The 56,933-nt window shown below is 66.8% G+C and carries 50 protein-coding genes and 1 pseudogene (1 of these 51 only partly in view); 32 read left to right on the forward strand and 19 right to left on the reverse strand.

Going from position 1 to position 56,933, the window contains the following annotated elements; genetic code table 11:
* Together O5O53_RS06855 and dnaE are read left to right on the forward strand one after the other, a co-directional pair.
* Positions 1-690: the 3' portion of an ABC transporter permease gene (locus tag O5O53_RS06855; RefSeq protein WP_269510307.1), read on the forward strand. 579 nt of this gene lie to the left of the window's left edge; the window shows 690 of its 1,269 coding nt (coding positions 580-1,269); its start codon lies off the left edge, out of view; it ends in the stop codon at positions 688-690.
* Between the two features lie 57 nt (positions 691-747).
* Positions 748-4,308 (forward strand): DNA polymerase III subunit alpha, encoded by a 3,561-nt coding sequence (dnaE, locus tag O5O53_RS06860; RefSeq protein WP_269510310.1) that lies wholly within the window; start codon positions 748-750, stop codon positions 4,306-4,308.
* A gap of 73 nt (positions 4,309-4,381) precedes the next feature.
* Here the strand turns inward: dnaE and O5O53_RS06865 are convergent, their stop codons facing one another.
* The 3 genes from O5O53_RS06865 to O5O53_RS06875 all read right to left on the reverse strand — a co-directional run bounded on the left by O5O53_RS06865 (position 4,382) and on the right by O5O53_RS06875 (position 7,487).
* Positions 4,382-4,888, reverse strand: coding sequence for a hypothetical protein (locus O5O53_RS06865; protein ID WP_269510313.1), 507 nt, complete (start codon positions 4,886-4,888; stop codon positions 4,382-4,384).
* Positions 4,889-4,924: 36 nt separating this feature from the next.
* The gene (locus O5O53_RS06870; RefSeq protein ID WP_269510316.1) at positions 4,925-5,482 is read right to left on the reverse strand and encodes a hypothetical protein; all 558 of its coding nucleotides are present in this window, start codon (positions 5,480-5,482) and stop codon (positions 4,925-4,927) included.
* Positions 5,483-5,636: 154 nt separating this feature from the next.
* Positions 5,637-7,487 carry a choice-of-anchor I family protein gene (locus O5O53_RS06875; RefSeq protein WP_269510319.1) on the reverse strand — a complete coding sequence of 617 codons (1,851 nt, stop codon included), beginning with the start codon at positions 7,485-7,487 and terminating at the stop codon, positions 5,637-5,639.
* A 126-nt stretch (positions 7,488-7,613) separates the two neighbouring features.
* Here O5O53_RS06875 and ilvA point away from each other — a divergent pair, with 126 nt between their 5' ends.
* The 4 genes from ilvA to O5O53_RS06895 are packed head-to-tail and all read left to right on the forward strand — an operon-like array spanning position 7,614 to position 10,195.
* Entirely contained in the window at positions 7,614-8,915 is a 1,302-nt protein-coding gene (gene ilvA, locus O5O53_RS06880) for a threonine ammonia-lyase IlvA (RefSeq protein ID WP_269510322.1), read from the forward strand.
* Positions 8,916-9,557, forward strand: a complete 642-nt coding sequence (locus O5O53_RS06885; RefSeq protein ID WP_269510325.1) for an IMPACT family protein — start codon at positions 8,916-8,918, stop codon at positions 9,555-9,557.
* 19 nt (positions 9,558-9,576) lie between these two features.
* Positions 9,577-9,810, forward strand: coding sequence for a hypothetical protein (locus O5O53_RS06890; RefSeq protein ID WP_181888708.1), 234 nt, complete (start codon positions 9,577-9,579; stop codon positions 9,808-9,810).
* Between the two features lie 16 nt (positions 9,811-9,826).
* Positions 9,827-10,195, forward strand: coding sequence for an RNA-binding S4 domain-containing protein (locus tag O5O53_RS06895; protein ID WP_181889609.1), 369 nt, complete (start codon positions 9,827-9,829; stop codon positions 10,193-10,195).
* 1 nt (position 10,196) lies between these two features.
* Here the strand turns inward: O5O53_RS06895 and O5O53_RS06900 are convergent, their stop codons facing one another.
* The 6 genes from O5O53_RS06900 to O5O53_RS06925 are packed head-to-tail and all read right to left on the reverse strand — an operon-like array spanning position 10,197 to position 18,398.
* Complete coding sequence (locus O5O53_RS06900; protein WP_269510328.1) at positions 10,197-11,234, reverse strand: GTP pyrophosphokinase; 1,038 nt, start codon at positions 11,232-11,234, stop codon at positions 10,197-10,199.
* A 14-nt stretch (positions 11,235-11,248) separates the two neighbouring features.
* Entirely contained in the window at positions 11,249-13,624 is a 2,376-nt protein-coding gene (gene treY / locus O5O53_RS06905) for a malto-oligosyltrehalose synthase (RefSeq protein ID WP_269510535.1), read from the reverse strand.
* Positions 13,625-13,634: 10 nt separating this feature from the next.
* Positions 13,635-14,216 carry a hypothetical protein gene (locus tag O5O53_RS06910; RefSeq protein ID WP_269510331.1) on the reverse strand — a complete coding sequence of 194 codons (582 nt, stop codon included), beginning with the start codon at positions 14,214-14,216 and terminating at the stop codon, positions 13,635-13,637.
* Between the two features lie 54 nt (positions 14,217-14,270).
* Entirely contained in the window at positions 14,271-15,659 is a 1,389-nt protein-coding gene (locus O5O53_RS06915; RefSeq protein ID WP_269510333.1) for an exonuclease domain-containing protein, read from the reverse strand.
* Entirely contained in the window at positions 15,659-17,827 is a 2,169-nt protein-coding gene (gene glgX / locus O5O53_RS06920; protein ID WP_269510336.1) for a glycogen debranching protein GlgX, read from the reverse strand. Before glgX ends, O5O53_RS06915 begins: the two co-directional genes overlap by 1 nt.
* A complete protein-coding gene (locus O5O53_RS06925; protein ID WP_269510339.1) occupies positions 17,820-18,398 on the reverse strand; it encodes a TetR family transcriptional regulator in 579 nt (192 codons plus the stop codon). The genes glgX and O5O53_RS06925 overlap by 8 nt, the downstream gene beginning before the upstream one ends.
* A gap of 268 nt (positions 18,399-18,666) precedes the next feature.
* Here O5O53_RS06925 and O5O53_RS06930 point away from each other — a divergent pair, with 268 nt between their 5' ends.
* Positions 18,667-19,374 (forward strand): nuclear transport factor 2 family protein, encoded by a 708-nt coding sequence (locus tag O5O53_RS06930; RefSeq protein ID WP_269510341.1) that lies wholly within the window; start codon positions 18,667-18,669, stop codon positions 19,372-19,374.
* A 53-nt stretch (positions 19,375-19,427) separates the two neighbouring features.
* Positions 19,428-19,883, forward strand: coding sequence for a hypothetical protein (locus O5O53_RS06935; protein ID WP_269510344.1), 456 nt, complete (start codon positions 19,428-19,430; stop codon positions 19,881-19,883).
* Here the strand turns inward: O5O53_RS06935 and O5O53_RS06940 are convergent, their stop codons facing one another.
* Complete coding sequence (locus O5O53_RS06940) at positions 19,884-20,930, reverse strand: YbjN domain-containing protein (RefSeq protein WP_269510347.1); 1,047 nt, start codon at positions 20,928-20,930, stop codon at positions 19,884-19,886.
* Between the two features lie 101 nt (positions 20,931-21,031).
* Between O5O53_RS06940 and O5O53_RS06945 the strand changes: the two genes are divergently transcribed.
* Genes O5O53_RS06945 through O5O53_RS06985 form a run of 9 tightly spaced genes read left to right on the forward strand, consistent with a single transcriptional unit; the run spans position 21,032 to position 30,346 of the window.
* Complete coding sequence (locus tag O5O53_RS06945) at positions 21,032-21,211, forward strand: CG2302 family histidine operon protein (protein ID WP_269510350.1); 180 nt, start codon at positions 21,032-21,034, stop codon at positions 21,209-21,211.
* Between the two features lies 1 nt (position 21,212).
* Positions 21,213-22,511, forward strand: coding sequence for an MFS transporter (locus O5O53_RS06950; RefSeq protein WP_269510353.1), 1,299 nt, complete (start codon positions 21,213-21,215; stop codon positions 22,509-22,511).
* A 27-nt stretch (positions 22,512-22,538) separates the two neighbouring features.
* Positions 22,539-23,168: a type 1 glutamine amidotransferase family protein gene (locus O5O53_RS06955; protein WP_269510357.1), complete on the forward strand. Its 630-nt coding sequence runs from the start codon at positions 22,539-22,541 to the stop codon at positions 23,166-23,168.
* 4 nt (positions 23,169-23,172) lie between these two features.
* A complete protein-coding gene (locus tag O5O53_RS06960; RefSeq protein ID WP_239306878.1) occupies positions 23,173-23,976 on the forward strand; it encodes an inositol monophosphatase family protein in 804 nt (267 codons plus the stop codon).
* 3 nt (positions 23,977-23,979) lie between these two features.
* Positions 23,980-24,660: a TIGR02234 family membrane protein gene (locus O5O53_RS06965; protein WP_269510360.1), complete on the forward strand. Its 681-nt coding sequence runs from the start codon at positions 23,980-23,982 to the stop codon at positions 24,658-24,660.
* Between the two features lie 43 nt (positions 24,661-24,703).
* Positions 24,704-25,522 carry an indole-3-glycerol phosphate synthase TrpC gene (locus tag O5O53_RS06970; protein ID WP_269510363.1) on the forward strand — a complete coding sequence of 273 codons (819 nt, stop codon included), beginning with the start codon at positions 24,704-24,706 and terminating at the stop codon, positions 25,520-25,522.
* 17 nt (positions 25,523-25,539) lie between these two features.
* On the forward strand, positions 25,540-26,499 hold the full coding sequence (lgt, locus tag O5O53_RS06975) for a prolipoprotein diacylglyceryl transferase (RefSeq protein WP_269510366.1): 960 nt from the start codon (positions 25,540-25,542) through the stop codon (positions 26,497-26,499).
* Complete coding sequence (gene pyk, locus O5O53_RS06980; RefSeq protein WP_269510369.1) at positions 26,492-27,916, forward strand: pyruvate kinase; 1,425 nt, start codon at positions 26,492-26,494, stop codon at positions 27,914-27,916. Before lgt ends, pyk begins: the two co-directional genes overlap by 8 nt.
* 18 nt (positions 27,917-27,934) lie before the next feature.
* The gene (locus tag O5O53_RS06985; RefSeq protein ID WP_269510371.1) at positions 27,935-30,346 is read left to right on the forward strand and encodes an excinuclease ABC subunit UvrA; all 2,412 of its coding nucleotides are present in this window, start codon (positions 27,935-27,937) and stop codon (positions 30,344-30,346) included.
* Between the two features lie 466 nt (positions 30,347-30,812).
* Here O5O53_RS06985 and O5O53_RS06990 read toward each other — a convergent pair whose 3' ends face one another.
* The 5 genes and pseudogenes from O5O53_RS06990 to O5O53_RS07010 all read right to left on the reverse strand — a co-directional run bounded on the left by O5O53_RS06990 (position 30,813) and on the right by O5O53_RS07010 (position 35,279).
* Positions 30,813-31,457 carry a hypothetical protein gene (locus O5O53_RS06990; RefSeq protein ID WP_269510373.1) on the reverse strand — a complete coding sequence of 215 codons (645 nt, stop codon included), beginning with the start codon at positions 31,455-31,457 and terminating at the stop codon, positions 30,813-30,815.
* 11 nt (positions 31,458-31,468) lie between these two features.
* On the reverse strand, positions 31,469-31,975 hold the full coding sequence (locus tag O5O53_RS06995) for a hypothetical protein (protein WP_269510375.1): 507 nt from the start codon (positions 31,973-31,975) through the stop codon (positions 31,469-31,471).
* A gap of 33 nt (positions 31,976-32,008) precedes the next feature.
* Positions 32,009-32,648, reverse strand: a pseudogene (locus O5O53_RS07000) (suppressor of fused domain protein).
* A 47-nt stretch (positions 32,649-32,695) separates the two neighbouring features.
* Positions 32,696-33,445, reverse strand: a complete 750-nt coding sequence (locus O5O53_RS07005; protein ID WP_269510379.1) for an aminotransferase class IV — start codon at positions 33,443-33,445, stop codon at positions 32,696-32,698.
* On the reverse strand, positions 33,438-35,279 hold the full coding sequence (locus tag O5O53_RS07010) for a chorismate-binding protein (RefSeq protein WP_269510380.1): 1,842 nt from the start codon (positions 35,277-35,279) through the stop codon (positions 33,438-33,440). The genes O5O53_RS07005 and O5O53_RS07010 overlap by 8 nt, the downstream gene beginning before the upstream one ends.
* Before the next feature lie 29 nt (positions 35,280-35,308).
* On the opposite strand from O5O53_RS07010, the gene O5O53_RS07015 reads away from it, so the two are divergent.
* The gene (locus tag O5O53_RS07015) at positions 35,309-35,767 is read left to right on the forward strand and encodes a GNAT family N-acetyltransferase (protein WP_269510381.1); all 459 of its coding nucleotides are present in this window, start codon (positions 35,309-35,311) and stop codon (positions 35,765-35,767) included.
* On the opposite strand, the gene O5O53_RS07020 is transcribed toward O5O53_RS07015, so the two are convergent.
* From O5O53_RS07020 to O5O53_RS07030, 3 genes are read right to left on the reverse strand one after another with little or no spacing between them, the layout of a single operon-like run.
* Positions 35,768-38,152, reverse strand: coding sequence for a glycogen/starch/alpha-glucan phosphorylase (locus tag O5O53_RS07020; RefSeq protein ID WP_269510382.1), 2,385 nt, complete (start codon positions 38,150-38,152; stop codon positions 35,768-35,770).
* 42 nt (positions 38,153-38,194) lie between these two features.
* Complete coding sequence (locus O5O53_RS07025; protein WP_269510383.1) at positions 38,195-39,448, reverse strand: amidohydrolase; 1,254 nt, start codon at positions 39,446-39,448, stop codon at positions 38,195-38,197.
* Positions 39,449-39,451: 3 nt separating this feature from the next.
* Entirely contained in the window at positions 39,452-40,792 is a 1,341-nt protein-coding gene (locus O5O53_RS07030; RefSeq protein WP_269510384.1) for a DUF4921 family protein, read from the reverse strand.
* 31 nt (positions 40,793-40,823) lie between these two features.
* Here O5O53_RS07030 and O5O53_RS07035 point away from each other — a divergent pair, with 31 nt between their 5' ends.
* Positions 40,824-41,213, forward strand: coding sequence for a hypothetical protein (locus O5O53_RS07035; RefSeq protein ID WP_269510385.1), 390 nt, complete (start codon positions 40,824-40,826; stop codon positions 41,211-41,213).
* On the opposite strand, the gene O5O53_RS07040 is transcribed toward O5O53_RS07035, so the two are convergent.
* The gene (locus O5O53_RS07040; RefSeq protein ID WP_269510386.1) at positions 41,183-42,310 is read right to left on the reverse strand and encodes a glycerate kinase family protein; all 1,128 of its coding nucleotides are present in this window, start codon (positions 42,308-42,310) and stop codon (positions 41,183-41,185) included. The genes O5O53_RS07035 and O5O53_RS07040 overlap by 31 nt on opposite strands.
* 99 nt (positions 42,311-42,409) lie before the next feature.
* Here O5O53_RS07040 and gdhA point away from each other — a divergent pair, with 99 nt between their 5' ends.
* The 13 genes from gdhA (at position 42,410) to ffh (ending at position 56,895) form a co-directional block, all read left to right on the forward strand.
* Positions 42,410-43,756: an NADP-specific glutamate dehydrogenase gene (gdhA, locus tag O5O53_RS07045; protein WP_269510387.1), complete on the forward strand. Its 1,347-nt coding sequence runs from the start codon at positions 42,410-42,412 to the stop codon at positions 43,754-43,756.
* Between the two features lie 26 nt (positions 43,757-43,782).
* Entirely contained in the window at positions 43,783-44,505 is a 723-nt protein-coding gene (locus O5O53_RS07050) for a DivIVA domain-containing protein (protein WP_239307613.1), read from the forward strand.
* Between the two features lie 19 nt (positions 44,506-44,524).
* The gene (locus tag O5O53_RS07055; RefSeq protein WP_269510388.1) at positions 44,525-45,061 is read left to right on the forward strand and encodes a YceD family protein; all 537 of its coding nucleotides are present in this window, start codon (positions 44,525-44,527) and stop codon (positions 45,059-45,061) included.
* Positions 45,058-45,825 carry a ribonuclease III gene (rnc, locus tag O5O53_RS07060; protein ID WP_269510390.1) on the forward strand — a complete coding sequence of 256 codons (768 nt, stop codon included), beginning with the start codon at positions 45,058-45,060 and terminating at the stop codon, positions 45,823-45,825. Before O5O53_RS07055 ends, rnc begins: the two co-directional genes overlap by 4 nt.
* On the forward strand, positions 45,818-46,639 hold the full coding sequence (gene mutM / locus O5O53_RS07065; RefSeq protein WP_269510391.1) for a bifunctional DNA-formamidopyrimidine glycosylase/DNA-(apurinic or apyrimidinic site) lyase: 822 nt from the start codon (positions 45,818-45,820) through the stop codon (positions 46,637-46,639). Before rnc ends, mutM begins: the two co-directional genes overlap by 8 nt.
* 22 nt (positions 46,640-46,661) lie before the next feature.
* Positions 46,662-47,168 (forward strand): flavin reductase family protein, encoded by a 507-nt coding sequence (locus O5O53_RS07070; protein ID WP_239307617.1) that lies wholly within the window; start codon positions 46,662-46,664, stop codon positions 47,166-47,168.
* 53 nt (positions 47,169-47,221) lie between these two features.
* Positions 47,222-48,730 carry an alanine/glycine:cation symporter family protein gene (locus O5O53_RS07075; protein ID WP_269510393.1) on the forward strand — a complete coding sequence of 503 codons (1,509 nt, stop codon included), beginning with the start codon at positions 47,222-47,224 and terminating at the stop codon, positions 48,728-48,730.
* Between the two features lie 21 nt (positions 48,731-48,751).
* Positions 48,752-49,036, forward strand: coding sequence for an acylphosphatase (locus O5O53_RS07080; RefSeq protein ID WP_269510394.1), 285 nt, complete (start codon positions 48,752-48,754; stop codon positions 49,034-49,036).
* A complete protein-coding gene (locus O5O53_RS07085) occupies positions 49,033-49,518 on the forward strand; it encodes a CAP domain-containing protein (protein ID WP_269510395.1) in 486 nt (161 codons plus the stop codon). Before O5O53_RS07080 ends, O5O53_RS07085 begins: the two co-directional genes overlap by 4 nt.
* A 24-nt stretch (positions 49,519-49,542) precedes the next feature.
* Positions 49,543-53,001: a chromosome segregation protein SMC gene (gene smc, locus O5O53_RS07090; protein WP_269510396.1), complete on the forward strand. Its 3,459-nt coding sequence runs from the start codon at positions 49,543-49,545 to the stop codon at positions 52,999-53,001.
* A 30-nt stretch (positions 53,002-53,031) separates the two neighbouring features.
* On the forward strand, positions 53,032-53,373 hold the full coding sequence (locus O5O53_RS07095) for a hypothetical protein (RefSeq protein ID WP_269510397.1): 342 nt from the start codon (positions 53,032-53,034) through the stop codon (positions 53,371-53,373).
* Positions 53,374-53,429: 56 nt separating this feature from the next.
* The gene (gene ftsY, locus O5O53_RS07100) at positions 53,430-55,142 is read left to right on the forward strand and encodes a signal recognition particle-docking protein FtsY (RefSeq protein WP_269510399.1); all 1,713 of its coding nucleotides are present in this window, start codon (positions 53,430-53,432) and stop codon (positions 55,140-55,142) included.
* A gap of 121 nt (positions 55,143-55,263) precedes the next feature.
* The gene (gene ffh, locus O5O53_RS07105; RefSeq protein WP_239307623.1) at positions 55,264-56,895 is read left to right on the forward strand and encodes a signal recognition particle protein; all 1,632 of its coding nucleotides are present in this window, start codon (positions 55,264-55,266) and stop codon (positions 56,893-56,895) included.
* Positions 56,896-56,933 lie beyond the last annotated feature (38 nt).

The raw sequence follows: 56,933 nt of genomic DNA on the forward strand, positions 1-56,933 counted from the left end.
GTGGACGGCACCACCAGCGTGTTCACCATCGTCGGTGTGCTGGAGCGGGCGGAGAAGGACCCCGCGTTCGGGCAGTCCGCAGCCGCGGAGATCTTCATTCCGGCCACGGCCGCGGACCGGGTTGGGCTGGACGCCAGCTGGACACCGTCGTTTAGCGTCCGCTCCTCACCCGAGGAAGACCCGGAGGTCTTCCGCAACGATTTGCAGTCCTACCTGGACCGCAAGTACGCGGGCAACGAGGATTACGAGGCTGAGGTATTCGATATCTCCGCGAGCCTGGAAGGCCTAACCACGATCTTCCGCACGCTGTCCACGGTGCTGTCCGCCATCGGCGGCATCTCGCTGCTCGTCGGCGGCATCGGCGTGATGAACATCATGCTCATCACGGTCACCGAGCGCACCCGCGAGATCGGTGTGCGCAAGGCCCTGGGTGCGACGCAGAACGACATCCGTGTGCAGTTCATCGTCGAGGCGATGCTGGTCTGCCTCATCGGCGGCATCATCGGTGTGATCCTCGGCGGCGCGATCGGCATGATCGCAAGTTCCGCGGTGTTGGACCTGACGTGGCCGCCGCTGAGCGCCGTGATTTTCGCGCTGCTGTTCTCGCTCGCGACAGGTGTGTTCTTCGGCGCGTACCCCGCCTCGAAGGCGGCGAAGATGCAGCCTATCGACGCCCTCCGGTACGAGTAACCGCACTGGTTTTCGAGGGGATTCGCGCGTGTCGGCGCGCCGTCTAAGATGAGCCGCATGGCCAAAAAATCCTCCTTCGTGCACCTGCATAACCACACCGAATTTTCCATGCTGGACGGCATGGCGAAGGTGGACATGCTCGCCGACGAAGTGGTGCGCCAGGGCATGCCCGCGGTGGGCATGACCGACCACGGCAACATGTTCGGCTCGAACGCGTTTTACCGCCGCATGGTGGATGCCGGGGTCAAGCCGATCATCGGCATCGAGGCGTACATGGCACCTGAGTCCCGCTTCAACAAGAAGCGCGTGCTGTGGGGCACCCCGGACCAGAAGCGTGACGACGTTTCCGCGTCCGGCGCGTACCTGCACCAGACGATGCTGGCGGAAAACGCCACGGGTCTGCGCAACCTGTTCAAGCTGTCGTCCTTGGCTTCCTACGAGGGGCAGCTGGGTAAGTGGCCGCGCATGGACGCGGAGCTGATCGCCGAGCACGCGGACGGCATCATCGCCACCACGGGCTGCCCGTCGGGCGACGTGCAGACGCGCCTGCGCCTGGGCCAATACGACGCCGCGTTGGAGGCTGCGGCGATGTGGCAGGACATCTACGGCAAGGACAACTACTTCCTGGAGCTGATGGACCACGGCCTGCACATCGAGCGGCGCGTGCGCGAGGACCTGCTGCGCATCGGCCAGGCGCTGGATCTGCCGCCGCTGGTGACCAACGACTGCCACTACGTGCTCGAGTCCCAGGCGCCGGCGCACGAGGCGATGCTGTGTGTGCAGACCGGTAAGACGCTGCTTGACCCGGACCGCTTCAAGTTCGACGGCACCGGCTACTACATCAAGTCCGCGGAGCAGATGCGCGAGCTGTGGGATTCCACGGTGCCGGGCGGCTGCGACAACACCCTGTGGATCGCGGAGCGCGTCGGCGACTACGGCGAGCTGTGGGAGGAGCACCCGCACGACCGTATGCCGATCGCGGACGTGCCGGAGGGCCACACGCCGACCACGTGGCTGCGCGAGGAAGTCCAGCGCGGGCTGGAGGATCGCTTCGACGGGGGAGAGGTGCCGGAGGAATACCTCACGCGCGCGAGCTACGAGATCGACGTCATCGACATGAAGGGCTACCCGTCCTACTTCCTCATCGTGGCGGAGCTGATCAAGCACGCCCGCGAGATCGGCATCCGCGTCGGACCGGGCCGTGGTTCCGCGGCAGGTTCCCTGGTTGCGTACGCGCTGACGATCACCAACATCGACCCGATGGAGCACGGCCTGCTCTTCGAGCGATTCTTGAACCCGGAGCGCCCGTCCGCGCCGGATATCGATATCGACTTCGACGACCGCCGCCGCGGCGAGATGATCACCTACGCCGCCGAGCGCTGGGGCGAGGACAAGATCGCCCAGGTGATCACCTTCGGCACGGTGAAGACGAAGCAGGCGATCAAGGACTCGGCGAAGGTGAACTTCGGCCAGCCCGGCTTCCAGATGGCGGACCGCATCAACGGCGCGCTGCCGCCGGCGATCATGGCGAAGGACATTCCGCTGTCCGGCATCACCGACCCGGAGCACGAGCGCTACACCGAAGCCGCGGAGGTCCGCTCGCTGATTGAGACGGATCCGGACGTGGCCAAGATTTATGAGACGGCGCGCGGTCTCGAGGGCGTGGTGCGCCAGGCGGGTGTGCACGCGTGCGCGGTGATTATGGCGTCGGTGCCGCTGATGGAACACATCCCGATGTGGAAGCGCCCGGCCGACGGGGCGATCATCACCGGCTGGGACTACCCGGCGTGCGAGGCCATCGGCCTGCTGAAGATGGACTTCCTGGGGCTGCGCAACCTCACCGTGCTCGGCGACGCGCTGGAGAACGTGAAGAAAAACCGCGGCGAAACCATCGACCTCGAGGCGTTGGACACCGACGACCAGGCAGTCTACGAGCTGCTTTCACGCGGCGAGACCCTGGGCGTGTTCCAGCTGGATTCCGGCGGCATGCAGGAGCTGCTCAAACGCATGAAGCCGACCGGCTTCAACGATATTGTCGCGTCGCTGGCGTTGTACCGCCCGGGCCCGATGGGTGTGAACGCCCACTGGGATTACGCGGACCGCAAAAACGGGCGCAAGCCGATCACGCCGATCCACCCGGAGCTGGAAGAGCCGCTCAAGGAGATCCTGGACGAAACCTACGGCCTGATCGTCTACCAAGAGCAGATCATGAACATCTCGCAGAAGGTGGCGAACTACACGGCCGGCCAAGCAGACGGCTTCCGCAAGGCCATGGGTAAGAAGAAGCCGGAGGTGCTTGCGAAGCAGTACGAGACGTTTTCCGCCGGCATGTTCTCCAACGGCTACTCCAAGGAGGCCGTGGACGCGCTGTGGGGCACCATCGAGCCGTTCGCGTCGTACGCGTTCAACAAGTCCCACGCCGCAGGTTATGCGCTGGTGTCCTACTGGACGGCCTACATGAAGGCGAACTACGCCGCTGAGTACATGGCTGCGCTTTTGACCTCCGTGGGCGACAAGAAGGACAAGTCCGCGATCTACCTGTCGGATTGCCGTCACCTGGGCATTAGCGTGCTGCAGCCGGACATCAATGAGTCCGAAGAGAACTTCATGGCTGTCGGCGACGACATCCGCTACGGGCTTGCCGCCGTGCGCAACGTCGGCGTGGAAGTGGTGGAGTCCATCAAGAAGACCAGAAAGGAAAAAGGAGCGTTCACCAGCTTCTCCGACTACCTGGACAAGATCGAGCTGGCGGCCTGCAACAAGCGCATCACAGAATCGCTGATCAAGGCCGGCGCGTTCGACTCGTTGGAGCACCCGCGCAAGGGGCTCATGCTGATCCAGGAAGACGCCGTCGATTCCGTCCTTGCCACGAAGAAAGCGGCGGACAAGGGGCAGTTCGACCTCTTCGCCGGTTTTGGCGGGGAAGACGGCGCCGACAATTCCGCGTTCACCATCGAGGTGCCTGACGACGAATGGGACCGAAAGCACAAGCTCGCACTGGAGCGCGAGATGCTCGGCCTGTACGTCTCTGGCCACCCGCTCGACGGCTTCGAGGAGGCCATCGACGCGCAGACGGATACCCAGCTGACCACCATCCTCTCCGGCGAAATGCGCAACGGGGCGGAGGTGACCATCGGCGGGCTGATCTCCTCCGTGGACCGCCGCTTCTCTAAGAAGGACGGCTCGCCGTGGGCCATCGTGACCATTGAGGACCACCACGGTGCCCAGGTAGATATCCTGCTATTTAACAAGGTGTACGCACTGGTTGCGCCGCAGATTGTGGAGGACAACATCATCCTGGTCAAGGCGCACGTGTCCATCCGCGACGACCGCATGAGCCTGTTCGGCGACGACGTGAAGGTGCCCGAGCTCGGCCCCGGCAACGGTGCGGGCCTGCCGCTGCGCCTGACCATGCGCACGGACCAGTGCACGGCGGAAAACATCGCGAAGCTCAAGGGCGTGCTGGTGAACAACGCCGGCGACTCCGACGTCTACCTGAATCTGGTCAACGGCGAGCACAGCCAACTGATGATTCTGGGCGACCACCTGCGCGTGAACCGCTCTGCCAGCTTGATGGGCGATTTGAAGGCGACACTGGGAGCCGGGATCTTGGGCTAGCACCTGGTGCTAGGCAAACGGAAAGCCCGTCCGGTGTAAAACCGGGCGGGCTTCGCGTTTGTGCTACAGGCTCTTAGTTCTTGCCCGTCAGCTGCTTGAGGTTCTCCTTCAGGCCCGGGACAGCGCCCACAACCACCATCAGGGAGCTGATCGCCGCTGCGAGTGCAGTGACCCAGAGCGAAATTTTCTTGATAACTTCGAGCGCCTGCTCCTCGTAGGAGGACGGCTGCAGCCATGCCGGCGGGGTGTAGGTCGGCGTCGTGGTATTGGTCAGGACGTTGGTTCCGGTCGGCTCGGTGGTAGCCGTCGTGGTGGCCGGCGTAGTGGTAGTAGCCGGGGTAGTGGCAGTGCCGGACGGCTCAACCACTGCCGGAGTCTTCTTGGTGGGGGCCGGCTCGTTGGTCGTAGTGGGCGCCGTGGTAGTCATCTTGGAATCCTGCGTAGCCGTGGTGGACGGCTCGGCAGTGGTGGACGTGGTCGTCGTCGAAGTATCAGCTTCGGCGGCGGCTGCGGCACCCGCGAGGGAGCCGGCTGCGATTGCGGTTGCCGCGAAAGACGCGGCTACGAAACGGGACTTCATTGATTGACCTTCCTCAGGCGAAAGAGAGCGGATTGGCTAGAAGGGGAGGTTCGGGAGCTGGAAGTTGGGCAGCTCAACCTTCGGGGTGTGCAGGTGCGGCAGACCCAGACCGAACTGAGCGTTGACCATGTCGATGATCTTGTTCGCGCCACGCGGGTCGGAGAACACGATCAGGGAGGTGGTCAGCACAGCACCGAGGGTGCCGGAGAAGATGCCGACCAGGGTGCCCTGGGAGGAGCCGGAGCTCTTCTGCTGGTTCTGCTGCGGCTTCGTGGTGGTAGTCGTCGGCTGAGACGGCTGGGTGGTTGCCGGGGTGGTGGTCTCAGACGGCTGGGACGGCTGGGACGGCTGGGTGGTAGCCGGCGTGGTGGTCTCGGTAGCCGGGGGGGTGGTCGTCGGCTGAGACGGCTGGGTGGTTGCCGGAGTGGTGGTCTCAGACGGCTGGGACGGAGTGGTGGTTGCAGCCGGAGTGGTGGTGGTTGCAGCCGGAGTGGTGGTGGTTGCAGCTGCGGTGTTCTCCTGAGCCATAGCCGGGACGGTGGCCAGGGACAGGGCGGTAGCGGCAGCCACGGCTGCGGTGGAAATACGCTTCATATGTTCTCTAATTCTCCTCGTAGAAGATCCAAAACAGTCGATGTGGGCGCTGTGCCCGACATGACACCCCGATGAACCTAGCAGGTTTATCGTTAAAAATGTAGTGAAGCGGCGGCGTTAATTTCATGGACAACAGTCGGCCGCCGCTTCGGATTTACTTGGCAAACATCGAGTTCACAACGTTGCCCAGTGCGCCGAGTGCGCCCATGACAAGGGCCACGGCAGCAAGTGCGATGGCAATCACACCGCCCTTGGAAAGGGTGCTGCCGGCGCCGTCGTTGCCCGGCTGTGCGGGCTCGGCGGGTGCCTCAATGAGGGAGTCCACCTGGAACACGGTGGTGGTGCCGGAGACCTCGTTGCCCACGATGAGAAGGTTCTCGCCGTTCGGGGAATCCTTCGCCGGGACGAAGGTGAGGCCCTCGGCGCCCAAGTCGCCGACCTTCTCCAGACCGGCCTTCACGGCGTCGTCGCCCTCGTCGGCAAGCTCTTCCATGTTGATGGAGAAGTCCCGGTTGTTGATGTAGGCGGTGTAGGCCGGCTTCGCCGGATCGGTGATGTCGTAGACCATCACGCCGCCGAGGCGTTCGAAGCCGATGAAGGCGTAGGTGCGGCCGTTGATCTCGCCGAGCGTGACGCCCTCCGGCTCTGGGCCCTTGTCATCGGAGCGGGACTCGAACTCGTTTTCCGTGTGGTTGGTGTTGAAGTATTCCGGCAGAAGCTTCGCGGTGAGCTCCTCGAACTCGGCGCCGGAGTCGAACACGCGCGTGCCGTCGGCGGTGAAGATGGAGAAGCTGCGGCCACCGTAGGTGTAGAGGTCCTCGTAGCAGTTCTTCTCCTCATTCAGGCCGAATGCGGTGGTGATCTTCAGCCGGCCCGCGTTCTCGTCGGCCTGGAACTCTTCGATTTCGTCGGCGGTCATGCCCGCGTAGCCCTCGCAGATCGGGGCCAGCTTCTTGCCGCCCAGCTTCTTGATGCGCTCTTCCTCGGAGTAGGCCTCCCAGTCGCGCGCGTCGCCCTCGTTGACCGTGACCAGGTAGGTGGTGCCGTCGACCTCGTAGGCGGCGATGGAGTCCGGCTGCAGGATGCCCTTGACCGGCGCGGTGCGGATGTTGATCTTGCCGTCCTTGTCGGAGATGTCCATCGGCACCTCGCGGCGGTCGGTGTAGCCCAGCGGCCACACATCTTCGACGGTGGCAGACGCGATGTCCACCACGGCGACGGCGTTGTTCTCCTGCAGTGTCACGTACGCCTTGCCGCCTGCGACGGCGATGTACTCCGGCTCGAGGTTCTGCGCCTCCGTGGTGGAGGCGCCCACCTGGCCGTAGATGTGCACGCCCTTGTCCGCCAGGGTGCCCTCGAAGGCGCGGAAGTCTGCGGTGCGCACGTCGGCCTGCGTTGCGGCCTCAACAGAAGCAGGAAGCTTTACGACGGATACGCTGCCCTCCGGATCAACCGAGTAATCCTCAGCGGGCTCGCCCTCGTTCGCCACCAGCGCGTAGTCGCCCTCCGGGGTGATGGTCACCATGTCCGGCAGGGCACCGACGCCCACGCGGCCGAGCACGGTGCCGAGCTCGTCGGCGCCGGCGTCGAAGAAGATCAGCTCACCGGCGTCGGTTTTGTTCTCTGGCTCGACGGCGGCGACCGCGAGGCCGTCGTTACGCACTGCGACGGAGTTGATGGTGGTGTTCTCGCCGCCGGAGACCTCGCCGACCTTGGTGGGCTTGGCGGGGTCTGCCGCGTCGAGGACGTCGATCTTGCCGGACAGCGCGTTGACGGTGAGGATGCGCTTGGAGTTGGCGTGGAAGGCGACGATTTCGGCGGCGGACTCATCAAACGCGCCCGCACCGTAGGAACCCAGCACCGAGATGTCGGCGGTTGCGCCGTCGGCAAGATCCTTCACCGGCTCCGCAACAACGGCGGCGGTTGCCGGGGAGACAAGGCCGAGAGTAAGTGCAGTAGCGCACGCGGCGGCGAGGCCGGTGCGGGACATACGGTTTCCAGACATGGGTGGACCTTTCGGGGATGCTGCAAAAATGAGTACGCGTTCTTGTGCACAGCCTGAAGGTGGGCACGAAGTTACGGCGAGGTGAAGGGGGAGTGAACGAGCGGGGCAGTTGTAGACTCGCTAACCATGCGCACAGCCACACCGAACACGTCCGACTCCGCCTTCGAGGAAGTCCACGCAGCCGATATCCGGTTCGCGCAGGGCCGGATCTCATCGGTGATTTCGCCGACCCCGTTGCAGTACTGCCCGCGTCTGTCGGAACAGTACGGCGTGGAGGTCTACCTCAAGCGCGAGGACCTGCAGGACGTGCGTTCCTACAAGATCCGCGGCGCCTACTACGGCATCTCCCGGCTGGGCGAAGAGGCCCGCGCCGCCGGTGTCGTGGCGGCGTCCGCAGGCAACCACGCCCAGGGCGTGGCCTACGCCTGCCGCGCGATGGGCATCCAAGGCAAGATCTTCGTGCCCAAGCCCACCCCGAAGCAGAAGCGCGACCGTATCCGCGTCCACGGCGGCGACGCCATCGAGCTTGTGGTCACGGGCAACACGTTCGACGAGGCCGCGCAGGCCGCCCGCGAGGACGCCGCGGCACGCGGGGCAACAGTGATTGAGCCGTTCGATTCCCGCGACACCGTCGTCGGCCAGGGCACCGTCGCAGCCGAGATCGTGGCGCAGCTGGCCAGCCTGGGCAAAGAGTTAGACACCGTGCTGGTGCCGGTGGGCGGCGGCGGGCTTATCTCCGGCGTGCTGTCCTACCTGGCGGATATGTCCCCGGCGACAAAGGTGGTCGGGGTCGAGCCGAAGGGCGCGGCGTCGTTAGGCGCAGCGCGCGAGGCCGGCGAGCCCGTCACCTTGGAGGCCATCGACCCGTTCGTCGACGGTGCCGCCGTCAAGCGCATCGGCGAGATCCCGTGGCAGGTCTTCAACGCGCACCGCGACGCCACCGAGCTCTACACCGCGGACGAGGGTGCCGTGTGCACGGAGATGCTCGGGCTGTACCAAAACGAAGGCATCATCGCCGAGCCCGCCGGCGCGCTGTCCGTGGCCGGCCTGGGGCTGGGGGAGCTGGCGCCCGGCTCGACCGTGGTGTGCATCATCTCCGGCGGCAACAACGACGTGCTGCGCTACGCCGAGGTAATGGAACGCTCCCTGGTGCACCGGGGGCTGCGCCACTACTTCCTGGTCAACTTCCCGCAGGAGGCCGGCCAGCTGCGCCACTTCCTCAACGACATTCTGGGCGAGGAAGACGACATTGTGTTGTTCGAGTACCTGAAAAAGAACAACCGAGAAACCGGCGCCGCGCTCGTGGGCATCGAGCTCGCCCACGTCGAGGACTTAGGCCCGCTGCTTGAGCGCATGGAGGATTCACCGATCGGTTGCCGCCGCCTGGAGCCGGGCACACCGGAGTACGACTACATCGTGGCGGGCTAGATGGAGCAGTCGTACGTACGCCCCGCAGACGAGCTGGTCACTCACGAGTTCGAGGTCAAGCGCTCCCGCTTCATCGGCTGGGTCGCCCGCGCGACCACTGAAGAAGAAGCGCGTGCGGTGATCGCCGCCGCGCGCGAGGAGTACCCGGACGCGCGCCATCACTGCTCCGCGTTCATCGTGCACCAAGACGGCGCGCAGCCCATCGAGCGCTCCTCCGACGACGGCGAGCCCTCCGGCACCGCCGGCAAACCCATGTTGGAGGTGCTCAAAGGCTCCGGCATGCAAGACGCGGTGGCGGTTGCGATCCGCTATTTCGGTGGCATCAAGCTCGGCACCGGCGGGCTTGTCAGCGCCTACACCGCATCCGTGGCCGACACGCTCGAGCAGGTCACCCGCGTCACGCGCGAGGTCCGCGAGCTGGGCACCGTGGACTTCCCGCACGCCGAAGCCGGCCGCATCGAATCCGAGCTGCGCACCGCGGGCATCGACGTCGTGGACGTGGAATACGGACGCGCCGCCGCCTACACCCTGGCGTTCGCGCCGGGGGAGCGCGAGCGTGTGGACGCGCTGCTCGCCGCCGTCACCCACGGCGGCGCCGAGATGAAAGAGGCCGGCTACCGCTGGGTCGAACGCGGCGCGTAAGGCGCTACACTTAGAGCCCATGACGATGCAGCCGCGCCCCAATGACCCGATCGCACAGCGCAAGGCCGCCGTGCGCCAGTACTCCCGCAACGCCGTCCTGTGGGCCGGCGGCGGCGTGGCCGGAGGCATCGCGTTCGGCCTGATCTTCAGCTCCTGGACCTTCCTTTTCCTCGGCCTCGTCGTGGCTGTCGCCGGCGGGTTCACCAACTGGAACAAGGTCCAGCGGATCGTCAACCACAAGGACCAGTACTAGCTTGACCCAGCCAACCATGGCGGCGGTGCGCATCGATGCCTGGCTGTGGGCAGTGCGCATCTTCAAAACCCGCAGCCAAGCCGCGGACGCGGTGCGCGCCGGACACGTGAAAATCGACGGCAAGGCCGTCAAGCCCGCCCAGCAGGTCGTGCCGGGGGAGACGGTGCGGGTGTGGAAGGACCACCGCGAGTACATCCTCGAGGTCGCCGCGACGGTGAGCAAGCGCGTCGGCGCGCCGGTCGCCCGCTCCTGCTACATCGACCACTCGCCGCCGCCCCCGCCGCGCGAGCTGTTCGCCGCCCCGCCGGTGCGCGACCGCGGCACCGGCAGGCCGACGAAGAAGGAGCGCCGCGAGATCGACCGGCTGATGGGTCGGCGCAGCTGACCTACTCGCCGCGCAGCAGACCCAAGCGGCTGGTCAGGCGCTTGCGCCGCACCTGCGGGCGGTTGCCTGCGTCCCAGGTGCGCTCGATGTGCTCGGTGCCGTAGCGGTTGAGCAGCAGGTCGTCGACAATGCGCACCTGGCCCGGCACGAAGGGGTAGGACAGCGAGTTCGAGATCGCCTCGATGTCCGCCGGGTTGGTCAGCTCCGCGACGTCGGAGACGTGCTCCATGCCGTGGGCGCGCAGAAGTTCGGTGCAGAAGCGGTAGTCGCCGGCGCGCGAAAGCGGGAACTGGTTGCCCAGCAGGACGGTGAGGATGCCCGGCAAGGTCTCGGGCGAAATCTCCGCGTCCACTTCGGTGTTGATCTTGTCGGCCGGGTCCTCCGGGTTCGCCAGCGCGGCGATTTGGTCGAACTGCTGGTCCGCCAGTTCGATCAGGCCCGCCGCCAGGGTGAAGGCGCGGTCCACCTGCGGGTCCAGGTCCTTGGTGGCGCGCTTGTAACGGATGTCGTGCTCGAACTCCGCCCAGGCGTGCTGCAGCACGGTGCGGATCTGCACCTCGAAGACTTGGCCGACGTACTCTTCCAGCCCTTCGGACTGCTTCTGCACCCGCACGATCATGTGGTGCGAGCCGTAGCCGAAGCCGCCGGCCACGCGCGTTTCTTCGGCCTTGTCCACGCTTCGCAGCACCTCGAACTGGTCCGCGAGCAGCCGCTGCACCGCCGGGATTTCGGTGGAGTGCAGCACCGTGATGCGCGCGCCGATGATGTCTTTGATGTCGTGCCACGGGTCGGGGTAGACCATCTCGCCGTCGTCGCGCGTCTTGCGCGCCTTTTCTTTCAGCGAGGTCCAAGACTTCACGCGCGCGTCTACGCGGTCGAAGTTGATGCCGGCGTCGCGCATGAGTTCGTGCAGCGCGTGCCGAAACGTCGTCGCGGCGTCCTCGTGTTCGCGCATCCAGGCAAAGTAGGTCGACCCGAGGCGGGCGATGGTGTCGTCCATCGCCTTGTTCCGGGGCTTCGCGGGCTTTGCTGTGCTCATAACGGCGGGTTAGCTTACATGGTCAGAAGCACCGCGGGCAGTTCGGCGCACAGCTGCGCCATTTCCACCGTGCCGGAGTATTCCCGCCCGGTCAGCCGGTCCGTCCAGGTGCCCTCGGGCAGTGAGAGGGTGGTGCCGCGCCAGCCGCCGGCGCGCTCTAAGGCGAGTGGGGTGCGGGTGGCTACGGCGATGACCTGCGGTGCGTCGTCAAGTGTGCGCACCATGCCCACCGCATGCTCGCGCGCGGGACCGGCGGCGAAGATCGCGCGGTAGCCGCCTTCGAGGAAGAGCTGCGGGCGCTCGCGTCGCAGGTGCATGGCGGCGCGCACAATGCGCTGCTTATCGACGTCCTCCGGTGCCCCCTCACCAGCACGAAGCGCCTGGTAGTTGACAAAGCGGCGGTTGTCGGGGTCCACCAGCGAGAAGTCCAAAAACTCGGTGCCCTGATAGGTGTCCGGGATGCCCGGTCCGATTAGTTGCAGCAGTTTCCTGCCGAGGGAGACCGCCACGCCGCCGCGGTCGAGGTCGCGGGCGAAGTCCGCGACGAGGCGCGTAGCGGGGCCATGCGTGAGGTGCGCAATCCACTCGGTCACTTGTGCCTCGTAGTCATGGTCGTTGTCGTACCAGCTCGTCAGCGTGTCCGCCTCACGCACAGCTTTGACTGCGTACGACTGCAGGCGCTGGGTGAATGCTTCGTCCGCGCGGCCGTCACGCGGCCACGCGCCCAGCACGTTGTGCAACAGAAACAGGCCAGTGGCGGTGTCAGGCGGCGGGGTGAGCGCGAACACGTCGTCGACGAGCTGGCTGAATTCGCCCGGCACCTCAGAGATCTCGATCATGCGGGCGCGGGTGTCTTCGCTGCGTTTCGTGTCGTGCGTGGTCAGCGTTGTCATGGTGCGCGGCCATAACCTGCTGCGCTCCTCCTGCAGTAGGTGGAACTCGGCCTGGCTCACCCCGGCACGCCCCGGCGCGCCGCCGACTTCCTGTAGCGCCACCAGGCGGCACGCGCGGTAGAACAGGGTGTCCTCCACGCCCTTGGCCATCACCGCGCCGCAGACCTGGGCGAAGCGGTGGGCCGCCTCGCCGTGCGCGGCCAAGGCAGCCGCAACAAGGTCGAGCGCCGCCGCGTCAAACCCGATTGGGCTCTGGGCCAATTCCGCAATCAGCGTCGCGGTCACTCTCGATAGCGAACGGTAGTCAGCGCGGTAGACGGGCATGCCGGCAACCAGTTCCACAAGCACCTCGGTGAGCGCCGTGTCGCTGACCTGGGAGCCTGCGGAAGAGAGGCTGTCGTGGCGCACCGCGCGGGCGAGCCTGCGGATCTCCGCAGCGAGCTCGTCTTCCGCAACGCGCGCTTTGAGCATCCACTCGGCCTTTTCCACAGCGTGCGCGTCCCAAGTGGTGCCGCTGAAGCGCAACGCCACCGCACCCAGCGCGGTGGCGGCGTCGGTGTTGACAAACGCGCCGTCGAATTCGCGCAAGGCATCGTAGCCGGTGGTTCCGTCGACGTTCAGGCGCGGGTCCAGGGGCTCGTCCACGGCGAGGATTTTCTCCACGATCAGCCAGGTTTCCTGGCCGATGAGTTCGCGCAACCGGGTGAGGTAGCCGAACGGGTCGGTTAAACCGTCGGGGTGGTCGACGCGGACGCCGTCGATAAGCCCTTCGCCCACAAGTTCCTTAAGGCAGGCGTGGGTGGCGTTGAAGGCGTCCTCGTCCTCCTGGCGCACGCCGGCCAGCCCGTTGATGGTAAAGAAGCGGCGGTAGGTGATGATGCCGTCGCGCCAGAATTTGAGCCGGTAGTGCTGGCGCTCGTGCACGGCAGCTGGGTCGTCGGAAAGCCCCGCGTAGCTGCCGGGCGCGAGCGGGAAGACGTGGTCGTAGTAGGTGAGCACGTCTTCGCCGTCGATGTGTTCCAGCTTCAGCGCGTCCGTGTCGCCGGGCGCGCCGAGGACCGGCAGCGCGATCTTGCCGCCCGCGCCGTTGTCCGCGGCCCAGTCGATGTCGAAGAAGCGCGCGAAATCTGAAGTCTGGCCATGCTTCAGCACGTCCCACCACCACCGGTTGCGCCGTGGCACTTCCACGCCGAGGTGGTTGGGCACGATGTCCACCACCAGACCCAGCCCGGCGTCGTGGGCGGCGCGGGCGAGCAGGCGCAGCCCGTCAATGCCGCCGAGCTCCGGGTTGACCACGGTCGGGTCGATCACGTCGTAGTTGTGGTTGGACTCCGGCGCGGAGGCGAAGATCGGGGAGAGGTAGAGGTGCGAGACTCCGAGCTCGGCCAGGTAGGGCACGAGCTCGGCGGCCTGGGCGAAGCCGAACTCGCGGCCGTGAGGGTCCGCGTGCGGGCCGCGCAGCTGCAGGCGGTACGTGGAGGTGATCGGGCGCTTCACGCCCCACACCCTAGCGGGATTGGTCATCGAACAGCAGAGGAAAGCCCACGGAGTAGGTCATAACGTCCGCGCCGGGCAGGCACCGCGCCACTTCGTCGGCGTGAGCGTCGAAGACGAACAGTTCGCGCCCGTCGCGGGTGGCGTAGACAAGCCCGGTCTCCGGGCGCAGCACGGCCTCGAAGTGGCGGTGCAGCAGGGTAAACGGCTGCGGGTGGGCAAGCCACCAGGCGGCGGGGCATCCGTGGCCGTCCACCTCGAAGCCACGCGGCAGTTCCTCGCAGTCCAGCGCGGCGCTGGGGCAGCGCACTAGAAACTCCACGCCGTTGTCGCGCTGCGCGCGCGAGACCAGCTGGGCCGCCGCGGCCTTCCACAGCTGGTGGGCGCTCATACCCGCGGCGCCGACCTCCTGGTGCGTCAGCCCGGTGGCGGTGGGAGAGTCGAACACGCACACCAGGCCGGGCGACAAGCTGATAAATGCGGTGGAGGCGCCGAAACCGGCGGCGATGCACGCGCGGGTTTCCGCGCTGTCCACTCGCGCTAGCCGCAGGGTGATCGCCGCGGCGGGCGCGGGTGCTGGTTGAAGAAGCTGCATGGCTACTTAGACGCAGCCGCACCCGCCCCGGTTCCCTCGAGGCCGATATTTTTTTTAAAACGGCGGCTTTTCGTCCAGCCCCAGCGCCTCAAGCAGCTGGTCGGCCTGCCAGATCTGGATGTCCTGGCCCTTTTCCATCAGCTCGCGGGCGCGCTTTTCCTTCGAGGTCACCGTCGCCCATTCGCCGACCACCAGCACGGTGGTCTTCTTGGTCACGTTCTTGCCCACCTGCGCGCCCTGCTCGGCAATCTTCTGCCACAGCTCGCCCTTGTCGTGCGGCTCGAACTCGCCGGTCAGCGTGACGTTTTCGCCGTAGAGCGGCGCGTTCGGGTCCGCGCCGGCGTTCGGCTCCGGCACAGTGTCCGGGGTGGCCACGGACTGCCAGGGCCGCTGGGGGCCTTTGCTTTGCGACGGCTTCGCCGGACCCGCCTGATTCGACCCCTGCGGCGCAGCCGATGCTGCCACGGCCGCGGACACGCCGCCCTGGGCCGCCTTTTCCGCCTGCATCGCGCGGCCCGCGCCGGAGCGGTCGCGCAGCACCGGGGTCACGCGGGCGGCGTCGATGGAGCCGAGCGTGAAGCCGGAATCGTGCACGAAGCTCATCAGGCTGCCGGTGTGGCCGGCCTGGCGCGCCAGGCCCACCATCACGCCCGCGCAGGCTGCAGCGTCCTCGCAGGCGTCGTGGTGGTTGTCCAGCGTGATGCCGAAGTGCTCCGCCAGGGTGGGCAGGCGGTGGTTGGCCACGTCCAGCTTGGTGGCGCGCGCCTGGGCGAGCGTGCAGGCGAACAGCATCTGCGGCACCTCGACGTCGGAGGCCTGGCAGGCGTCGCGTAGCGCGGAGGCGTCGAACTGGGCGTTGTGCGCCACCAGAGGCAGATCGCCGACGAACTCGGCCATCTTCGGGATGCAGTCGCACACGTCCGGCGCGTCGGCGACGTCCTGCTCGGTGATGCCGTGGATGGCCACGTTGCCCTGTTCGAACTGCGCGAGAGACGCGGGCGGCTTGCACAGCCACGAGGCGCGGTCCACCTCCTCGCCGTCAACGATCTTCACCAAACCGATCTGGCAAATCGAGCCCCAGCGACGGTTCGCGGTCTCCACGTCGAAGCCGACGAAGGAAAAGCCAGGGATGCCGGCGCCGCCGGCCATGGTGCCGGTGGCGGGAGCGTTGCCGTGCCGTGCGTCGTCGAGAAGCTTGCAAAGCTCGGCGGGGCCCTCCTCGTCGCCGGGGGCGAACCAGACGGCCACAGTGCCGCCGGCAGTGTCGATGTCCACGCGCGGGCGGGTCCACGCGTCGCCCGCGACGGAGGTGGTGCCCGCGATGTCGGCGATGGCCACCTCGCGGGAGTTGCTGCCGCCGCGCAACGAGGCCGCGAGTGCGGTGGGAGTGAGGGTCAGTGCCTCGTTGGTCACGGTCAACGTTGCGCCGTGCGCGGTGATCATTACTGGCTGGCCTCCGAATTTCCTTCGCCTGCGGGTGGTTGGGTGCGGCGCAGCACCACGGTGGAACGCTGGCCCACGGTCACAGCCGCGCCGGGCTGGACCGGCTCCGCGTTCTCGCGCACTCCGAGCGGTTCTGTGGTGTCCACGACAACCTCCCACTCGTCGCCGAACTCGGCGCCCGGCACCGTGAAGTCGATGTCTTCGTAGTGGGCGTTGAACATCAGCAGGAAGGAATCGTCCACCACGCGCTGTCCGCGCGCATCCGGCTCGGCGATGGCTTCGCCGTCCAAGAACACCATCAGAGCACGACCGAACGGGGTATTCCAATCGTCCTGCGTCATCAACGTGCACTCAGGCGTGAGCCACGCGATCTCGCGGCCGTGCTCTTCGTCTCCCAACGCGCCGCCGGCGAGGAAGCGGCGGCGGCGGAACACCGGGTGCTCGCGGCGCAGCTCGATCAACCGCCGGGTGAAGTCGTGCAGGTCGGCCGCTTCTTCCAGCTTGGACCAGTCCATCCAGGCGATCTCGTTGTCCTGGCAGTAGACGTTGTTGTTGCCGCCCTGGGTGCGAGCGATCTCGTCGCCGTGGGCGAGCATCGGGGTGCCCTGGGACAACAGCAGTGTGGTGAGGAAGTTGCGGCGCTGGCGTGCCCGCAGCTCGAGCACCTCCGGGTCGTCCGTGTCACCTTCCGCGCCGCAGTTCCAGGAACGGTTGTGGCTTTCGCCGTCGCGGTTGTCCTCGCCGTTGGCCTCGTTGTGCTTGTCGTTGTAGCTGACCAGGTCGTTGAGGGTGAACCCGTCGTGGGCGGTGATGAAGTTGATCGAGGCGGTGGGGCGGCGGCCGTTGTGCTGGTACAAATCCGACGAGCCGGTCAGCCGCGAAGCGAACTCGCCGAGCGTGGAGTCCTCGCCGCGCCAGAAGTCGCGCATGGTGTCGCGGTACTTGCCGTTCCACTCGCTCCACAGTGCGGGGAAGTTGCCCACCTGGTAGCCGCCTTCGCCCACGTCCCACGGCTCGGCGATGAGCTTGACCTGGCTGACCACAGGGTCCTGCTGCACCAGGTCGAAGAAGGTGGCCAGCCGGTCCACGTCGGAAAACTCGCGGGCCAGGGTGGAGGCGAGGTCGAAGCGGAACCCGTCCACGTGCATGTCCGTGACCCAGTAGCGCAGCGAATCCATGATCAGCTGCAGCGAGTGCGGGTAGCGCACGTTGAAGGAGTTTCCGGTGCCGGTGTAGTCCATGTAGTGGAACTTGTCCTCGTCCACCAGCCGGTAGTACGCCTCGTTGTCGATGCCGCGGAACGCGATGGTGGGCCCCATGTGGTTGCCCTCGGCGGTGTGGTTGTACACCACATCCAGGATGACCTCGATGCCCGCCTCGTGGTACGTGCGCACCATCTGCTTGAACTCGGCGACCGCGTCGCCCGGGGCGGTGGAGGAGGCGTAGTTGTTCTCCGGGGCGAAAAACCCGAACGTGTTGTAGCCCCAGTAGTTGCGCAGGCCTAGGTCCCTGAGGCGGTCGTCCTGCAGGAACTGGTGCACCGGCAACAGCTCAATCGCGGTGACGCCCAGGTCTTTGAGGTAGTCCACCATCACCGGGTGCGCCATGCCGGCATAGGTTCCGCGCAGGTCCTCCGGGATGCCGGGGTGGGTCTGCGTCATGCCCTTGACGTGGCACTCGTAGATGACGGATTCGCCCTCGGGGATCTTCGGCGCGCGGTCGTCGCCCCAGTCGAAGAACGGGTTGATCACCACGGACAGCATCGTGTGGCCCAGCGAGTCCTCCTCGTTGCGGCCCGTGCCCGGCTCGTCCGCGTGCACGTCGTAGGAAAACAGCGAGGAGTGCTGGTCGAACTCGCCGTCGAAGGCGCGCGCATACGGGTCCACCAGCAGCTTGTTCGGGTCGCAGCGCTTACCGTTATGCGGGTCCCACGGCCCGTGTACGCGGTAGCCGTAACGCTGGCCCGGGCTCACGCCGGGCAGGTAGGCGTGCCAGACGTGGTTGTCCACTTCCTCCAGCGGGATGCGGGTCTCCGCCCCGTCGTCGTCGATGAGGCACAGCTCCACCTTCTCCGCGACACCGGAGAACAGCGCAAAGTTCGTGCCTGCGCCGTCGAACGTGGAGCCCAGGGGGTAGGAGGAACCGGGCCAGACGATGGTCTCATTCATGGGGCCACAGCTTAGTGCCCGCTGAGGCACTTTGCTTTAGGCCGTCGAGCAGGAAGGCCACCGCCGCGGCGTGCTCGTCCGCGCCGTCCGACTCCTCGTCCGCCCCGGTCGCCTGCGCCAGCTGCGCGGCGGCTTGCTGCACCGCCGCGTCGCCTAGGGTCAGCCGCAGCAACCCGCGGGCTGCGACGCGCACATCGCTTGTCGACGCAGCTTCGCCCAGCCACGCCCTCACCGACGCCGCGAACCTGGTTTCCAACTCTTTTTGCACTTGCGAGCCGGGCTGGCTGACCGCCGCGACCACGACCTCCGCGCCGTCGCGGGTGGAAAGGAGCGCTTCGCGCAGCTCGCCGCTTAAGCGTGCGGGGTCCGGCAGGGGGCCGTCGAAAAGCTCCTGCACAATCTCTTCCGCCATGGAGGCGATGAGTTCCTGCTTGTTCGCGATGTGCCAGTACAGTGCGCCGGGCACGACCGAAAGTGAGGTGGCCACTCGGCGCATGGACACGTCCGCGAGCCCGTACTCGGCGAGGATTGCCAACGCCGCGCCGGTGATGCGCTCACGGGTTAACTGCATTCCTCCAACATAGACGCGTGACGTCTTCGAGTGACCAAAAAGGCTTTACGCGGACTCACAGAAACCCTCCAGAATGCTTGTATAGATGTCCAACGGGAGCGACAGTGAGTAGTTGGTACTATTTCTGACAGGTCTTCACCGCGACTGCATTGTTGATACCGAAAAACGAAGAAGGAAACAGTCGCTGGTGCCAACCCGTGCCGAATTACCGGGCGGGTCCGACAACGAGAGGTACAGGTATACCGTGAAGTTGCAAACGAAGAAGAGCATGGCAGTAACGACGGCGGCGCTCGCCCTCGTGCTCCCGCTCGCCGCGTGCGGGTCCGACGACGAAGGCACCTCCGGCGGCCTTTCCACCGCCGCCGAGGCACCTGAGGCGTCCGCCGCGAACTCTTCCACGGAAGCCTCTGCGGAAAAATCCGAGAAGTCTGAAAAGTCCGAGGAGAAGACGGAAAAGACTTCGAAGAGCTCCGAGAAGGAAAAGAAGAAGGAAAGCAAGGACGACAAGAAGAAGTCCGACCAGGCGCAGGACGGCGAGGAGCAGCCGCCGACACTGGCCAACCCGTTTGAAAACGGCATGCCGGAAAACACCAACGAGCCGCTGGCCAACGGTAAGGAGGGCAGCGAGGACGACCGCCGGGAGATGGAAGACACCGCCCGTGCCGTGCTTAACCCGGGCTCGTTCGCGGACTGGACCCCGACCATCTTGGAAAACTCCTGCAAGGCCGTGACCGAGCCGATGCTGGAGGAGCTTGAGCGCCAGGGCATGAGCCTGGAGCAGGTGCAGGAAGCCAGCCGACTTGCCGAGGAGCAGGGCCAGGGCATCGACCTGCCGGAGACCGAGGTCAGCCTGGACGATGTGCGTATCGACGGCGACCGCGCGTCCGCAAGCCTGACCGCGAAGAGCGACCAGGGTGAGGAAACCTCGACCATGATCTTCCAGAAGGAAGACGGCCGCTGGAAGCTGTGCAACTAATCCGTAGATCCGCACTGAGCGCCGGAGCTGGGCTCCTGGCGCTCGGTTGCGTTTTGGGCATCCTCGGCGGCGGGGTGTGGGCGCTGGTGCGCCCGGCCTACATCGGCGTGGTCGAAGGCGGCGGGCTGCGCGTTGACCAGGCGGAAAGCCCCGTCAACGCCGAGTTCGCGGGCTTCGGCTCGTTCGCTTTGCTGACCACCTTGGCCGGTGTTGTCGTGGCGGCAGTCGCGCTGATCGCCGCGAAGCGCGGGAAAGTCCGCGGGTCGGTGGCGTGGCTGCTTTGGGCCGGCATCGTCAGCGCTGTAGCCGCGGTCGCGCTCTACATCTTCGGCGGCTGGTTCGTGGGGCTTGTGCACCCCCTCCCGTCGCCCGATGCGCTTTCGGACGGCGACACGCTGACCATGGTGCCGCCCGTGCGCCCAGGTGCTGCCTGGGCGGCGGGCCCGTTCGCGGCAGTGCTGGTGTACTGGACCGCCAACCTTTTGGCCTACGCCAAAGAAGAGCGCTAGCTAGCGCCTGCCCGGCCAATCCACCACGGAATGGCCAGCCGTCTGCTGGCTGACGTGGTCGATGGCAGCAAGGCACGCCGCCATCGCCGAAACGACAAACTCGCCGACCTGCTCCGGCGCTGCGCCTTCCGCCACGAGCATGGTTGATTCGGCGTGCATGTGGGCGGCGCCGTCGAACTCGTGCAGGTACGCGGCGGTGGCGCAGGTGCGCTCGTTGACGTCGTTGCACACCAGCCACAGCGGCAAGAACGCGTCCAGCGCGTCGCGGCCGGTGTCCCACATGCCAGTCACGCGGGCGTAGCGCGGCCCCGGTTCGCCGTCGATGGTCAGCGCGAACGCCACACCGTTGACACCGGTGGCGATCACGCCGTCCTCGCCGACGCCGTAGCGGAACTCCAACTCATCCAACGCGGCGGTGAGGTCGCTGATGTCCGCCGGCGCGATCACGCCGGCGGGCCCGTCCACGTCTTTGAAGAGCTCCGGTGCCGTGGACACCTCGCGACGTCCCCCGCGGGGCAGGTGACGCAGCGACGAGTGCCGCCCCAGCAGCACCTCCGTGTCCTGGGCACGCATGAGCTGCGGCGGCAGCGGCTGGTCCAGGCTCGCGTCCAAGAAGCGCTCGCGCAGCTGCCGGTAAAACGCGGCGGCGTGCTCGAGGGTGTCGGCGAGTTCGGCGGCCAGTTGATCGTCGCTAAGCCCATGCTTGATGTGCACGCCCCGGCGCATGCGCGCGCACAAATCCCCGGACTCCATGAGGCGGAAACTTGCCCACGGGCCCACCCGGTCGTGGTTCCACGTGTTGATGAAGCGGGCGAGTGCCGCAGAGTGCTCGAAGTCGGTGGGGATGCGCTCTGCGGTGTCGATGACCAGCGCCATCGGGCGGGCGTAGTCAATCCACAGCGCAACGGTGAAAGCGTGCGCGCCGATAACCAGGCGGTCGGGGCGCACCAGCGGATTGAAACCGAGGCCCTCCAATACGGCGGCGGCGCGCTCGAGTGTGACCTCGCCGGGGCGCTGGCGGCCCACCGGTGCAGCGTGCTTTCCCATACAGCGAGCATAACGCCCCGCCCGACGGCAGCGGCTGTGGATTTCGATGCAGCGTCTACAATGTCGGCGGAATCGACTCGGTTGTGAAGGAGGTCATTGCGGTGTCCGCTGTCGGGAATCCGATTTTGGTGGTGGTGCTCAGCCTTGTGGCGGGGATTCTCGTCGGCGGAGTGTGGTCCAGCTACCAACGCGGAGCACCGCGCGCGGTTACCGCCGTGTTAGCGCTTCTGGCTGTCATGGCCCTGCTCTTCGCAGCCCTCACGCTCCTGGAGGTGATGTGACATGGCATGGTCCAAACAGCCGCTGACCCGCGGCGAGGTTGAATCGCTGACCAACGTCTGGCGCGCCCGCGGCCTGATCCCCGTGCTCGTTGCCGTGGCCTCGGCCTTCGCGGCGTGGGCGCTGCTGCTGCCGGTGGTGCCCACCGCCGTGATCGACGCGGGCGAGCCGGCTTCTCTGGCAGGGCTGTCCACCGGCGTGTTCATGCTCGCCACCGTGATCACCCAGGTGTTCACCCCCAAAGCGCTGAAAACGTTCGGCTTCGGCTGGGTGCTGGCGGCCTCCTCGCTGCTGCTGGGCATCCCGGCGTTCGGTTACATGCTCGGCATGGACGCGGTACCGCTTCTGACCGTCAGCGCCATTCGCGGCGTCGGCTTCGGCGCGCTGTCCGTGGCGGAAGCCGCCATCATCGCCGAGCTCGTGCCGCTACGCCTGCTGGGCAGCGCCACCGGCATCTTCGGCATGGTCGTCGGCCTGGCGCAGATGGTGGCGCTGCCGTCCGGACTGGCGCTGGTGGACAAGATCGGCTACGACGCGGTGTACGTCATCGCCGCCTCCATCGGCGCGATCTCGCTGGTGGCCTGCCTGTCCATCCCTCCCATTCCGCCGGCGGATCCGGACGCGGAGACGCAGCAGAGCGTGCGCGTGCCCATGTGGCACCTCGCGCTGGTCCCGGCGCTCGGACTGATGTTTGTCACCACCGCCTACGGCGCAATCACGAACTTCCTGCCGGTGTCCATGCGTGAGCTTGACCCGGTCTCCGGCGCCGCGCTGGCGGGCGTGATGCTCGCAGTGCTCAACTTCGCAGCCATGGTGGCGCGCTACGTCGCCGGGCGGATCATGGACCGCCGCGGCTACCCGGGCAGCGTCATCATCCCGTGCCAGATCATCGCCGCCATCGGTGTCGCGCTGATGGCGATGATCCTGTCCATGGAGTTGCCGGCGTGGACGATGCTCATCGCCGCGCTGTTCTACGGCGCCGGCTTCGGCGGGGTGCAAAACGAGGCGCTGACGATGCTGTTCTACCGTCTGCCGCGCCACAAGACGTCGGAGGCCTCTGCGATCTGGAACATCGGCTTCGACGGCGGCACCGGCTTGGGCTCCACGTTCTACGGCATGCTCGTGGCGCAGATGGCGTTTGCCCCGGTGTTTGGCATCGCCTCTGCGGTGATCACCATCGGCCTTGCCATCACGCTGCTGGACCGCCAGCTGGGCCGCCACCGCGTGGTGGAGGTGAACAACCTGTCCGCGCGCCTGAAGTCGGTGCAGGTGCCGCGGCCCTACCCGCGCAAGCGCCAGTAGCTGGCGCGGGAGCTACACTACGCACCTATGAGCGAGACATCCTCCGGCCAACAAGCCGCGGCTGTGGCAGTGTTCGACCCGTTTGCGGGCGCGGACCCCGCCGTCGGCGCGCTGCGTGACGCGCTGCGGGCTGAGGGGGTTGACGCGGAGATCACGTCGGACCCGGCGAGCGCCGTCGCCGCCGACGGGCTGGTGGTGGCCGCCTCCGGCGACGCCGCCGAGGCGCTGCGGGTGCTGCGCAACACCCAGGTGGACCGCGTGGTGGGACAGCGCCTCGCCGGTTCGCGCCCCGTGCTTGTCGTCGGCGCCGCGATGGACGCGCTGTTCGAGCGCGCCGCGGACGGCGCGGCCGGGTTCGGGGAGTGGCCGGGAGGCGTCGTAAAGCTTGATGCTTCCGTCGAGCGCGCAGCAGTTGCGGCCGCGGACGGTTCGCAGATGCTCGACGGCGCGCAGGAATTCGTGTTCAACGCCGCGACCGGGGCACGCGATTTCGAGCTGAAAGAAGACGAGTTCATCGCCTATCCGAAGCTGAGCTGGGCGGGCGAAGTGCTGGCCGCGGTGGAAAACGGCCCGCTGTGGGCGGCGCGTTTCCACCCCGAAGCCTCCGGTGCGGCCGGCGCCGGCGTGCTGCGCAACTGGATCGCGCAGCTGGGGTAGCACGATGGCAGATGTGACGGAGCACCTCAAGGCCGCGGAGGCGGCGGTTGACGCCGCCCGCGAGATCTTCGTCAACGAGCTCGGCGCCGCACCCGCCCTGCACAAGGGCTCCGGCGACTTCGCCACCGCAGCGGACCTGGCGGTGGAAGAGCTGCTGCGCGACAAGCTCACCGGCGCCACCGGCATCGGCGTGTTCGGCGAGGAGCAAGGCGGAGAGCTGGACGAGCACGCCTGCTGGGTGGTGGACCCCATCGACGGGACGTCGAACTATTCCACCGGCAACCCCAACTGCGCGATCCTGGTCTCGCTGTTGGTGGAGCGGCAGCCTGTGGTGGCGGTGGTGGACGCGCCGCTGCTGGACATGCGGATGACGGCCATCGACGGTGAGCCGGTCCACCTCAACGGCGCCGCGCTGCCGCCGGTGAACGAGGCCGCGTCCGCGCCGCACGTCGGCGTCGGCTCCCTGTTCTCCCGCGACCGCAGGCGCATGCCGTCCAACCAGCGCCTGGATCTGGCAGGGGAGCTGACCCGGGCGCACCTGCGCCCGCGGATTTCCGGCTCGGTGGGCATCGACTTAGCGTTCGCCGCCCAAGGCATCTACCAGGCCGCGGTGAGTTTTTCGCCGCACGTGTGGGACAACTCCGCGGGCATCCTGCTGGCCCGCAGCGCAGGGGCCGTGGCCACCGCCGGCGACGGCACGCCGTGGGAGCCTGGCAAAGTCGGGGCGGTGGTGGGCACCGCCAAGGCCCACGCCGCGGTGATGGAGGCGGTCCGGAATGTACGAATTGATGCGGGCGAGGAGGACTAACGCATGACTACAGCCGCAAAACCCGACAAGAAGGCCGCCCGCAAAGGGGCTCTCGCGCTCGGTGTCGCGGGCGCGCTGAGCTGGATCAGCTCGCGGATGGCGTGGGTGCGCGCCGAGTTCGTCGACGACATCTCCGGCGGCGGCGAGGCAACCGTCAACGGCGCGGACTGGTCCACTGAGACCGGCGCGATTGCGGTGCTGCTGCTTGCCGGCATGGTCGCGGCATTTGCTTTGCGACGCCTCGGCCGCCGCGTCATCGGCGCCATCTGTACCGCGGCGTCCGTTGGCCTGGCGGTGCCGGCGGTGCGCTTGCTGCTCGGAGGGGCGGACCCGGAGCGTGTGCACGCGCTGCTGACCGCTGGCGCGGACGAGGCGCAGCAGGGCAATTCCGCGCCGGCGATCGCGCAGTGGGCGGACATCACCTCCGCCACCACGATTGTTGCCGGCCCCGGGTTGGCGCTCGCGGCCGCGCTGCTGGGCCTGGCTGGCGGGGTGCTGTTGGTCGCGCGGCCGGGCGAGGATTCGCCGCGGCAGAACAAGTACGAGAAGGAAACCGTGCGCCGGGAGAAGGTGCGCGAGGACTTGGAGGAGGACCCCCAGTCCGGCCGCGTGCTGTGGGACGCGATCAGCGCGGACATCGACCCGACTGATCCGGATTTCCGATCCTCTAAGGGCACCCGCTAGCCTTATCCCTGACAGGCCCACCCCTTGCAACTGGGAGGTAGCCATGCCGGCTCCGAGCACACTCGACGACGTTGTCGCTGGTGTGCTTCGCGACGTTGCCAAGCGTGAGGCCGCCATTTCCTTCAAAGAGATCAAAGCGCGCTCGCGCGATATGGCGCCGACCCGGGATGCCCGGGCGGCGCTTTTGCGTCATGGCTGCAGCGTGATCGTGGAGATCAAGCGCAACTCCCCGGTCTTCGGCCCCACCGGCGCCGGGCTTTCGAGCGTCGAGACGCTCGCCCAGAACATCGAAGCGGGCGGCGCCCACCTCATCGCGTGCCAGACGGAGCGTCTGCGTTTCGACGGTTCCCTGGCAGACATGGCCCAGGCCAGGGCAGCGGTGGAGCTGCCGATGGTGTGCCGCGACGTGATCGTGGACCCGTACCAGATCCATGAGGCCCGCTGCTACGGCGCCGACGCCATCCCGCTGCAGGTGGGCATCCTGGACCAGGCGCGCTTCGAGGCGCTGCTGGACCGCGCCGAGTCGCTCGGCATGGCCGCCGTGGCGGAGGTGCGCACCCCGGAGGAGGCGGACCGCGCGCTGCGCGCGGGCGTGTCCGTGGTGGCGGTGAACTCCTGGACCTTCGACACCAACAACTTGAACCGCAACGCGTTCGCCGAGATCGCGCCCGGGCTTCCCAGCGAGGTGATCAAGATCAGCCTGGGCGGCGTGGCCACCCCGCGCGATCTGATCAACGCCGCCTCCTGCGGCGCGGACGCGGTGCTTGCGGCGGAGGCCGTCATGGCGGCGGGTGATGTGCTCTCCGCGACGCGCTCGCTGGCCACCGCGGGCCAGCACCCCGCGTGCCCGTCGAGACGCTAGGTGGCACACTGTTTGGCGTGCAAACGCTGAACTTGGCCAACATCCCGTCGCCGCCGCAGGGCGTGTGGCACCTCGGTCCCATTCCCATCCGCGCCTACGCGCTGTGCATCATCACCGGCATCATCGTCGCGATGGCGGTCTCGCTGCGCCGCTACAAGGCGCGCGGCGGCAACCCGGAGACGGTGTGGGACGCGGCGATTGTGATCATCCCCGCCGGCATCATCGGCGGGCGCCTCTACCACGTGATCACAGACCACCAGAAGTACTTCGGCGAGGGCAAAAACCCCTGGCAGGCGTTCAACATCACCGCCGGCGGCCTTGGCATCATCGGCGCGGTGACGCTCGGCGCGCTGGCGGTGTGGGTGATGATGCGGCGCAAGGGGCTGCCCATTGCGCCGCTTGCAGACGCGATCGCGCCGTCGGTGATCCTCGCCCAGGGCATCGGCCGGTTGGGCAACTACTTCAACCAGGAGCTCTACGGCGCGGAGACCGACGTGCCGTGGGCGCTGGACATTTACTACCGCGTCAACGAAGCCGGCCAGTACGCACCGCTGACCGGGCGTTCCACCGGCGAGGTGGTCGCGAGCGTGCACCCGACGTTCCTCTACGAGCTGATCTGGAACGTGGCGGTGTTCTTCGTGCTCATCTGGGCGGACCGCCGCTTCCGTCTCGGCCACGGGCGGGTGTTCTGGCTGTACGTTGCCGGCTACACGCTGGGCCGGTTTGTCATCGAGTTCATGCGCCGCGACGAGGCGAACCTGATCCTCGGCCTGCGCGTGAACACGTGGGTCTCCGCGATTTTGTTCATCGTCGCTGTGGTGATCTTCTTCATGCTGCACAAGGGGAGGGAGACCCCGGAGGAGGTGGACCCGGAGTACAACCGTTCGTCCACGGCAGACTCCCAGGATCGGGAGTACCGTGGGGCGCTGGAGAACACGAATGGCACCTACGAAGGTGAGGTTGGTACACGTGGATAGAAGGACAAAGATCGTCTGCACCCTCGGCCCGGCAGTGGCCAGCAAGGATGCGATTTTGGGACTAGTGCGCGACGGCATGGACGTGGCGCGCCTGAACTTCTCGCACGGCGACTACCCGGACCACGAGCAGAACTACCGCTGGGTCCGCGAGGCTACCGACGAGACCGGCCACGCCGTGGGTATCCTGGCCGACCTGCAGGGTCCGAAGATCCGCCTCGGCCGCTTCGAGGGCGACGGCAAGACGTACTGGGAAACCGGCGAGACCGTCCGCATCACTGTGGACGACGTTGAGGGCACGCACGACCGCGTGTCCACCACCTACAAGCAGCTTGCCCAGGACGCGAAGCCGGGCGACCGCCTGCTCGTGGACGACGGCAAGGTCGGCCTGGTCTGCACCGAGGTCGACGGCAACGACGTGGTCTGCCGCGTCACCGAGGGCGGCCCGGTGTCCAACAACAAGGGCGTGTCGCTTCCGGGCATGGACATCTCCGTGCCGGCGCTGAGCGAGAAGGACAAGGCGGACCTGCGCTTCGCACTCGAGCTCGGCGTGGACATCATCGCCCTGTCGTTCGTGCGTTCCCCGTCCGACGTGGAGCTGGTCCACGAAATCATGGATGAGGTCGGCCGGCGTGTGCCTGTCGTCGCAAAGCTTGAAAAGCCCGAGGCTGTGGACGCGCTGGAGTCCATCATCCTCGCGTTCGACGCAGTGATGGTTGCCCGCGGCGACCTGGGCGTGGAGATCCCGCTCGAGCAGGTCCCGGCGGTGCAGAAGCGTGTGATCCAGATTGCGCGTGAGAATGCCAAGCCGGTGATCGTCGCCACGCAAATGCTCGACTCCATGATCGAGAACTCGCGCCCGACCCGCGCCGAGGCCTCCGACGTGGCCAACGCGGTGCTCGACGGCGCGGACGGCGTGATGCTCTCCGGCGAGACGTCCGTGGGAGTGGACCCGCACAACGTGGTGCGCACCATGAGCCGCATCGTGCGCTCCGCGGAGCAGATGGGCAACGTGCCGCCGCTGAACCACATCCCGCGCACGAAGCGTGGCGTGGTGTCCTACTCGGCGAACGATATCGCCGACCGCCTCAACGCGCGCGCGATTGTCACGTTCACCACCTCCGGCGACACCGCCCGCCGCGTGGCGCGCCTGCACCCGGACCTGCCGCTTCTGGTGTTCACGCCGGTGCAGCAGGTGCGCTCGCAGTTGGCGATGACGTGGGGCGCGGAGACGTTCCTGTGCGAGCAGGTCCACAGCACCGACGACATGATAAAGGTGGTGGACCGCCAGCTGCTGGCCATGGAGCAGTACAACGAGGGCGACACCATGGTCGTCGTCGCGGGCACCCCGCCGGGGGTTGCGGGCACGACGAACACCATCCACGTGCACCAGCTCGGCGAGGACACGCGCAACCCGTAAGTGGTTACGCTGGTGGGCATGCCTGAAACCGGAATTGAAGTTCGCGACGCCCACCTGCACAACCTCCGCAACGTGGATGTGGACATCCCGCGCGGCACGCTCGTCGCGGTGACCGGGGTGTCCGGCTCCGGCAAGTCCTCGCTCGCCTTCGGCACCATCCACGGCGAGGGCCAGCGCCGCTACCTCGAGTCGGTCGCGCCGTTCGCACGCCGCCTGATCGGCTCGGCTGTGGACCCGCAGGTCGGTTCCGTGGAGGGCCTGCCGCCGACGGTGGCGCTGGAGCAGTCCACCTCCGGCGGCGGCGCGCGCTCCACGGTGGGTACCGTCTCCGCGCTGTCCAACAGCATCCGTTTGCTGTATTCGCGCGCGGGCGACAACCCGAAGGGGCTGTACTCCGACTCGTTTTCCCCGAACACGCCTGAGGGCATGTGCCCGACGTGCCAGGGCACCGGCGTGGTGCACGAGCCCACCGAGGCATCGATGGTGCCGGACCCGACACTGTCCATCGAGGACGGCGCAATTCAGGCCTGGCCGGGCGCGTGGGCCGGCAAGAATTTCCACGACATCCTTGCCACGCTGGGCTACGACCTGGATTCGCCCTGGCAGGACCTGCCGAAGGAAGACCGCGAGTGGATCCTGTTCACCGATGAGCGCCCCGTGGTCACCGTCAAGCCACTTCGTGGCGAGGACCAGATCCAGCGCAACTACAAGGGCACGTGGCGTTCCGTGGCGTCGTACTTGACCAACACGCTCGCCGAGACCCAGTCAGACACCCTGCGCAAACGCGTGCTGTCCTACATGGAGTCGCGCGTGTGCGAGACCTGCCACGGCCGCCGCCTCAACCCGGAGGCGCTCAAGGTCACCTACGCGGGGATGCCTATCGACGAGCTCGGCGCCCTACCGCTCGACCAGGTTTACGAGGTGCTGGCTGCGCAGGAGCCGTCCGAGGGCTCCGCCGAGGACCTGCTGCTGAAGCAGATCCTGCCCGCGCTGCAATCCGCGCTCGATCTGGGGCTTGCGCACCTGAGCCTGGACCGCCCCGCGCCGACCCTGTCCGCCGGCGAGCTGCAGCGCATCCGCCTGTCAGCCCAGCTGCGCTCGGGCCTGTTCGGCGTGGCGTACGTGCTGGACGAGCCGTCCGCCGGCCTGCACCCCGCCGAGCGCGGAGCCGTGCTGGACATCTGCCGCCGCTTCATCGACGCCGGCAACTCCGTGCTCTTGGTCGAACACGACATGGAACTGGTCGCTCAGACTGACTATCTCGTGGACGTCGGTCCGCTCGCCGGCGAGCGCGGCGGCGAGGTGGTCTACTCCGGTCCCACCAGCGACTACACCGGCGACGCACCCACCGCGAAGGCGCTGGCGAACCGGGCACTTTCGCCTAACGACGACCCACGGTCCGCCACCGGCGAACTGCGTCTTTCCGGCGTGTCGGCCCGCTCCATCGACGGGCTGGACGTGTCCTTCGGGATGGGCCAGTTCACCGCCGTGGCCGGCGTGTCCGGATCAGGCAAGTCCACCTTGGTCAGCACCGTCCTCGCCGGTGTGCTCCGCGACGCCGCGCCCACCGTTGTCGAGGAAGAGGACGAAGCGGCGGGGGAAGCCGGATGGACCGTCGATAGGCAAGAAGGCTTCGACGAAGTGAGCCGGGTCGTGCAGATCACCCAGAAGCCCATCGGGCGCACCCCGCGCTCGACGCTGGCGACCTACACCGGGCTGTTCGACGGCGTGCGCAAACTGTTCGCCAGCACCGACGAGGCGAAACGGCGCAAGTGGACCGTGTCGCGCTTTTCCTACAACGTGAAGCAGGGGCAGTGCCCGACCTGCGGCGGTGCCGGCAAAATCGAGGTGGAGCTGGTGTTCCTGCCCGGCTCGTACACCACCTGCCCGGACTGCGGCGGCGCGCGCTACAACGACGAGACCCTCGAGGTGACCTGGGAGGGCCTGACCATCGCGCAGGTGCTGGAGCTGACTGTCGACGAAGCCGCCGACGTATTCGCCGACGAACCGAAGATCCTGCGCGCCGTGGAAACCCTGCAGGCCGTGGGGCTGGGCTACCTGCGCCTGGGCCAAGGCGCGCCCGAGCTTTCCGGCGGCGAGGCGCAGCGCATCAAGCTGGCCACCGAGCTGCAGCGCTCCCGCAACTCGCGCCGGGGCCACACCGTGTACCTGCTGGACGAGCCCACCACCGGCCTCCACCCGGCCGACGTCGCGCTCTTGGTCAAGGAGCTCAACAGCCTGGTCGACGCTGGCCAAACCGTGGTCGTGGTCGAACACGACCTGTCCGTCATCGCACAGGCCGACCGCGTGATCGAGATGGGCCCCGGCGCCGGCGCCGACGGCGGTCAGGTGGTCGCCACCGGCACCCCGGCCGAGCTGGCGGAGTGCGACACCGCAACCGGAAAGGTGCTGGCCGAGCGTTCGGCGTAGGTCGTCGTCGGTGGCGACTATGCAGCTGCATAGTGCTGTGGGGGTAGTCCTTCGCTATGCAGCTGCATAGTCGCGGAGCCTCCGTTTTCTATGGTTCGTTAGATCGGTTGCCTAAACGAAACCTGCAAAAGTTGACAATTGGGACGGTTGTCCAGATTTAAAGGTGCAGGTCAGAAGCGTATAAGTATTGTCGCATGTAAATTCGTACAAAACCGAGCGGGCAAGCGGCTCGAATCACTATGCAGCGGCATAGTCTTTCGGGCTGATTCCGCTATGCAGCTGCATAGTTTTTGGCGATGCCTGGTCCGTCTCGGGGGAGGTTGGTTCGGCCTCGTTGGCTATGCAGCGGCATAGTCTTGCGGACTGATTTCACTATGCAGCTGCATAGTCCCGACACCGCCATCACTATGCAGCGGCATAGTGGAACGAAGGGCGGATCGGATCAATTCGCGTGCTGGATTCCGGGTTACCGCTCTTGCCAGATGCGAAGCAGCTGGTTTTCGGTGTAGGCGTAGTCGGGGTCGACCGCCTCGATCGCGCGGGTGAGGCGCTCCTCCCACCGCTGCATGATTTCCGTACCCGGAGGGCCGATCGGGCCGTCCGGATTCTCCACGGCGGCGTCGAGCACGATGCCGGCAATTTCGATGTCGGGCCGCGTCCAATTGCGCCCGTCGCTGAGCTCGAGAAAAGCGCGACAAGCTGCGAGCGCCTTGTTTGGATCTTCCAGTGGTGCTTCGTGGAACAGCACCGCGGTGGCCCAGTGGTGCATGGCGAGAAGCTTGTCGCTTTCCGACGGCGCTTCCGCCCCTTCAACGAACCGGTACAGATCCAGCGGAGAATACTGCGCTGCGTCGTAGGCCTTGAGCATCATCACTGCCCAGAGGGCGACGGGGGAGTCGGCGAGCGCGTCTAAGACTTCCTTGCCGGGGATGCTGCGGGAGGTGCTGTGATTGCGCGCGAGTGGCGCGATGACGGCAACGTGCGTTTCTGTGTCGTTAGACTCGGACAGGATCGCCTTGGCTTCCTCCCATGTCAGATCGGGTATTGGTGTGGGTTCGGTGTCGGCGAGGTACTGGTCCAGGGTGATGGGGTCTGAAATCTGTGGCGTCATGGGTCGAGCTCCTATTTCTTCTTGGGTTGGTAGTAGTGAGGGTCTTGGTCGACTGTGCGGGTTTGGATTCCGCGGGTGTCGAAGCTGGCTTTGAGCCAGTTAACAAACTCGGAGGTGTAGTACTGGTCCATCCACAGGTCGGGGTTCTCGGGTGAGGTTCGGATTCTGAACACTGGTGCCTGCGGCGTGTCTTCGTGGAGGTTGAACGCTCGGAAGCCGATGTAGTCGCCGTACTGGCTAGTAAACGTGCATTCGGCAATTCGAGCACCCTGCTGGTTGAGCGTACGTCGGATCGCGGTGGCTGCATCGGTCGGAGCGATAAGCATGCCGATGGATTCGGTGAAGCCGTAACGCGGGTAAGGGGAGCCGTCCGAGTTGAAACAGCCTTCCAGTACATCGAAATGCTGGCCGTCGATTGTGCCGAAATGCTGGGCTTTTTCCATGCTCAAAATTGAGATCGATGGGGCGAATACAAAGACCGCCGTGCCGATCTTGTGCTTGATTTTGTGGCAAAGCACCGTTCTCTCCTTGGTTCTGCTTGCCTGCCTGCGTTAAGCCGCGGATGGGCGGCCGGGGTAGGCGCCTTCGGCAACGCCAAGTTCGTAAAGCTTGCCCAAAATGTCGTCACCGGCGAGGCATGCTTGCAGTTCGTCGGCGTAGATGGGGTAGACGCCGAAGAAGTGGACGGCTTCGTCGCCTACAGGCGTGCGAAGAAAATCTCCGTCGGCGTCAACCGTGAATGCGCTGCCGATGATGAAGCCGGAGAAGTCGCTGCCCGGATAGGTCTCGCTCGGGTCGAGTCCTGCCTGGCCCGAGGTTCCGTAAGACAGCCACGTTTTCCATGTCTTTGGGCAGGCGTGCGGTGGACTTGAGCAGGGTTACGGGCCAGCTGATCGCGTCGCCTTCGGGGCCGTTCTGCGAGCCGATCTCTGCAAGTGGCCAATCGTCCGGAAGCGTCATTATCAGCTCCGTTCGGTTGAACTCTTCCTTCCCGGGTGGCATCTGCATCCGGTAGTCATTCATCCCTGAGGTGCACAGCGTCCAGAATTGACGCTGCTCGGTTGGGGGCCAGCAATAGACGTCGATGTGCAGCTCGTCCGAGACGAGCTCGTGAAACACTGAATAGTCCTCGCCCAACAGCGGGGCAAGGCGGTAGTGCACAATGTCTTGTGGAGTCTGCGGGTTGGTCATGTGACCTAAAGTACACAAATCACGCGTGCGTGACTGATAACGGATTGTCAATTTCCTGTGCTGTGTTTAATCTCCCGGCAGAACCCGCCCCACCACCAGTCGCGCCATTCGTCGAAACATGGATGCGCCGGGGGAGTGATCACATCCGAACCGACGTGCAGTTCGTTGACCGGGCTGATGCCGTGCAGGGAGTTGAGGAACCACAACGGGCGCTCGGCGGCGGCACCGGGGTACAGCTGGCGCCGCTCGACATGCATACGCAGCTGAGCCGCCCGCGAAACAACCTGGTGCAATGTCACGCTCGGCAGCCACACGCCGTCGGGGAGGCACAGAGTGTCGCCGTCCCACATCACCAGCGCGCCGGTGGTGGTCTCCAGCATGGCGCCATGCCTATCAGCGATCACCGTGTCGTCCGTCCCCGCCACCTGGTACCGCGAACGGTACGCGCGGAACGCTGCGAAGTCGGGGCCCTTCACCTCGGGACGGGTGCGCGGGTCGGGGGCCTGCGCATATGTCAGTGCAGTGGTGGGGCGCGGGGGAGGGGCGGAGCGGACGTCGAGAAGCAAAAGTCCCTGCGACATCGCGATGCGGGGGAACAGTTCGCCTTCGGACAGCAGTGGCATGAGCTTCTCGACGAACCCGTCAGGCAACGGTCCGGCAGCGCGCGCAAACCGCTGCAGGTGCAGGTCGAGGCCGTTGGTGCGGCCGGATGAGTGGCGCCAAGAGTCGGCGACGTCGAGGGGCCCGTCGGGGACTTCTCGAGGGACGAATGCGCCGTGCCAGGCGTACCTACGCATCCCACGCCCCCAGCACGGACTGGGCCTTGAGGTTGCGCTCGGCGAGCTCGGCCTCGGCGTCGGAGGCGAGCACGATCGCGCCGCCGGCGCCCACGGTCACGGTGTCGTCTGCGCGCACGGCGGTGCGGATCACTACCGACAGGTCGGCTTGACCGTCGAAGCCGAAGTAGCCCAGCGCGCCGGAGTAGACGCCGCGTGGGGAGGTCTCCAGCCGGTCGATGATTTCGCAGGTGCGCAGCTTCGGCGCGCCGGTCATGGAACCGGGCGGGAAGGTCGCGCGCACGGCGTCGACAGCGGTGTGGCCCTCGCGCAGCCGCCCGGTGATGGTGGAGACCAACTGGTGGACGGTGGCGTAGCTCTCCACCTGCATCAGCCCGGGCACACGCACCGTGCCGGGCTCGCAGACGCGCGAGAGGTCGTTGCGGAGCAAGTCCACGATCATGAGGTTCTCGGCGCGGGTTTTCGCGTCGTTCAGCAGTGCCGGGTCCTCGTCGGCGGCGATGGTGCCCTTGATCGGCTTCGCCTCCACGTTACGGCCGCGCACGGTGAGGAAGCGCTCGGGTGAGGCGCTGGCGACCTCGACGCAGTCGAAAAGCAGGTGCGCGGCGTACGGCGCGGGGTTGTGTTCGCGCAGCGCAGCATAGATATCGCCGGTCGCGTGAGTGGTGTAGGTGTCGGTCAGGCACACCTCGTAACTCTCGCCTGCGCGCAGCAGTTCCTGCGCCTTTTCGATGCTGGCGAGGTAGTCCGGGTTGCTCCAGGAGCCTTCGCCTATCGACGCACGTCCGGCGGTGCCCGCCCCCTCAAACGCCTGCTCAAGCCGGTCAAGCAAGCCGTCCGCGCCTGCGCCGGCCAGGGCACACAGGTGCGCGGTTTCGGCCTCGTGGTCGTAGACGATGAACGACTGCGGGCGCACGAAGTACGCGTCCGGGTAGGGCGAGCGGTGGCGCAGCGTGATCGGCATGGTCAGCTCGGCGCACTCGTAGCCCAGGTACCCGATCCATCCGCCGGTAAACGGCAGGTCGGGCGCGTCGAAAACCGGGGTGGATAGCTCTGTGCTGAGGGTGTCGAGCACGTTGCCGTCGCCAAGCGAATAGCGAATGGAGCGCGAGAGTGCACCCGCGGTGTCGCCGAGGATGGAGAAGCGCCCGCGCGCATCGGCGGAGTCGAGGAAGAACGCGTCGTTGCCGTCTCGCGAGATCGCGTTGAAGACGCGCTGGCAGTCGAGCGCGCCGGGCACCTCGCGGTGAATGACGCGCCAGCCGCCGAGGAAGTTGCGCATGATCGCCGCGCCGTGCTGGGTGAGCACCGACTCGGGGTGGAATTGCACGCCCCAGTGATTCAACCCGTCGACCTTGAGCGCCTGGATCACGCCGTCCTCGCTGCGGGCATGCACGGTGATGCCCGGGACCTCTTCGACGTGCAGGGAGTGGTAGCGCACCACCTCGAAACCCTGCGGGATGCCGGTGAAGATGCCCTCGCCGGAATGGGTGACGGTGGAGACGAACCCGTGGCGCGGCTCGGGCGCGCGGGTGACGCTGGATCCCGCGAGCATGCCCAAACCCTGGTGGCCGAGGCACACACCGAGCAGCGGGACGCCGGCATCCGCAGCTGCCTCGATGACGCGCCGGGCAGGGCCGAAGTCCTCCTCGCGCTCCGGGGTGCCGGGGCCGGGGGAGATGACCACGTGGCTGAACTCGCCGGCGCGCACCCGCTCCGGAAGGTCGGCCGCCTCGCCCGCGGGGACTACGAGGGGCTCGCGGCCGGTGGCCTCAGCAATGAGGTGGGCGAGGTTGAATGTATATGAGTCGTAATTGTCGACGAGCAGAATCATTGTGCCGAGATCGTATAGCGTTTAACTGCATGGACGCCACAATCCGGCCAGCTCGCGCCGAAGACGCCGCCACTGTCGCCGCCGTGCACAACCGCTCCCGCGCACAAGCGTTCCGCGGACGCATCGCCGACGAGGTGCTGGACAACCATGCACCGCTCGAGCGCAAGTGGGCCGACTACTTCAACGCGCCGGACGGCCGCGTCTACCTTGCGGAGGTGGACGGCGAGGCTGTGGGCATGGCCTACGGCGTGCCCGGGGAGCGCACTGAGCTGCGCAACCTCTACCTGCTCGAGGAAGCGGCCGGAAACGGCATATCCGAGCAACTCCTCGACGCGGTGGTGCACCCCGGCGAGCCCGCGTTCTTGTGGGTCGCTGACTTCAACGAGCGTGCCCAGGCCTTTTACGCCAAGCAGGGATTCACCTTCGACGGCGAGGAAACGCACCACGCGGGCGACGGCGTCACCTTGAAGCGCATGGTGCGCGACTAGCTAGTTGATCGGGGTGGGTTCAATCCTCCACACGTCCTCGGCGTAGTCGCGGATCGTGCGGTCGGAGGAGAAGCGGCCGGACTCGCAGATGTTGATCCAGCACTTGCGGGCCCACTCGTCCGGGTCGGCGTAGTAGTCGGCGGCCATGCGGTCGCGGGCCTCGCGGTAGGCGGCGAAATCGCCGAGCACGTAGTAGACGTCCTGCTCGCCGTAGCCGTTGTCGTCCAGCAGCGAGGCGCGGATGTCGTGGAAGGCGCCGGTGCCGCGGTCGTCCAAGGTGCCGTCGACGAGCGCGTCGAGGGCGCGCATCAGCCCCGGGGTCTGCTCGGCCACCTGGCGCGGGTTGTAGTGCGCCTTCAGCTCCGGCAGCTCCTCCTCGCGGGCGCCGAAGATGTAGGCGTTGTCCTCGCCGACCGCGTCGACGATCTCCACGTTCGCGCCGTCCATGGTGCCCAGGGTGAGCGCGCCGTTCATCATGAACTTCATGTTCGAGGTGCCGGACGCTTCCTTGCCGGCGGTGGAGATCTGCTCGGAGACATCGGTGGCCGGGATGATCTGCTCGGCGGGCGAGACGTTGTAGTTCTCCACGAACACCACGTGGATGTACTTTGAGGCCTCCGGGTCGTTGTTCACCAGCTCCGCGATGGTGTTGATGAGCTTGATGATGCCCTTGGCGGTGACGTAGCCGGGGGCGGCCTTCGCGCCGAAGATGAAGGTGCGCTTAGGAATGTCGCGCTCGCCGTCGACCGTGATGCGGAAGTACAAATCCAGGATGTACAGGGCGTTCATCAACTGTCGCTTGTACTCGTGCAGGCGCTTGATCTGCGTATCAAAGATGGAGTCCGGGTCGATCTCCACGCCCTGGCGGGCAGCGATCCACTCCGCGAAGTCGCGCTTGTTCGCCGACTTGATCTCGCGTAGCTCGTTGAGCACCTTTGGGTCGTCCATAAGCGGGCGAAGCTCCTTGAGCTTGTCCAGGTCGGTGACCCACTCGTCGGAGCCGGCGAGGCGGTCCAGCAGTTCGGACAGGCGGGGGTTGCACATGCGCAGCCAGCGGCGCGGGGTGACACCGTTGGTTTTGTTGTTGAAGCGCTCCGGGTACAGCCCGTGCCAGAACCCGAGCGTGTCGCGTTTGATGATCTCGGTGTGCAGCGCCGCCACACCGTTGACGGAGTAGGAGGCGTAGCAGGCGATCCACGCCATGTGCACGCGCCCGTCGTGCACCGGGGAGTAGTGGTGCGCCGTGTCCGCATCCACGCCGCGGGACTCCATGTCCAGGCGGTAGCGGCGGTCGATCTCTTCCACGATCTCCCAGATGCGCCAGAACAGCTGCTTGAAGATGGACTCCTCCCACGTCTCCAGCGCCTCCTGCAGCACCGTGTGGTTGGTGTAGGCGAACGTGTGAGTGGTCACCTCCCAGGCGTCGTCCCAGCCGAGGCCGTGCTCGTCCATAAGCAGGCGCATCAGCTCCGGGATGCCCAGTACCGGGTGGGTGTCGTTGAGCTGGATGGAGTTGTACTTGTGGAAGTTGCGCAGGTCGTCGCCGTGGGCGGCGATGTAGTCGTCGATGAGCTCCTGCAGCGATGCGGAGCAGAAGAAGTACTGCTGGCGCACGCGCAGCAGCTTGCCGGCGTAGGTGGAGTCGTTGGGGTAGAGCACGCGCGTGATGTCGTGGACTGCCTCGCGCTCAAGGATCGCGTCGGCGAAGCGCTGGGAGTTGAACGCGTCGTAGTCGAACTCGGCGATCGGGGAGGCGTCCCACAGGCGCAGCGTGCCCACGTTGTCGGTGCCGTAGCCGGTGATCGGCATGTCGTAGGGGATGGCGCGCACGTGCATGTCGTCGAACTTCACAATGCGCTGCTCGGAGCCGCGGCGGATGATGAAGGGGTAGAACGACTCCTTCCACGCGTCCGGGTGCTCGCGCTGGAAGCCGTCCTCGAACTCCTGGCGGAACAGCCCGTAGCGGTACAGCAGGCCGTAGCCGGTCAGCGGGAAATCCTGCTCGGCGGCGGAATCGAGGAAGCAGGCGGCCAGGCGCCCCAGTCCGCCGTTGCCGAGGGCGGCGTCGTGCTCGGCCTCCAGCACGTCCGAAAGCTCGAAGCCGTTCTCCTCGGCGATAGCCTTCGCCTTATCGACGAGCCCAAGGTTGGTCAGGTTATTCAGCAACGCCCGACCTTCCAGGAATTCCGCTGAGAAGTACGCGGCACGGCGGGTGGTCTTGTAGGTGTTGCGGGTTTTCGCCCAGTTGTCGGCGATCTGCTCGACGGTGGCGGCCGAAAGGCCCGTCCAGAACTTCTTCACCGTGGAGTCCTGCGGCGCGCGGCCGGAGAAGCCGCGGACGTGGCCCTCGACGGTCTGCTCGAATGCTGGCTGAGATGCAGTCATGTCTCCCGAGCGTACCGGCGTGGTCGCAGACGTGCAGGTGAGCTACTTAGCCAAGTAGGTCAGCACCGCGGTCAGTCCGGCGCGGGTGGAGGCGTCGATGGTGGGCTCGTACTCCGGCAGGAAGGTGGACATGTGGTTGACCGGCACGTCCTCGCCGACGCGGTCTTCCTCCACGGCCTTGTCCCACACGTCGTGGGGCGTGCAGCCGACAAGCCAGAAGAAGTAGGGCGCGCCGTAGGCCTGGCCGATGACGGGGAAGTCCTCGGAGACGGTCTTCGGGTCGGCGGTGACGGAGGCGTCGCCGAAGACGCCGTCGAACTGCTCGCGGACGCGGTCAAAGACTTCTTCGTCGTTGTCCAGCAGCTCGCCGTGGGCGAAAAACGAGATCATGGCCTGGTCCAGCGAGCCGGAGGCCAGCACCTCGGCGTGGACCACGCGCTTGATGGCGGAGTACACCTTCGCCTTGACCCGGTCGGAGTAGAAGCGGCAGTTCAGCACCAGCTCGGCCTCGCCCGGGATGATGTTGTTGGTGGTGCCGGCGTGCATGCTGGCCACGGTGACCACGGCGAAGTCCGCCGGATCCACCTCGCGGCCAACGACCGCCTGGAGGCGGGCGATGATCATCGCCGCGGTGTAGGTGGGGTCGATGGCGTTGTGCGGCATGGAGCCGTGGGCGGCCTGGCCGGGGATCTTGATGCGGATGGAGTCGCAGGCGGCGAACTGCGGGCCAGGCTTGGACATCACCTCGCCGGCGCGGCCGGGCATGACGTGCTGGCCGAAGACCACGTCCGGCGCCGGCACCTTCTCGGTCAGGCCGTTATCGGCCATGTCCTGGGCGCCAGCGCCGATCTCCTCGCCCGGCTGGAACAGGGCGATGAAGGTGCCGGACCAGTGCTCGCGGGTGTTGTCCAAAAAGTCGCACATGCTCAGCAGCGCGGTGGTGTGGATGTCGTGGCCGCAGGCGTGCATGGTGCCCACGGTCTGCCCGTCGGCGGTCTTGGCCACCTTGTGGGAGGCGTACGGCGCGCCGGTCTGCTCGGTCACCGGCAGGCCGTCGAAGTCCGCGCGGTGCATCACGGTCGGGCCCTCGCCGTTTTCGAAGACGGCGCAGATGCCGAACTTGCCGATCGGGGCGATGACTTCGCAGTCGAAGCGCGAAAGCTCCATCATCAGGCGGCTGTAGGTCTCCTCCTCCTGCAAGGACAGCTCCGGGTTGGCGTGCAGCAGCTCGTAGAGGCGGCGCTGCCACACCTCGTCGACGGAGTAGGAGTGCAAAATCTCGGAAATATTACTCAAAATTCATCTCTCCAAATTTGGGTTATATCGCAATAGGTTGGGTGCCGGGGTGCATTCCTCGGCGATGCGCAGGGTGGCGGACACGTGGCCGTCGCTACGCAATGTGCGAAGTGCCGCGGTGGCGCGGTCGCGCATGTCGAACGGCGAGAGCGTGTTCACGTAAATCTGCGTGCCGCCCTCGAAGCCGGCGAGGGTGGAGATGCGCCATTTCAGGTTGATGCGCCACGGCATGGCCACGTCCAGGTCCACGGGGCGGTAGTGCCACTCCTCGTTGGTGGCCACCTGCCCGCCGGTGGCGGCGTGCGCCGCGTGCAGCAGGTCGGAGACCGCTCGGACCTCTTCGTCCGTGTGCTCCCACGGCTCGCTGGCGCGCGACTTCGAATACACCGTCATGGTGGGGTAGCGGTGGCCCACGCCGGCGGTGAGGATGGCGTGGTCGTTCTCCGCGATCACCAGGTTTTGGTAAAACGCGTGGTTGACGCCCCAGTCGTTGTACAGGTTCAAATTCTGGCGCAGCTTCGCGGTCTCGGTTTCGGCGTTGACGCCGCGCTCGTCGATGGCTACGAGCTGCTTGTGCAGGTGCTCGAACGACGCGCCGGCGGGCGAAAGCCAGTTTTGGAACACCACCACGTAGCGGGCGTAGGTGTGCTGCTCCACCAGGTCGCGCAGCGAATCCACGGTGAACGCGATGAAGCGGTAGTGCTCCTCCGGGGTCAGCGACCCGGAGCCGGCGAGCTGCGTCGAATTCTCAGCACCGTCCTGGTAGTGGCGCCGGCCGATGATCACGTCGTGCCCACCGCCGAAGTACGCCGGGGCGAGCTCAAGCAGCTCTTCGTCGGGCCTGTCCGGGTCCTGTCCCGCCGCGGCCAGGCGGGTGCGCACGGTTGCCAGCACATGCTCGCGCCCGGCGGGATCCGCCAGGTAGCGCTCCATGTGGACGCGGCGCGCCGTGGGCATCTCGTATCCGTAGTTCTTCTGCCAGTAGTCGTAGCTGACAATCTCGAACAGGTTGGGCACCCGCCGAAACTCCGCGACCGTGTTGTCCAACTCGTCGGGCATGGTGTCGCGCAGGATGGCAAACCCCTCGCCGTCGGCGACCAGACGCGACTTCTCCGGCGGGGTGCGCAGCTTGCGCGCTTCGCAGAAATTGCAGGTGTCCGTGTGCGCGCCGGGCATCAAGGGCTCCGGCGGGGCGCCAGCTGCGGCCAGGGGCCTGTTGCCGCGCCCCGGCACCGTCCACACCTCCGTGCCGGAGAAGGGATTGACCTGCTTGAGCGTCCCGTCCGCCATGGTCCGCAGCGCAACGTGGTAGGAGTGAGCTGGGTTCACGGCGGGGTTGGACATGCACGCAACCATACCGGTTAGCCTTACACGCATGTCTGTGATCCAATTCGACGTCCTCGTCCCGCCGACCGTCGCCGGCGAGGTCAAGCAGGTATTTCAGCGCGCACTCGACATCCTCGTGCACCGGGGGATGCTCACCGCGGGCACGGTGGAGATGGAGCAGGTGCTTATCGACGACTCCGTGCGCGCCCAGCTGGCCGAAACCTACGAGCGGGACCGGGGCGAAGACCCCGCGGAGGCCGAGGTGTTCCGCTACAGCATCACGCCCGAAGGGGCCGACAGCCTCAACCGCCTGGCCATGGGCCTGTCGCGCATCCTAACGCCGAAGGTGGACCTGCCGAAAGACCCGGTGATGCTGGAGGACCAGGACCGCTTCGAGTCGCCCTCGATCTACCCCTGGACCGTGGAAGTGTTGAGGTAGGCCACGGCGATCTCTGCGCCGGCCTGGGTGAGCTGCTCGCGCACGTTGTCGGACTCCGCCAGCGTGACCGCGATGGTGCCCTCCTCCGGCTGCTCGTCGAAGCTTCCTGCGGCCACCGCGAACGCCGCGCCGGCCCCGCGGGCCAGCTCACCGACGACGGAGGCGACCTTGCCGGTGCCGGTCTGCCCGTCAAAGCGGCCCTCACCGGTGATCACCAGGGCCGCGCCCTCGACCTGCTCCGCCAACCCGTTGGAATCCGCCACCACGCGCGCGCCGGGCAGGATGTGCACGTGGGAGGCGTCCCCGTGGAGCATGGTGGACAGCCACGTGATGCCGATGCCCACGCCTCCCGCAGCGCCCAGGCCCGGGGTGGACGGGTCCACGTCCGCGACCTCGCACAGACGCGCCAGGCCCTGGTCGAGCACCTCGATGTCTTCTTCCGTTGCGCCCTTCTGCGGGCCGAACACGTGCGCCGCGCCCTGGAGGCCGGTGGCGGGCGCGGTGGTGTCCGTCAAAAGCACCCACTCCACCGCACCGGCGGGCACATTGACCTTCGCGGTGTCGAAGTTTGCCAGCTGCTCCAACGCCCCGCCGCCGGGTTTGAGCTGGTAGCCGGCCTGATCCAGGGGGTTGACACCCAGGGCGACGAGGATGCCGGTGCCGCCGTCGACGGTGGCGGTGCCGCCGAGCCCCAGCACGATGCGCTCGGCGCCGCGGGTCTCGGCGTCCGCGATGAGCACGCCGGTGCCGTACGTGTCGCCGGTCAGCGGCACCGGCTCGTCCACCGCGGGCAGGCCGGAGGCCGCGGCGACGTCGATGTAGGCGGTCTTGCTCGGGGCGTGGAAGGTGTACTCCGCTTCGGTGAGGCGGCCGGCCGCGGTAGTCGTCGGCAAGCAAATGCGCTCGCCCTCGAACAACGACGAGGTGCCTTCGCCGCCGTCGGCCATGGGGGTGAGCACGATCTGCGCGTCGCGGATGACGGAGCGCACGCCTTCGGCGAGCCATTCGGCGGCCTCGGCGGCGGTTGCGGTGGATTTGAAGGAGTCCGGCGCGACAACGATTTTGGGCGACGGAACTGCGTCGAGGGGAGAAACCATGGGGAAAGTTTAGCTGGCGGCAACGCGCGGCCGAATGGTGTTGTAAAGTTTGTGCGGTACATAATTCTGCATAGCTATAGATATCGGAGGCCACGCCCAATGAGCGCGATTGACCAAGAAGTTGCCGGCTACTACCAGAAGCTGCTGGAGCGCAACGCGGGCGAGCCGGAGTTCCACCAGGCGGTTGCCGAAGTGCTGGATTCGCTGAAGATCGTGCTGGGCAAGGACCCGCACTACGCGGACTACGGCCTGATCGAGCGCCTCTGCGAGCCGGAGCGCCAGATCATCTTCCGCGTGCCCTGGCTGGACGACGACAACAATGTGCGCGTCAACCGCGGCTTCCGTGTCCAGTTCAACTCCGCGCTCGGCCCGTACAAGGGCGGGCTGCGCTTCCACCCGAGCGTGAACCTGGGCATCATCAAATTCCTCGGCTTCGAGCAGATCTTCAAAAACTCCCTGACCGGCCTGCCCATCGGCGGCGGCAAGGGCGGCTCCGACTTTGACCCGAAGGGCCGCTCCGACGGGGAGATCATGCGCTTTTGCCAGTCCTTCATGACGGAACTGTGGCGCCACATCGGCGAGTACCGTGACGTGCCCGCCGGCGACATCGGCGTGGGCGCCCGCGAGATCGGCTACCTGTTCGGCCAGTACCGCCGCCTGGTGAACCAGCACGAGTCCGGCGTGCTCACCGGCAAGGGGCTGACCTGGGGCGGCTCCCTGGTGCGCAAGGAGGCCACCGGTTACGGCAGCGTCTACTTCACCAACGAGATGATGAAGGCGAACGGTGACTCCATCGACGGCGCGAAGGTGATCGTCTCCGGCTCCGGCAATGTGGCGATCTACGCGATGAAGAAGGCGCAGGAGCTCGGCGCAACTGTGGTTGGCTTCTCCGATTCCTCCGGCTGGGTGGAAACCCCGAACGGCGTGGACATCGAGCTCGTCCAGGAGATCAAGGAGAAGCGCCGCGGGCGCGTGTCCGAGTACGTGGAGGAGGCCACGGGCGCGACCTTCCACAGCGACGGCTCCATCTGGGACCTGAAGGCGGACGTGGCGCTGCCGTGTGCGACGCAGAACGAGCTCAACGGCGACCATGCGCGTACCCTCGTTGACAACGGCGTGCGTTACGTCGCGGAGGGCGCGAACATGCCGTCCACCGCCGAAGCGGTGGAGGTATTCCGCGAGCGCGGCGTCTGCTTCGGCCCGGGCAAGGCCGCCAACGCCGGCGGCGTGGCCACCTCCGCGCTGGAGATGCAGCAGAACGCCTCGCGCGACTCCTGGTCCTTCGACTACACGGACGACCGCCTGCAGCAGATCATGTCCAACATCTTCACGGTGGCCAAGGACACCGCAGAGGAATACGACCACGCAGGCGACTACGTCATTGGCGCAAATATCGCCGGTTTTAAAAAGGTTGCCGACGCGATGCTCGCCCAGGGCGTGATTTAACGTTTCAGCGGGTACGCTTAGGCACCATGTACCGCGTTTTTGAAGCCCTGGATGAGCTAGTTCAGACCCTGGAGCAGGCCTACGGCGTGCCCATGACCTCCAATTGCATGGTTCCCCGCAACGAGATGCTTGGGCTTCTCGACGACCTCCGGAACGCCCTGCCCGTCGACTTGGACGACGCGCAGGACGTGCTGGACAAGCAGGACGAGATCCTGCGCGGGGCGCAGGACCGCGCCGACATGCTCGTCGGCGACGCGGAGGAGGATGCCCGCCGCATCGTCTCCGACGCGCACTCCGAGTCCGAGTCGATGCTCTCCGACGCGCAGGCGCGTGCGACCAACCTGGTCACCGACGCGGAGGAAGAGTCCAACATGATGGTCACCCAGGCGCAGAACGTGGCCGAGATGACCGTGAACAACGCGCAGCGCGAGGCCGACAACATCGTCGAATCCGGCAACGCGGAGTACCAGCGCACCGTGGATAAGGGCCTGGCGGAGCAGGAGCGCCTCATCTCCGAGTCCGAGGTCATGCGCCGCGCCGACGAGGAGGCGCACCGCCTGGTGGATGAAGCGACCGCAGAGTCCAACCGCCTGCGCTCGGAGTGCGACGACTACGTCGATTCCAAGCTCGCCGAGTTTGAGGAGGGGCTGCGAAACGTGCTGCAGACCGTCTCCTCCGACCGCTCCGCGCTGCGCCGCGGCGCCGGCGCCGCTGGTGCTGCGGTTCGCGGCCGACGCGACGACTACTAACGGGTAGTCTGTTGCCGTTATGTCTACCAATCCTTTCGTATTCGATGTCAGCGACGTGCTCGGCGGCGACGGCACCCCAGAGACGGCGACACAGACAGGCCCGTCCCCGTCGCGCATCGGCCCCGAGATGATCGCCATCCCGGCAGGGCGCGAGGTTGAAGTTGAGGCGACGCTGATCCCGCTGGGTTCCGGCGTGATGGTGGATGCCACCGCGACCGCGCAGCTTGAGGGCCAGTGCGTGCGCTGCTTAAAGGAGCTCACCCCGACCGAGACGCTGCGCATCTCCGAGGTGTTTTCCGCCTCGGACGACTTCATCACCGGCGACAGTGAGGAAGAAGAGGACCAGGGCTCCGGCGACGAGATCCACAAGGTTGTCGACGGCACCGTGGACCTAGAGCAGGCGTTCGTGGACGAGGCCGGCATGAACTGGCCGTTCAACCCCACCTGCCAGCCGGAGTGCGAGGGCGACACCGACGTGCCGGCCCCGGACGCGGTCGAGGGCGAGGAAAACAACCTGGTCGACCCGCGCTGGGCCGACCTGGAGAAGTTCCTGTGAGTCGCTCGAAGAAGAACAAGGGCAACGCGGACGAGCTGTGGGAGCAGGCGTTTGACGCCGTCGACCACGCCCCGCTCATTGCGCACCTCGGCGTGGACATCGAGCGCGATAGCCTGAAGCTTGCGCTGACCCACCGCTCGTTCGCCAACGAGCACGGGCACCTGCCCAACAATGAGCGTCTGGAGTTCGTCGGAGACGCCGTGCTGGGTTTGTCCGTGGCCACCAAGCTTTTCGAGCTGTACCCGTCGCGCCCGGAATCCGACCTGTCGCCGATGCGCGCGGCCATCGTCTCGCGCTACGGCTTGGCGGACATCGCCCGCGAGATCGACCTGGGCGCCCACGTGCTCATCGGCAAGGGTGAGGAGCTCACCGGCGGCCGCGAGAAGGAGTCGATCCTCGCAGACACCACCGAGGCCATCTTCGGCGCGATTTACTTGCAGCACGGCTTCGAGCCGGCGCGCGATGTGATACTCAAGCTTTTCGACGAAAAGCTCCGCACCGCCACCGTGAGCAAGAAGCACCACGACTGGAAGACCGACCTGCAGGTGCGCCTGGCCGAACTGAAGCTGCCGGTGGCGGAGTACGTCTCCGAGGCTGAAGGTCCCGAGCACAACCAGACGTTTACCGCGCAGGCGCTGGTGGGCGGGGTTTCCCGCGGCACCGGCACCGGCCCGAACAAGAAGCTGGCGGAGCAGGAGGCGGCCCACCAGGCGGTGCTGTACCTGCGCGACCACGCAGCGGAGGCCGTGCGCGGCAATGCCTGAGCTGCCCGAGGTTGAGGTGGTGCGACGCGGGCTGGACCAGCACGTGGTCGGCCGCACCTTCCAGCGGGTGGAGGTGCTGCACCCCCGCGCCGCCCGCGGCAACACCGTGGACCTGACGCAAACCTTGCCGGGGTTGACAATTACCGGCACTGGCCGTCGCGGCAAATACATGTGGTTCACGCTCAGCGACGGCGCAGCACTCCTCGTGCATTTGCGCATGAGCGGGCAGATGCTCGTCGCAAAGCATGGCACCGTGACCTCTCCGCACCTGCGCATCCGCGCCGACATGGGGGAGGTGGAGCTGGATTTTGTGGACCAGCGCACCTTCGGGTTTTGGCAGTACACGCAGCTTGTGGGCGGTGTCCCGCAGCCCGCGCTGCACATCGCTCCCGACCCGTTTGAGGACGACTTCGACCTGCGCGAGACCGCCCGCGCGATGCGGCGTAGAAGATCGCCGCTGAAGAATGTGCTGCTGAACCAGGAGGTGGTCAGCGGCATCGGCTCCATCTACGCCGACGAGGCTATGTGGGCCGCGCGCCTGAAACCCTGGCGCAGCGCGAAAACCATGCGGCAGCGCGACGCGGAGGCCGTGCTGGACGCCTCGCGCGAGGTGATGGCCCGCTCGCTGGAGCAAGGCGGCACCAGCTTCGACTCGCTGTACGTCAACGTCAACGGCGCGTCCGGGTACTTCTCCCGTTCGCTCAACGCCTACGGGCAGGCGGGCACACCCTGCGCGCGCTGCGGCACCCCGATCGAGCGCGTGACGGTCGGCGGGCGCTCCAGTTACTTCTGCCCGGTCTGCCAGGTGCGCTAGCGCGCGAGTACGGTGGTGCGACATGGTTGATCAGTCAGCATTCAAAGACGCAATGAGCCAGCTGGCTGCCGCGGTGGCAATCGTGACCACCGGTTCCGCGACAGACCCGCACGGCACCACCGTCAGCGCGTTTATGTCCCTGTCGCTGGATCCGCCGATGGTGCTGGTGTCTCTGGACAAGAGGTCATCGCTGTTGGCGTTGTTGTCCGAAGGTGCGTCGATAGGCATTAATGTGCTCTCCACCGAGCAGAACCTGCTCGCGCGGCGCTTCGCCTCGAAGGGGGTGGACCGCTTCGCGGGGGTGGAGTGGCAGATGGCGGACGGCGCGCCGCAGCTGGCCGGCAACCACACCTGGGTGGCCGGGAGTGTGGCGCAGCGGATTGAGGCGGGCGACCATGTGCTCGTGCTTGTCGACGTTGCCGCCGCCGACGTCAACACCAACTGCCCGCTGCTGTACTGGCAGCGCGAGTTTGGCACCCACGGCGCGATTCAGCCTGGCGAGGTGTGCACACCGGAGGTGGAGGGGTAGCTCAAAGACCCGTCGTTGTGTGATGTGGGCAACCTGGCGATACACTGCCCGCCATGGAAACCGCTACCTCATTCGTCGAGGACACTCTCAACGGCGTGATCTGGAACGTCGTCCCCGTGTTCCTCGTCCTCGCCGGCGTCTACTTCGGCGTGCGCACACTGTTCGTTCAAATCCGCCTGTTCCCGGAGATGCTCAAGGCGGTCGCCGAAACCCCGAAGGGCAAGGACCGCGAGGGGCGCGACCTCGATGAAGAGTACGGCGGCCTGTCCGCATTCAAGGCCTTCACCATTTCCGCCGCCTCGCGCGTGGGCACCGGCAACATCGCCGGCGTGGCGCTGGCGATCTCCATCGGCGGGCCCGGCTCGGTGTTCTGGATGTGGATGCTTGCCCTGCTCGGCGGCGCCACCGCGTTCGTGGAGTCCACCCTTGCGCAGCTGTGGAAGACCAAGGACGCCGAGGGCAACTACCACGGCGGGCCGGCCTACTACATGACGCGCGGCCTGGGCTGGAAGCCGCTGGCCGTGATCTTCTCCGCGTTTTTGGCCGTCACCTACGGCTTCGTCTACAACGCCATCCAGACCAACTCCATCGTCGAGGCAGTCGGCGGCTCCCTGGGCACCGACTCCGTCGCGCTCAAGGGTGTTGTCGCCGGCGTGATTGCTGTGCTGACCGCACTGGTCATCTTCGGCGGCGTGACCCGCATCGCCTCCTGGACCCAGGTCATCGTGCCGTTCATGGCCGGCGCCTACATCCTCCTCGGCCTGGCCGTGCTGGTGATCAACTGGCGCGAGATCCCGGGCATGATCGGGATGATCGTCGGCCACGCCCTGGGCCTCGAGCAGATTGTCGGCGCCGGCATCGGCGCCGCGTTCATGCAGGGTATGCGCCGCGGCCTGTTCTCCAACGAGGCCGGTATGGGCTCCGCTCCGAACGCAGCCGCAACCGCCACGGTGTCCCACCCCGTCAAGCAGGGCCTCGTGCAGACCCTCGGCGTGTACTTCGACACCCTGCTGGTCTGCTCCATCACCGCGTTCGTGGTGCTGCTCGGCCCGGCTGTGACCTACGGCCGCGACGACATCCAGGGCGCCTCGCTGACCCAGTCCGCGTTGGCCGACTCCGTCGGCGCATGGGGCGCGCACGCCATCACGTTCATCCTGTTCTTCCTGGCGTTCTCCTCCGTGATCGGCAACTACTACCTCGCGCAGGCGAACCTGCAGTACCTCACCGACTCGAAGACCGCGATGACGGTGTTCCGCCTCGTTGTCATCGGCTTTGTCATCTTCGGCGCGTTCGGCTCTGTTCCGCTGGTGTGGGCGCTCGGCGACACCATGGCCGGCCTGCTGGCCATCTTCAACATCGTCGCCATCGTCCCGCTCGGCGGCGTGGCGCTGAAGCTGCTGAAGAACTTCAACGACCAGCGTCGCAAGGGCATCGACCCGGTGTTCCACCGCGAGATGCTGCCGGAGCTGAAGAACGTGGAGTACTGGGACGGCTCCGACCCGGTGACCCGCCGCAGCGAAGAGGACCGCATCACCATCAGCGAGAGCTACGACGGGCGTTAGTCCCGGCTACGCTTGGGCGCCATGACAGCAACACGCATGACCGCCCACGTCCGCGGCAATGTCCAGGGGGTGGGGTTTCGATGGTGGACCCGCTCCCGCGCCCTCGAGCTGGGCTTGGCCGGCTACGCGAAGAACCTCGCTGATGGCAGGGTAGAGGTGGTTGCGGAGGGGACCGAAGGTGACGTCGGGAAGCTCAAAGCCCTTCTTGAAGAGCAGCCTTCGACGGCGAAGCGCCCGGGGAATGTGGAGCACGTCCAGGCGCAGTTCGGGGAGCCGAAGGGCGCGGAAGGGTTTGAGGAGCGATGAGGAAACGCACCGCGGCGGTAGCGGCCGCACTCGCAATCACGCTGGCTCCGGCACCCGCGCAGGCGCAGGACTTATCCTCCAGCTTCGCGGCCATGAGCAGCCTGCCCACCCGCCAGTACGATCCCGGTTTGCCGTGGGACGTGGCGGAAGCCTCGCGTGCGAAGATGTACCGCAACATCAACTTCTACCGCATCCAGAACGGTCGGCTGCCGTGGTTGCGAACTGAACAGTTGGATGCCCAAGCGCAGGCGTGGGCCGAAGAGCTCAGCCGCACGAACAGTTTCCGGCATTCGGGGGCGAATGTGTACGAGAACATCGCCTTCAGCTCGCACAGCCCGGAGGCGGCGTTTGAGCAGTGGCGGACTTCGCCGGGGCACAACCGCAACATGCTTTCTAGCACACGCGCGGTGGGCATCGGTGCGGCGCACGGCTTTGTGGCCGGTCACGGTTGGGGCTACATCGTGGTCATGCAGGCGCGCTAGCTTGCGCGCGGTAACATCCACAAAATGCACCTGAAATCGCTGACGCTCAAAGGATTCAAGTCCTTCGCGTCGGCGACGACGATGAAATTCGAGCCCGGGATCTGCGCTGTGGTGGGGCCGAACGGCTCGGGCAAGTCCAACGTGGTGGATGCACTCGCGTGGGTGATGGGCGAGCAGGGCGCGAAGAATCTGCGCGGCGGGAAGATGGAGGACGTCATCTTCGCCGGCGCGGGCGGCCGCAAGCCGCTGGGGCGCGCGGAGGTCACCCTCACCTTCGACAACACGGACAAGCGCCTGCCCATCGACTACACCGATGTGGCCATTACCCGCCGCATGTTCCGCGACGGCGCCTCGGAGTACGAGATCAACGGCTCCAAGGCGCGCCTGATGGACATCCAGGAGCTGTTGTCCGATTCCGGCATCGGCCGCGAGATGCACATCATCGTCGGCCAAGGCAAGCTCTCCGAGATCTTGGATTCGCGCCCCGAGGAGCGCCGCGCGTTCATCGAGGAGGCTGCGGGTGTGCTCAAGCACCGCCGTCGCAGGGAGAAGGCGCAGCGCAAGCTCACAGGTATGCAGGCGAACCTGGACCGCCTCACCGATCTCACCGAGGAACTTGGCAAGCAGCTCAAACCCTTGGCCCGCCAGGCTGAGGCCGCCAAGCGTGGCGCTGCGGTGCAGGCGGAGCTGCGCGACGCGAAGCTCAAGCTCGCCGGTGACCAGGTGGTGCGCCTTCGTGCGAAGTACGCCGACGCCGAGCGCGCCGCCGAGATGCTGGCGGAGCAGGTGGAAACCGTCACCGCGACGCTGGAGACCGCCGTGGAGGAGCAGGAGGCCGTCGAGGCCCGCCAGCAGGAGCTGCAGCCCCAGGCGCAGGAGGCGCAGCAGCTGTGGTTCGCGTTGTCCACGCTGGCCGAGCGCGTCAGCGCCACTCAGCGCATCGCGTCGGAGCGCGCCCGCAGTTCCAACTCGTTCGCGCCCTACGCGGGCCAGGATCCGGAGGACCTGGAGGCGAGGGCTTCGCTTGCCGACGAGCGCTACGCCGAGGCCCTCGCAGCCGCCGAGGAGGCCGCGGAGAAGCTCGAGACCATCCGCGAGGAGGTGGCCGAGCGGCAGGAGGCCTTCGACGCCGCCGAGCGCGAGCACATGGCGCAGGTGCGCGCGATCGCGGACCGTCGTGAAGGTGTTGTGCGTCTGATCGCGCAGGAGGAGTCCCAGGCAGCGGCGGTCGAGGCGGCCGACGACGAGGTGCGCCGCCTGGAGGAGACGCTCGCGGAGACCAAGCAGCGCGCGCGTGCGGCCGATGCGGAGGTCGCGTCCGTCGAGGAGCGCATTGCGGGCTTTGCGACGGAGCGCTCGCCTCTCGACGACGCATTCGCCCGTGCCCACACCGAGTCCGATGCCGCGGACAAGCGCCTGGACCAGCTGAGGGCGAAGCAGCGCGAGCACGAGCGGGCCGTGGCGACGCTGCAGTCGCGCATTGACACCCTGGCGGAGCAGGCGCCGAAGCGTTCGGCGGAGGACGTGCTGGAAGGATTCACCGCCCTTGCCGGCCTGGTCACCGTGGAGCCAGGGCTGGACCGCGCGCTCGCTGCCGCACTCGGCGAGCATGCCGAGGCGCTGGCGGGCGAGGTCTCCGACGACGCGGTCGGCGCACTGGAGTCCGCCGCGCGCACGGTGGTGGTGGACGCGCGCGGCGGGTCGACCTGGCGCTTGGACACCGACGGCGAGGTGGACTGGCTGCTCGACCACGTCGAACTGGATCCGACGGTGGTTGGCCCGGTCACGCGCCTGCTCGCGGACGTGGTGGTGGCGGACGACCTCGCCGCCGCCCGCGGCGTGGTGGAACAGGACCCGCGCCTGCGCGCTGTCACGCCTGCCGGCGTGCTGGTGGGTGAGGGGTGGGTCGCCGCCGGCACGGGGCAGACGTCCACGGTGGAGGTCTCCGCCCGCATCGAGGCCGCAAAGGCGGAGCTCGCCGAGGCACAGCAGCTGCTCGAGGAGCTCGCGGGCACCCTCGAAGGCGCGACCGTCGCCGCCGACGAAGCCCGTGTGAGCGCCGCGTCCGCCAAGGCCGCGCTGCGCGAGCACGACACCGAGGTGGAATCCTGGCGCCGCGACCTCGCCCGCCTGGTCAAGCAGGCCGAGGCGAACAAGTCCGAGCACGAGCGCGCCGCGGCGAGGGCGAACGAGGCGGACGCGCGCCTGGCGCAGCGCAAGGCTGAGCTGGAGGAGACGCGCGACCGCCTCACCCGCGTGGACACGGACGTGGCTGAGTCACCCGAGGAGCCGTCGACGGAGCAGCGCGACCAGGCCAGAAACGCGCTCAACCACGCGAAGTCGCTGGAGATGGAGGCCACGCTCGCCTCGCGCACCGCGCAGCAGCGTGCCGAAGCGGAAGCCGGCAAGGGCGACGCGTTGCGACGGCAGGCGGAGCAGGAGCGGCAGGCGAAGGCCCGCCATGAAGCGGCGATGGCTCGCCGGAGGGCGGAAGGGGAGCTGGCCGGTGCCGTCGAGAAGCACGCGCGCGACCTCGCCGCCCGCATCGAGGACGCGCTCGCCCGCGCCACCGCCCAGCGCGACGAACTGAACGCGCAGGTCAACTCGTTGCAGGGCAAGGTGCAGCAGGCGCGCCAACAGGTGGGCGCCACCCGCCAGCAGCTCGCGCGGCTGACCGACAACGCGCACCAGTCCGACATCGCGCGCTCGCAAGCGCAGGTGCGCATCGACGAGGCAGAGGCCAACATCACCTCCTCGTTGGGCATCGCGGTCGCCGACCTGCTCGCGGACTACACCCCGGGCGAGGACTTCGACCGCGACGCCGAGCAGAAGCGGCTCAAGCAGGCGGAGAAGGACCTGCGCGCCCTGGGCAAGGTCAACCCGCTGGCGCTGGAGGAGTTCAAGGCGTTGGAGGAGCGCTACACGTTTTTGAGCACGCAGCTCGACGACGTCATTCAGGCGCGCAAGGACCTCACGAACGTGATCGAGGACGTGGACGCGCAGATCCTGCAGCTGTTCACCGACGCCTGGGCGGACGTGGAGGCGGAGTTCCCGCGCGTGTTCCAGACCCTGTTCCCGGGCGGCGAGGCGCGGCTGGTGCTCACCGAGCCGGAGGACATGCTCGCCACCGGCATCGAGATCGAAGCCCGCCCGCCGGGCAAGCGAGTCAAGCGTCTGTCCTTGCTTTCCGGCGGCGAGAAGTCGTTGACGGCGCTCGCGTTCCTGGTCGCGATCTTCCGCGCGCGCCCCAGCCCGTTCTACGTGCTCGACGAGGTTGAGGCAGCACTTGACGACGTCAACCTCCGCCGCCTCATCGCCCTGTTAGAGGAGCTGCGGCAGGACTCCCAGCTCATCGTGATCACCCACCAGAAGCCCACCATGGACGTGGCGAACGTGCTCTACGGCGTGACCATGCGCGGCGACGGCGTGACCCGCGTGCTTTCCCAGCGCATGCAGCCTGCCGGGGCTGCACCCGCAGTGTAAAATCATCCAAAAGTTGGAGAAAGGATGAATATGTCTGTATCGCGTACCTCGGCGGTTGTGGGTGTTTTCGCGCTGGCTCTCTTTATTGGCGGATGCTCCACCTCAGCGGATTTGGACGGCACCTACACCAAGATTGAATCAGCTGGTGAGGAGAATCTGACCAGTACCCTCACCATCGACGGGGGAGACTGCACGCTGCACCACGTCGCCGAGCCCGAAAATGTTGAGGCTGACGAGGCGTGCACCGTCGATGAGGATAACCTCATCTTCACCGCGGATGGCGCGGAAACACGGTTGCCGGTCACTCAAACGGATGAGGGGGATTTGCGGATCGGACTCGGCGACGGGGAGCTCTACCAAAAGAGCCACTAGGACCTTCTTGATGCCCGCCCCCGCGTGATGTCGGCGGTGCTGGCACACTAGAGCGCATGGATCTCAATGCTTTAGTCAACAGCACTGCGTTTTGGATTGTCCTTGCAGTCATCGTCATTGCGCTGATCCTCATCGGCGTTGTCATCGCCGGGAAGAAGCGCAGGGAATCGAAGACCATCTCCTTTGACAAGGTCGAAGAGCCCAAGGAGCTGACCCAGCAGGAGAAATCGGGCAACTATCAGGCCAAGGGCGGCTTCAACTTCGCTCAGGCGGATGCGCAGCCGAAGCAGCCGGAGCCGATCCGCCGCGACAAGCCCGCGGTCCAGTCGCAGCCGAAGCAGGAGGCGGCCGCGGCCTTTGTCCCGCCGAAGCAGGAGGAAGAGGAGACCGTGGTCGAGCGCGCAATCTCGCGTGACGACGAACCACAGGTCCCCACCGAAACCACCCAGCCCGCGAAGGCTGAGCAGCAAGCGACGGAGGCGCCAGCTGAGCCGGTCGAGCCAGTCGCCGAGGAGCAGCCGGTCGAACCGGTCGAGCCGGAGCAGCCCGTTGAACCCGCTGAGCCGGTCGAGCCAGTCGAGCCGGAGCAGCCCGTCGAGCCCGCTGAGCCGGTCGAGCCAGTCGAGCCGGAGCAGCCCGTCGAACCCGCTGAGCCCGTGGAGCGGGTTGACGAGGTCGAGGCGGAGCCCGTCGATAAGCAGGCTGCTGCTGAGGCTGAGGCCGAGGAAGCTGCGGCGGCTGCGGCGGCCGCGCAGGAGAGTGCGGACGAGGCGCGCCAGGACGGTGCCGAGGTCTCCGAGGACGCCGTCGTCGTTGAGGCGCCGACGGAGGAGCCGCTGGACGACATCGCACCGGCCGCCGGACGCATGGGCAAGCTGCGCGGGCGCCTGTCGCGCTCCCAGAACGCGATCGGCCAGGGGCTGCTCGGCATCCTCACCGCGGGCGACCTGGACGAGGACGCCTGGGAAGAGATCGAGGACACGCTGATCATGGCGGACCTCGGCGCCGAGCTGACCATGAAGGTCACCGATTCGCTGCGCGAGAAGATCGCCGAGCGCGGCGTGGAGACCGAGGACCAGGCGCGCGCGATGCTGCGTGAGACGCTCATCGAGGCCGCGCGCCCGGAGATGGACCGCTCCATCAAGGCCATGCCCAACGACGGTAAGCCGGCCGTGATCCTCGTTGTCGGCGTGAACGGCACCGGCAAGACCACCACCACCGGCAAGCTCGCGCGCGTGCTGGTGTCCATGGGCCACTCCGTGGTCCTCGGCGCGGCCGACACCTTCCGCGCGGCAGCCGCGGACCAGCTGGAGACCTGGGGCAAGCGCGTCGGCGCCTCCACCGTGCGTGGCAAGGAGGGCGCGGACCCGGCGTCCGTCGCCTTCGACGCGGTGGCCACCGGCGTGTCCGAGGGCGCGGACGTCGTGCTCGTGGACACCGCGGGCCGCCTGCACACCTCCACCGGCCTGATGGACCAGCTGGGCAAGGTCAAGCGCGTGGTGGAGAAGAAGAGCAACGTCGACGAGGTCCTGCTGGTCCTCGATGCCACCGTCGGCCAGAACGGCATCATGCAGGCGCGCGTGTTCCGCGAGGTCGTGGACATCACCGGCGTGGTGCTGACCAAGCTCGACGGCACCGCGAAGGGCGGCATCGTCTTCCAGGTGCAGGAGGAGCTCGGCGTGCCCGTCAAGCTCGTCGGCCTGGGCGAGGGTGCCGACGACCTCGCGCCGTTTGAGGTGGAAAGCTTCGTCGACGCGTTGCTCGGCTAAGCATTTGCCTATCGACGCCCACGCGCCCCGGCAATGACACAGTGATGTGCTAGTCGCCCGGGGCGCGCGCTAGTCTTGTGGGGATTATTTTCCGCTAGCAGCACAAGGGAGCGTGCACACCGTGTTCGAGTCACTGTCCGACCGCCTCCAATCAGCCCTCGGCGGCCTGCGCGGCAAGGGCAAGCTCACCGAGGAAGACATCAACGCCACCGCGCGCGAGATCCGTCTCGCCCTGCTTGAGGCGGACGTCTCGCTCACCGTCGTGCGCGCGTTTATCAAGCGCGTCAAGGAGCGCGCGCTCGGCGCCGATGTCTCAGCGGCGCTGAACCCTGCGCAGCAGGTGATCAAGATCGTCGACGAGGAGCTGACTAACATCCTCGGCGGCGAAACGCGCCGGCTGAACATGGCGAAGAACCCGCCGACCGTGATCATGCTGGCCGGTCTGCAGGGCGCCGGTAAGACCACACTGGCCGGCAAGCTGGCCAAGCACCTGGCCAAGCAGGGCCACACCCCGATGCTGGTGGCCTGCGACCTGCAGCGCCCGGGTGCGGTACAGCAGCTCCAGATCGTCGGCGAGCGCGCCGGCGTGCCCACCTTCGCTCCGGACCCGGGCACGTCCCTGGACTCCTACGAGCACGAGATGGGCACCTCCCACGGCGACCCGGTCGCCGTGGCGCAGCAGGGCATCGAGTACGCCAAGCAGCAAAAGAACGACGTGGTCATCATCGATACCGCCGGCCGCCTCGGCATCGACGAGACGCTGATGACCCAGGCGCGCAACATCCGCGACGCCGTCAACCCCGACGAGGTCCTCTTCGTCATCGACGCCATGATCGGCCAGGACGCGGTCAAGACCGCCGAGGCGTTCGCCCAGGGCGTGGACTTCACCGGCGTGGTGCTGACCAAGCTCGACGGCGACGCCCGCGGCGGTGCGGCGCTGTCCATCCGTGAGGTCACCGGCAAGCCGATCCTGTACGCGTCGACAGGCGAGAAGCTCGAGGACTTCGACGTCTTCCACCCGGAGCGCATGTCCAGCCGCATCCTCGGCATGGGCGACCTGCTCTCTCTGATCGAGCAGGCCGAGGCGACCTACAACGAGCAGGACGCCGAAGCAGCCGCGAACAAGCTCACCTCCGGCGAGCTGACCCTGGAAGACTTCCTGGACCAGCTGCTGATGATCCGCCGCATGGGCCCGATCGGCAACCTGCTGAAGATGATGCCGGGCGGCAAGCAGATGAACCAGATGGCCGACATGGTCGACGAGAAGCAGCTCGACCGCATCCAGGCCATCATCCGCGGCATGACGCCCGAGGAGCGCCAGGACCCCAAGATCCTCAATGCCTCTCGACGCAAGCGCATCGCCAACGGCTCCGGTGTGAAGGTCTCCGACGTCAACCAGCTCGTCGACCGTTTCTTCGAAGCCAAAAAGATGATGGGCCAGATGGCCAGCCAGTTCGGCCTGCCGGGCATGCCGGGCATGGGCGGCGGCCGCTCCGCCACGAAGAAGAAGCCGAAGGGCCGCAAGGGCAAGAACGGCAAGCGCAAGGCGCCGAAGCGCGGAGGCGGCATGCCCAAGATGCCGGGCATGCCGGGCATGGGCGGCGGTATGCCGGGGATGCCCGGTGGGATGCCGGACCCGAAGGAGCTGGAGAAGCTCCAGGAGCAGCTGCCCGCAGGCATGCAGGGCATGGACCTGAACAACCTGGACTTCAACGAGGCGATGAAGCGCATGCAGAAGGGCAAGTTCTTCTAAGCCGCGCTGCGGTCTGCCCGGGCGTTGTTGCCAACCGG

Source organism: Corynebacterium faecium (assembly GCF_027257105.1).
In the GTDB taxonomy this organism is placed as follows: domain Bacteria; phylum Actinomycetota; class Actinomycetes; order Mycobacteriales; family Mycobacteriaceae; genus Corynebacterium; species Corynebacterium lehmanniae.

Excerpts from the sequence above, each read along its gene's own strand:
- O5O53_RS07010 (WP_269510380.1), bottom strand. The coding sequence starts at position 35,279 with ATGATTCTGCTCGTCGACAATTACGACTCATATACATTCAACCTCGCC.
- O5O53_RS06915 (WP_269510333.1), bottom strand. The coding sequence starts at position 15,659 with ATGATCACCGCGCACGGCGCAACGTTGACCGTGACCAACGAGGCACTG.
- O5O53_RS06870 (WP_269510316.1), bottom strand. The coding sequence starts at position 5,482 with ATGAAGCGTATTTCCACCGCAGCCGTGGCTGCCGCTACCGCCCTGTCC.
- O5O53_RS07030 (WP_269510384.1), bottom strand. The coding sequence starts at position 40,792 with ATGTCCAACCCCGCCGTGAACCCAGCTCACTCCTACCACGTTGCGCTG.
- O5O53_RS07055 (WP_269510388.1), top strand. The coding sequence starts at position 44,525 with ATGTCTACCAATCCTTTCGTATTCGATGTCAGCGACGTGCTCGGCGGC.
- ftsY (WP_269510399.1), top strand. The coding sequence starts at position 53,430 with ATGGATCTCAATGCTTTAGTCAACAGCACTGCGTTTTGGATTGTCCTT.
- O5O53_RS06930 (WP_269510341.1), top strand. The coding sequence starts at position 18,667 with ATGGCAGTAACGACGGCGGCGCTCGCCCTCGTGCTCCCGCTCGCCGCG.
- O5O53_RS07005 (WP_269510379.1), bottom strand. The coding sequence starts at position 33,445 with ATGCGTAGGTACGCCTGGCACGGCGCATTCGTCCCTCGAGAAGTCCCC.
- ilvA (WP_269510322.1), top strand. The coding sequence starts at position 7,614 with ATGCGCACAGCCACACCGAACACGTCCGACTCCGCCTTCGAGGAAGTC.
- mutM (WP_269510391.1), top strand. The coding sequence starts at position 45,818 with ATGCCTGAGCTGCCCGAGGTTGAGGTGGTGCGACGCGGGCTGGACCAG.
- O5O53_RS06885 (WP_269510325.1), top strand. The coding sequence starts at position 8,916 with ATGGAGCAGTCGTACGTACGCCCCGCAGACGAGCTGGTCACTCACGAG.
- O5O53_RS06875 (WP_269510319.1), bottom strand. The coding sequence starts at position 7,487 with ATGTCTGGAAACCGTATGTCCCGCACCGGCCTCGCCGCCGCGTGCGCT.
- O5O53_RS06895 (WP_181889609.1), top strand. The coding sequence starts at position 9,827 with ATGGCGGCGGTGCGCATCGATGCCTGGCTGTGGGCAGTGCGCATCTTC.
- O5O53_RS06960 (WP_239306878.1), top strand. The coding sequence starts at position 23,173 with ATGGCAGATGTGACGGAGCACCTCAAGGCCGCGGAGGCGGCGGTTGAC.
- O5O53_RS06970 (WP_269510363.1), top strand. The coding sequence starts at position 24,704 with ATGCCGGCTCCGAGCACACTCGACGACGTTGTCGCTGGTGTGCTTCGC.
- dnaE (WP_269510310.1), top strand. The coding sequence starts at position 748 with ATGGCCAAAAAATCCTCCTTCGTGCACCTGCATAACCACACCGAATTT.
- O5O53_RS07020 (WP_269510382.1), bottom strand. The coding sequence starts at position 38,152 with ATGACTGCATCTCAGCCAGCATTCGAGCAGACCGTCGAGGGCCACGTC.
- O5O53_RS06865 (WP_269510313.1), bottom strand. The coding sequence starts at position 4,888 with ATGAAGTCCCGTTTCGTAGCCGCGTCTTTCGCGGCAACCGCAATCGCA.
- O5O53_RS07040 (WP_269510386.1), bottom strand. The coding sequence starts at position 42,310 with ATGGTTTCTCCCCTCGACGCAGTTCCGTCGCCCAAAATCGTTGTCGCG.
- smc (WP_269510396.1), top strand. The coding sequence starts at position 49,543 with ATGCACCTGAAATCGCTGACGCTCAAAGGATTCAAGTCCTTCGCGTCG.
- O5O53_RS06890 (WP_181888708.1), top strand. The coding sequence starts at position 9,577 with ATGACGATGCAGCCGCGCCCCAATGACCCGATCGCACAGCGCAAGGCC.
- O5O53_RS07075 (WP_269510393.1), top strand. The coding sequence starts at position 47,222 with ATGGAAACCGCTACCTCATTCGTCGAGGACACTCTCAACGGCGTGATC.
- O5O53_RS07015 (WP_269510381.1), top strand. The coding sequence starts at position 35,309 with ATGGACGCCACAATCCGGCCAGCTCGCGCCGAAGACGCCGCCACTGTC.
- O5O53_RS07035 (WP_269510385.1), top strand. The coding sequence starts at position 40,824 with ATGTCTGTGATCCAATTCGACGTCCTCGTCCCGCCGACCGTCGCCGGC.
- O5O53_RS07070 (WP_239307617.1), top strand. The coding sequence starts at position 46,662 with ATGGTTGATCAGTCAGCATTCAAAGACGCAATGAGCCAGCTGGCTGCC.
- O5O53_RS06950 (WP_269510353.1), top strand. The coding sequence starts at position 21,213 with ATGGCATGGTCCAAACAGCCGCTGACCCGCGGCGAGGTTGAATCGCTG.
- O5O53_RS06910 (WP_269510331.1), bottom strand. The coding sequence starts at position 14,216 with ATGCAGCTTCTTCAACCAGCACCCGCGCCCGCCGCGGCGATCACCCTG.
- O5O53_RS06925 (WP_269510339.1), bottom strand. The coding sequence starts at position 18,398 with ATGCAGTTAACCCGTGAGCGCATCACCGGCGCGGCGTTGGCAATCCTC.
- O5O53_RS06965 (WP_269510360.1), top strand. The coding sequence starts at position 23,980 with ATGACTACAGCCGCAAAACCCGACAAGAAGGCCGCCCGCAAAGGGGCT.
- O5O53_RS07095 (WP_269510397.1), top strand. The coding sequence starts at position 53,032 with ATGTCTGTATCGCGTACCTCGGCGGTTGTGGGTGTTTTCGCGCTGGCT.
- gdhA (WP_269510387.1), top strand. The coding sequence starts at position 42,410 with ATGAGCGCGATTGACCAAGAAGTTGCCGGCTACTACCAGAAGCTGCTG.
- O5O53_RS07080 (WP_269510394.1), top strand. The coding sequence starts at position 48,752 with ATGACAGCAACACGCATGACCGCCCACGTCCGCGGCAATGTCCAGGGG.
- O5O53_RS07085 (WP_269510395.1), top strand. The coding sequence starts at position 49,033 with ATGAGGAAACGCACCGCGGCGGTAGCGGCCGCACTCGCAATCACGCTG.
- O5O53_RS06900 (WP_269510328.1), bottom strand. The coding sequence starts at position 11,234 with ATGAGCACAGCAAAGCCCGCGAAGCCCCGGAACAAGGCGATGGACGAC.
- O5O53_RS06990 (WP_269510373.1), bottom strand. The coding sequence starts at position 31,457 with ATGACGCCACAGATTTCAGACCCCATCACCCTGGACCAGTACCTCGCC.
- O5O53_RS06940 (WP_269510347.1), bottom strand. The coding sequence starts at position 20,930 with ATGGGAAAGCACGCTGCACCGGTGGGCCGCCAGCGCCCCGGCGAGGTC.
- glgX (WP_269510336.1), bottom strand. The coding sequence starts at position 17,827 with ATGAATGAGACCATCGTCTGGCCCGGTTCCTCCTACCCCCTGGGCTCC.
- O5O53_RS07050 (WP_239307613.1), top strand. The coding sequence starts at position 43,783 with ATGTACCGCGTTTTTGAAGCCCTGGATGAGCTAGTTCAGACCCTGGAG.
- O5O53_RS06985 (WP_269510371.1), top strand. The coding sequence starts at position 27,935 with ATGCCTGAAACCGGAATTGAAGTTCGCGACGCCCACCTGCACAACCTC.
- O5O53_RS06955 (WP_269510357.1), top strand. The coding sequence starts at position 22,539 with ATGAGCGAGACATCCTCCGGCCAACAAGCCGCGGCTGTGGCAGTGTTC.